The organism is uncultured Gilliamella sp., from assembly GCA_945271295.1.
Taxonomy (GTDB): domain Bacteria; phylum Pseudomonadota; class Gammaproteobacteria; order Enterobacterales; family Orbaceae; genus Gilliamella.
Genome location: CALYPG010000002.1, coordinates 1 through 57671 on the forward strand (window position 1 = coordinate 1; position 57671 = coordinate 57671).

Consider the following 57671-nt stretch of genomic DNA (forward strand, 5'->3'; position numbering starts at 1 on the left):
ATGTTTCACCATAAACATCTTACCACTTTTTCTTTCTGTTAAGATTCGCACTTAGTATTTGAATTTACCCCGTTTGAAACTATTTAAATGCATTGATTTTTGAGGTGTATTAAAATTACTAATTAATTTGTATTTAATATACTGATTGGTAGCCTCTAGCACTTCAATTACTGCACCTTTATATCTAATTACTTTTGAGCTAGATAAATCATATTCCGCATTATTCGAAAAAGTAGGATGAGTTAAATCATTATTAAATTCTTGGTATCCTATGTTAATTTTATTACCAACTTTACCATTATAAATTAATGTCTGCTGAAATTTGCGCTGACTTGTTATATTAACTTTTTTAAAAGTATATTGCTTATTATAGTTACAAAAATCAGTTCCAGCACTAAAGGAAATACATACTTCATTTTCAGCATTGTCTTTTCTCACTCTAATACCGATAGGTGGTGGTGATGAAGTGAAGGTTTTTACAATAGCATTTCCATCTTCACTACTAGCTGAAAAAAATAAATGATTCTTGTTTTCACCAAGTTTAAGATAGTCACCTGGCTCTATAATATATGCATGAAAAGGTCTTGTAATCTCAGTCGTGGTAGGAAAAGAGATTGCGTCCATTAATTTGACTTCGCCTTGGTTTAGCATGTTATCACCAATATAGGTTGTGGTGATGGCATTAAGCTCAGGATAACTTTTTGGTGTCACTTGAGGCATATAGTTATATTTAATGTCACTGACACAACCAAGCAAAACAAACGATAATGTTGCAATTAATAACTTTTTCATTTTGTTTCCTTATATAACAAATATCTTATGAGAGATTAAGTGATTTTGGCTATAGGTCAAGACAAAATTTTATCATTTATAATGAATTTATAATGATAAATAAAATAATAATCTATATATAATGGTAGTTTGTAAGCTTACTTATAATAAATTAATAGATTTAACTAAAGTGGTATTAACAATTAAAAAAGGAACGCAAGAGAGTTCCTTTTGTAAAGATGTTTCAGGAGAAGCATACGTTCTAGTATAAATTTATAATTTGAAATCACTTAAATCATCTTCATTAATTTCAGCGTCAATTTGTCCAACTAAATAAGAACTCATTTCCGCTTCTTGTGGTGCGACTTGGACATTATCTGAAACTAACCAGTTATTAATCCAAGGGATGGGATTGGATTTAACGTCGTATGGTAATGTTAGCCCAACTGCTTGCATACGGATATTAGTTATATACTCCACATATTGGCATAAGATATCTTTGTTTAGACCAATCATGGAGCCACCTGCAAATAAATATTCGGCCCACTCTTTTTCCTGGTTGGCAGCTTGTAAAAACAGATCATAACACTCTTGTTCACATTCTTTGGCAATTTCAAGCATTTCGGGATCGTCTTCACCGCTGCGTAGAGTGTTGATCATAAATTGGGTGCCAGTTAAATGTAAGGCTTCATCACGGGCAATAAGTTTGATAATTTTAGCATTACCTTCCATTAGTTCACGCTCAGCAAAAGCAAATGAACAAGCGAAACTGACATAAAAACGAATAGCTTCAAGGGCATTAACACTCATTAAACACAGGTAGAGTTTCTTTTTTAATTCACGTAAATCAATGGTAATTGTTTTATTATTGATGGTGTGTTTGCCTTCACCAAGTAAATTATAATAACTAGAGTAGCTAATAAGATCATCATAATAGCCAGCAATATCACCAGCACGTTTTTGGATCTCTTTGTTGGTTACAATGTCGTCAAAAACAATGGAGGGATCATTAACAATATTACGAATTATATGCGTATAAGAACGTGAATGGATGGTTTCGGAGAATGACCAAGTTTCAACCCAAGTTTCTAGCTCCGGAATTGAAATTAAAGGTAATAAGGCAACATTGGGACTGCGGCCTTGAATTGAATCAAGTAAAGTTTGATATTTCAAATTGCTGATAAAGATATGTTTTTCATGTTCCGGAAGGCTGGCATAATCAATACGATCTTGTGAAATATCAACTTCTTCCGGACGCCAGAAGAAAGAGAGTTGTTTTTCGATTAATTTTTCAAACATTTCATACTTTTGTTGATCATAACGGGCAACATTTACGGATTGGCCAAGAAACATTGGTTCTTTAAGTTGGTCATTATGCACATGTGAAAAGGTACTGTAATTCATACTCATAATATAACTCCTAACGGATTTTTAGTTATTTTTACCATCACCTTTCGACAGTGCAAAAAGGGAGGAATGGTAGGAGAGTTATTTCATCTCCGTCAAACTCATTTTTAGAGTAATACTTATTTTTTTGTATTTAAAAATAATTAGATTTTGCAAGCACCGCCTTCACAGCCATCATCATGATTAGTATGTGCGATATCACCTTGAATATCTTCAGCACCATCGCGAGTGTTATGATAATAAAGGGTTTTTACGCCAAATTTATAAGCTGTCAATAAATCCGCTAATAATTGTTTCATTGGTACTTTATCATTTGGGAATTTGGTTGGATCATAGTTGGTATTGGCAGAAATCGATTGATCAATGAATTTCTGCATAATACCTACTAGGTGTAAATAACCCGTGTTATTAGGAATTTGCCATAGTAGTTCATAGAAATTTTGCAAGTTTTGAAAATCCGGTACCACTTGACGTAAGATACCATCCTTAGAGGCTTTAACACTCACAAACCCACGCGGTGGTTCAATACCATTAGTGGCATTTGAAATTTGTGAAGAAGTTTCAGATGGCATTAGTGCCGATAATGTTGAATTACGTAATCCATGAATTTTTATCGATTCGCGCAGTGATTCCCAATCATAATGTAAAGGTTCTTTAGTAATACTATCTAAATCCTTTTTATAAGTATCGATTGGTAAAATACCTTGAGAATAGGTGGTTTGATTAAATAATGGGCAGGCGCCTTTTTCTTTCGCTAAATTATTTGAGGCTTTTAATAAATAATATTGCATCGCTTCAAAGGTACGATGAGTTAAATTATTGGCACTGCCATCAGAATACTTAACGCCATGTTTAGCTAAATAGTAGGCATAATTAATCACACCAATACCTAATGTGCGGCGATTTAATGACGAGTTTTGCGCTGCTGGAACAGGGTAATCTTGATAATCAAGCAGTGAATCGAGCGCGCGAACCGCTAAATCAGCAATTTCTTCAAAATCATCGAGTGATTCAATTTTACCAAGGTTGAACGCAGATAAAGTACAAAGGGCAATTTCACCATTTTTGTCATTAATATTATTAAGCGGTTTGGTTGGTAAGGCAATTTCCATACATAAATTGGATTGATGAACGGGTGCTAGTTGCGCATTAAATGGGCTGTGCGTATTACAATGATCAACATTTTGAATATAAATACGCCCTGTCGATGCGCGTTCTTGCATTAATAATGCAAAGAGTTCCACCGCTTTAACTTCGCGTTTGCGGATATTTTCATCTTGTTCATATTGTTGATAGATCTGTTCAAATTTATCCTGATCAGCAAAAAAGGCATCATAGAGTCCGGGAACATCAGATGGACTAAATAAGGTAATATTTTCATTTTTAATTAACCGTTGATACATTAATTTATTGATTTGCACCCCGTAATCTAAATGGCGAACACGATTTTCTTCAACTCCACGATTGTTACGTAAGACCAGTAGACTTTCGACTTCTAAATGCCAAAGTGGATAAAAAACGGTTGCCGCACCACCACGAACGCCACCTTGTGAACATGATTTCACTGCAGTTTGGAAATATTTATAAAACGGAATACAGCCGGTATGAAATGCTTCACCACCACGAATTGAACTGCCCAGAGCTCGAATTCGTCCCGCGTTTACTCCTATTCCGGCCCGTTGTGATACATACTTAACTATAGCACTAGCAGTAGCATTGATTGAATCTAAACTATCATCACATTCAATTAACACACATGAACTAAATTGACGAGTTGGTGTACGCACCCCTGCCATAATTGGGGTTGGTAGTGAGATTTTGAATGTTGAAACGGCATCATAAAAACGTTTAATGTAACTCATGCGCGTTGTTTTTGGATAATTAGCGAATAAACAAGCGGCAACTAAAATATATAAAAATTGTGCACTTTCATAAATCTCACCGGTTACGCGGTTTTGCACTAAATATTTCCCTTCAAGTTGTTTAACTGCGGCATAGGAAAAGGTCATATCGCGCCAATGGTCGATGATTTGGTCCATTTGCTCAAACTCTTCCGGGGTATAATCTTCCAGTAAGTGTTTGTCATAACGTTTATTTGCTACTAGCTTTTTGACATGTTCATAAAGCGGCGGTGGAGTGAATTGGTTATAGGCTTTTTTACGTAAATGAAAAATCGCTAAACGAGCAGCTAAATATTGGTAATCAGGTGCATCTTGTGAGATAAGGTCAGCCGCGGCACGTATAATGGTTTCATGAATATCTGATGTTCTAATTCCATCATAAAATTGAATATGTGAACGTAACTCTACTTGCGAAACGGAAACGTTTTCTAACCCTTCAGCGGCCCAATTAATGACCCGATGGATTTTATCCAAATTAATAGCTTCCTTCTTGCCATCACGTTTTGTTACTAGCATTGATTTATTCATTTTTTATCCAATATTTTTCTTTTTTGTGTAATTCATAATAATTGATATTTATCAAAATATACAATATATAGTGCCTATTAATCAATTTAATACAATATATGGTGTTTTTATAAACTAATATTATTGAGGTGAATTACAAAACTTGAATTAATTTATATACCAATACTATAGGTATATAGTTATATTTAATGAAAATAGAAAGAGAAAAATGTAATATTGGTAGTAATAAATATAAAGATCTACCTATCAATAACTAGATATTATTGTAACAACTGATTACTCTTATTTTGATTTGTAGCGCTGAATATTACTGTTACGATTTTGTTCTTCTAGCCATTGAAGTTTATCTACATAAACTTTTTCAGCGCCACGGGTAGATGGATGATAATATTTGGTATCAGCAAGCTCTGGTGGGAAGTAATTTTCGCCAGCAGCAAAAGCATTCGGTTCATCATGAGCATAACGATATTCAGCACCATAACCCAAGTCTTTCATCAAATTGGTTGGTGCATTGCGTAAATGTTCAGGAACATCATAATCAGGTTTCGATTGTGCATCAATCATCGCTTGTTTAAAAGCCAGATAAACAGCATTACTTTTTGGGGCACAGGCAAGATAAATAATAGCTTGCGCAATAGCCCTTTCCCCTTCAGCAGGGCCAACGCGCGTAAAACAATCCCATGCAGCTAATGCCACTTGCATTGCTCTAGGATCTGCATTGCCAACATCTTCGGATGCGATAGCTAATAATCGACGAGCTACATATAAAGGATCACCACCTGCTGAGATAATTCTTGCGTACCAATAAAGCGCTGCATCAGGTGCCGAACCACGAATTGATTTATGTACTGCTGAAATCAAATCATAAAAACGATCACCCTGATTATCAAATCTCGCACTTCGCTCACCCATCACTTCTTTTAATAATTCAGGAGTAAGTTGGTTGCCATCAGACATATCAACTAAAAGTTCGAGAGTATTAAGAGCTCTTCTTGCATCACCACCGACAAACTCAGCAATTTGCTGTTTAGTTTTTTCCAATAACACGATCTGTTTATTACCATAACCACGCTCTGGATCGTCCATTGCTTGTTGTAAAATACTCTCAATATCTTGATTAGATAAGGATTTAAGTAAATACACTCTAGCCCTTGATAGTAGCGCTGAGTTTAATTCAAAAGAAGGATTTTCAGTAGTTGCTCCAATAAATGTTACTGTGCCATTTTCTACATAAGGTAAAAAAGCATCTTGTTGACTTTTGTTAAATCGATGGACTTCATCCACAAATAAAATAGTCCGAATACCAGCTTGTTGATTGATTTTTGCTCGCTCAATAGCTTCACGAATATCTTTTATGCCTGATGTGACTGCTGATAATCGCTCAACTTTAGCATTAGCGTGATGAGCTATAATTTCGGCTAATGTTGTTTTACCTGTACCGGGTGGTCCCCAAAGAATCATGGAGTGTAGATTACCTGCTTCAATTGCTTTAGGTAATGGCTTACCTTTACCCAATAACTGAGTTTGACCAATATATTCTGATAAAGTACGAGGACGCATTCTCGCAGCTAAAGGTTTAAATTCATCTGTCGTAAATTCAAAAGACATACTAGGCATACTACATAATATCCAGAATTCTAAAAATAAAGATATTATATACTGGTTAACTGATAAGTGAAAAATAAAAGAAATATCTTTTCCCTCTAACCGAAAAACGGTAATATCATTTTATTTAGATATCATTAATCTATTAAAATATAATCATTTAATAGAGAAGAATATATAAGGTTTTATCATGAAAAAGTTTTTATTATTTTTATCACTCTTTACTTGCATGTCAGTATGGGCTAGCGATAAAGAAGTTTTACAACAGCGTTTAGATAAAATTGATGGTTTTTATGCACGTTTCTCACAAGAAGTGAAAACAGCGGATAACCAATTAGTACAAGAAGGTAAAGGGGATTTTTGGGTTACCAGACCTTATTATTTTAACTGGACAATGAATGAACCCGACAAAACTTCAATCATTTCTGATGGCAAAAATATGTGGGTTTATACACCAGCAGTTGAACAAGTAAGTGTAATGAGTTTAGAAAAAGTTGTGGATAATCGTTTAATGTTACTCATTACTGATAGCCATAATTCGATTTGGAATGCCTATAATGTGACGCGTAAACAAGATTCATTTACGCTAAAAGCAACTGATGGTTCTAATCAAAATTTTGTTATTTCTGTACTACCTACTGGAATGATCTCAAACTTCACCATTATTGAAGAAGATGGACAGCGTAGTTTTTATGATCTATCACACCAAAAACTTGGCAAAATAGCACTCGATAAATTTAAATTTACGCCGCCAAAAGGAGTGACAATAGATGATCAGCGGTAGTTTGATCCTCGTCAAAGCTTATACTTAAATAAGCTAAAGTTGATTAGTTTTTAGTGACGCTTTTAAAAAGAATAACTTATTTCTGAATTAACAAATAGAATTTTTTACAGTAAAACTTGGAAATTCAAATGAAAAATTATAACTTATTAATTTTATTGTTATTATTTTTTAGCTATAACAATTATGCGAAAGAAATTAATAATTTTGCTAATACCAATTGGATTTTTGATAATGTCTCAAAAATTGATGCATATGGCAAAAATAATGAAGATACTCGAAAAGTATTAAGGTCGACTAATGAACATATCAATATATCCTTTACTGATCATGATACAATTATCATTCAAAATAATATCTCACAAAATCAGGTTGTTTGTAATAAACCTTATTCAGTTAGGCTAAATACTCCTTTAGATTACTTTTATTCAGAAGCAACTGTTGATTTATACAATGCTATTTTGGCCAAACAAAATGAAGTATTTGCTAATCAAATAAAAATTATTAAAACAGGTTTAAATGACAATTGCATGCGACCTTATGAAGAGCTTATTGAAAATAATGAACGTTTGATTGTTATCGATAACTTTTATTTAGTTTTTTTTAAAAAGGCGGCTAATTCTTCTCTTAAACAATAAAACAATTTTGATAAAATTAGTACAACCCTCACTAATACTCAGTATACTTTTTGATAGGTTACACTATAAGTATTAGTTTTATAAGGTCATTGTTATGATGAACAAAAATAAGGTAACAACAATGGCCATCAATTTACTTCGAAGAGAAAAACGTAAACGTGCTGATAGCGCTACGCAAAGAAAATAAGTGCTTGTTAAAAGAATGATATCTTAAAGCAAGCAGCGGTTATGGACTTACTAATCGTTTTTTTATTAACTAGCCAAGCAGAAACAAGGAATGCGGATATTGATTGAACACTTTATCGTTATCGTCATTTAGTTGAAAATGCGTTTACGAGATCAAAGTATTTTCGAATTATTGCAACAAGATATGTTAAGCTATTTCGAAACTACGCGAGTACATTAGCACTCGCATGTTGCTATATTTTATTACCTGATGGGTTGATTAACATGAAAGATCAATAGACCCTAGTAAAATAATTTATTTTCCAATACAAAATGAAGTGAAAATTCGGCCTAATAAATCATCGGAGGTAAATGCTCCAGTTATTTCACTCAATGCTTCTTGAGCTAATCTTAACTCTTCAGCCAGTAATTCACCAGCATGGAATGTGGTTAGTTGGTATTTACCATTGTTTAAGTGCTCTGCAGCTTTTGCTAGTGCCTGTAAATGTCGCCGCCGCGCTAAAAATCCACCTTCAGTACTACTAGTAAAACCCATTGCTTGTTTTAGGTGTTCGCGCAATAATTCTATACCCTCTCCAGTTCTAGCCGATAGCTTAATCAGCGAGTAACCATTTACTTCACTATAACCCAACGCTTCTCCGGTTAAATCGGCCTTATTGCGAATAACTGTAACTGGCATATGTTGCGGCAAGCGTTCAATAAATTCAGGCCACAGTTTTTCCGGATTAGTTTGCGTGGTAGTGGTACTATCTACCATCAATAATACCCGGTCTGCTTGTTCAATCTCGTGCCATGCACGTTCAATACCAATGCGTTCAACTTCATCACTGGCTTCGCGCAATCCAGCGGTATCAATAATATGTAGTGGCATACCATCAATATGAATATGTTCACGTAGTACATCACGAGTAGTACCGGCTATATCAGTAACAATCGCCGCCTCACGCCCGGCAAGCGCATTAAGTAAACTAGATTTTCCCGCATTAGGGCGACCTGCAATTACCACTTTCATACCTTCACGCAATAAAGAACCTTGTTTAGCTTCTTGACGGACTTCGTCCAACCGAGCTATTACCTCATTGAGTTGGGATTCTATTTTACCATCAGATAAAAAGTCGATCTCTTCTTCCGGGAAATCAATTGCCGCTTCGGTAAAAATCCTTAGGTGTATCAATGATTCAACTAGTGCATTAACTTTTTTAGAAAATACGCCTTGTAATGAAGATATTGCTGATTTTGCCGCTTGCTCAGAGCTAGCATCAATCAAGTCTGCAATGGCCTCTGCTTGGGCTAAATCGAGTTTATCATTTAAAAATGCACGCTCGGAAAATTCCCCTGGCCTAGCGATGCGGATATTAGGTATCTCTAATACACGCTTTAATAATAAATCTAATATAACTGGCCCACCATGTCCTTGTAATTCAAGTACATCTTCACCAGTAAATGAATGAGGATTAGGAAAAAATAACGCAATACCTTCATCCAATATTGAACCATCGGCAGCCAAAAAAGGGAGATACTCAGCATAACGAGGTTTAGGTAATTTGCCTAATACTGCATGGGCAACGGCTTGAGCCTTTGGTCCTGAAATTCGCAAAATACCTACACCACCACGTCCGGGAGGTGTTGCTTGGGCAACAATAGTATCTGAATTCATATTAATTTATGTATAAATTTAATCTCGATGATTTATCATATCATGTACGTCAAGCAAAAACAGCCGTTAACAACTACGCAGCAAAGATCTTATAACTTCTAGGCTAGTGCCGGTTATTGAGGAATCAATAACCTTGTTGTTGTACATCTAAACTACTTAACTCAATGATTATGATTTTCGGGTGATTGATTAACGACACTAGAGTTTGTTGGATGATCAAACAACCAAGAATTTACTAACGCCAATGGTTCACGAATTAAAGCATAATATTTATCTAAATTAGTAAAACTCAAACTAGCTGGTAATCCGGAAACATCTTTTATACCAGAACGTTTGGCTAACATTATAGAACGTAATAAGTGAAAATCACTGGTTACCACAACTGTTTTACCTAATGGTAACACATTATTTGCATATACAAATTGTTGCGCGGTTCGCGTTGATTTATCTTCAATATAAATTCTGGAAGTTGCAATACCTTTTTGAGCTAAGTAATCAGCCATAACGCTAGCTTCGGTCGCTGATTCATCTTTACCCTGACCACCACAAACAACTACTTTGGTCTGTGGATTGGTTTGTAAATAAGTTACTGCCACATCTAAACGATCTTTTAATGTTGGATGAGGCGTAGCAGGAGAACCAATCACCATCGATCCTAAAACAACGACAGTATCAGCATTTGCAGCTGGTTTTTGTTGAGCATAATAATAAATAACAATATTACAAATAACAAAATATAATAAAACTAGCACCAAACCATATTTAATTAATCGCTCAAATTGCATCAAACTAATCACCTTTTTTAAAACAGTTTACAAAGTGGTCGTTAACCAGCCCCATTGATTGCATAAATGCATAACAAATTGTCGAACCTACAAAAGAAAATCCCCTCTTTTTTAACGCCTTGGACATGTTATCGGAAATTTCGGTACTAATAGGCACTTCACTCAAATCATTATAGTGATTGATAATGGGCTTTCCATTAACAAACGACCAAATAAATTCAGAAAAATCCTCACCGTTACTTTGCATAGCTAAATAAGCCTTAGCATTTTTTACAATACTATTTAGCTTTAAACGATTACGAATTAATCCCGGATTTTGCAGTAATATCTCAATATCTGCGGTTGTGAGTTGTATAATTTTTTCAGGTACAAAATTAAAAAAACAACGACGATATTGATCACGTTTTTTGAGAACCGTGATCCACGATAGCCCTGCTTGTTGACCTTCTAAACAGATTTTTTCAAATAATTTTAAGCTATTATGTTGAGGGATACCCCATTCATTGTCATGGTAAGCTATATATAAAGGATCATTGTTAACCCAACTGCAACGTATTGATTTTTCTGTATTCATTAGTAGTATTATCTTAATATTTAATTATTTATTATGACTTATAATGATAATTATTGTATAAAAAAATAAATATCGCTGAATTATAAATCAAATAGTGAGTTTTATCATATACATTAAATTTTTTTATGATGAAAAAAAAAACTATTTTTTATGGCAGAATATCGACTACTTATCACGATTTAGTCAAAAAAGATCTGATTTCTTTCTTTTCTTTATCACATTAATATTAAGGTTATATTACATGAACCAAGTAGAGATTTGTTCACAATGGCAGCCAGTTGCTCGGCCATTAAATGGAAAGGATTTAAAAACATTATTCTTATCCTCTTTAGGGGGTACCTTAGAATTTTATGATTTTGTTATCTATGCTCTATATATTGATACCATCGTTAAACCACTATTTTTACCGCACACGTTATCACCATTAACGCTGGATCTGTTTGCTTGGGGTATTTTTGCTGCCGGTTATTTAGTGCGCCCGATTGGTGGCATCATTATGGCTCACTTTGGCGATAAAGTTGGGCGTAAACGAATGTTCACGTTAAGTGTGGCAATGATGGCCCTGCCAACGTTTATTATTGGTATTTTACCTACTTATATGTCGATTGGTATTTTTGCGCCATTTTTGCTCCTGATTATGCGAATGTTACAAGGTGCGGCCATCGGTGGTGAAATGCCGGGTGCTTGGGTATTTATTGCCGAACACGTGCCCCAGCAACGTTATGGTTTAGGTGTTGGGACTTTAACATCAGGAATTACTGGTGGCATCTTACTTGGTTTTATCATGACAATTTTTATTGACCTAAGTTTTACCACTGAAACCATCTTAGATTATGCTTGGCGTATTCCATTTATTGCCGGTGGGGTGTTTGGGGTTATTTCCGTTTATCTACGTCGTTTTTTATCTGAAACACCAATCTTCAAAGAACTCGCTGCCCGTAAAGCCTTAGAAAAAAGCATTCCAGTGGTGACGGTAATTAAAAAACATAAAACTGCTTGTGTGATTGTCGCTTTATTAACTTGGTCTTTATCTACAGCTATCATGGTTGGGATCTTAATTACTCCCGGCCGCATTGTTGGTGGTATGTATCATTTTGCTAATCTTGATTGGCGCATCGGTGGCTGCATTGCCGCTTTAACTTTGACATTAGGGTGTGTTATTTTTGGTTGGTTAGAAGATAAACTTGGCACTACTACCAATGTAGTTATAGCTTGGGGTGGGCTGGTAATTACGAGTATTTATTTTTATAGTTCATTAAGTCCGGACATATCATTAACTAAATTGTATTGGATATGGGCGCTATTTGGTTTATTTATTGGGGCAATTGTTATTACACCAATAATTGGTACCCGAGCGTTTCCACCATCGATTCGTTATTCTGGTTTATCCTTTTCTTATAACTTAGCTTATGCCTTATTCAGTGCCATCACGCCTACCTTAACGCTTTATCTATTGAGTCCGGAACATTTATTAGGTGAATATAGTTATCTTGGGGCAGGAATTTACATTGCGTTTGTTTCGTTAATTGCCATAGCTGTTGGCTTTTACCCATTAGCTAAACAAGGTTGGCGCAGTGAACCCAGTAATTAGCAATTAATTGCTACTAATAAACAAAAAGCCGGGTGAAATACCGGCTTTTTGTTTTGCTTTATAGTTATTGATACTTTAGCGCATAGTAACAAATTCTTCAGCTGCGGTTGGATGAATAGCCACCGTATTATCAAAATCTTTTTTAGTGGCGCCCATTTTAAGTGCTACTGCAAAGCCTTGTAGCATCTCGTCCATACCATAACCAATACCATGAATCCCAACAATTTTTTCTTCTTTACCGACACAAACTAATTTCATTCGGCACGGTTGATTATGCTGCGTTACCGCAGTATACATAGCCGTAAATGTGGAAGTATAAATTTTAACGTTGCCTTGCCCAAATTGCTTTATAGCTTGCGGTTCTGTTAATCCAACCGTACCTATAGCTGGATGCGTAAAAACGACTGTTGGAATATTGTTATAATCTAAATGTTCATCCGGTTTATTATTAAATAGCCTTTCAGATAACCGGCGCCCTGCCGCAACCGCGACTGGAGTTAATGCTGTGGCTTCAGTGTCATCACCAACTGAATAGATCCCCGGAACATTAGTGTTTTGGTATTTATCGACAATCACAAACCCTTTGTCATTAACTGCTATGCCAGCAGCTTCTAAATTCATGGTTTTAGTAGCTGGTTCGCGTCCTATGGCCCAAATCACACAATCAACAGTATAACTTTCACCATTTTCTAGGGTTAATGTTAATGAATCATCTTTATTTTTGGTTACTGATTGTGGAATAGCAAAAGTATGTAATTGTTGACCGTCCGCAGCAATAACTTCCATTAATGTTTCAACAATTAGTGGGTCAAAAGACCTTAACGGTGATTGTTTACGTACAAATTGATGGGTTTGTGCGCCTAAAGAATGTAAGACGCTTGCAATCTCACAGGCAATATATCCGGCACCAACCACAGAAACACGTTTTGGTAATGCTGTTAAAGCAAAAAAACCATCCGAGGTAATACCATATTCAGCCCCAGGTATATTTGGTATAATTGGCTTACCACCTACTGCAATTAAGATATGATCAGCACTATATTGCTCACCATTAACTTCAACGGTATGTTGATCTATAAATTTGGCATAACCATGAATAACATCTACTTTATTTTTATTTAGAACCCAATCATAAGATTGATGTACATCATCAATATAAGCGTTTCGACTAGCAATCAGTTTGTCCCAACTAAACTGATTTATAGTAGTATCAAAACCATAGTCAGGTCCGTAATTTTTTATCGCTTCAGCAATTTGCGCCCCATACCACATAATCTTTTTAGGTACACAGCCAACATTAACACAGGTACCACCTAGTAATTTAGCTTCAATAATGGCACATTTTTTTCCATATGATGCCGCGCGGTTCGCAGAAGCAATGCCACCACTACCGCCACCAATAGCAATATAATCATAATGTTTAGTCATAAAATTTCCTCGGTACTCTTTTTGTCTTAATTTTGCTAGTTAGCTTGGCACAAAGCAGACAATAAAAAAAGTCATAAATAGAAAATTTAATAATAGTTATTAACGATTGATCGGATTAACGATAAAAAAATAGATAAGCTAAGGATGATTTAAGAAATTAAAGGCTATTTATAATATGTATAAATAGCCAACCTATTTATTGGTTTTTAATGGTATTAATTATGTTTGTGGTTGAACAACCATCTTCAAAGTTAAGAACTCTAACTTCACCACCAGCTTGGATGACTTCTTTACCACCAGCGATATCCTCAATTTTGTAATCGCCACCTTTGACTAATACATCCGGTAAGATACTCGCAATTAAACGTTGAGGCGTTTCTTCGGTAAATGGGACAACCCAATCTACTGAATCTAGTGCACCTAGCACAATCATACGTTGCATTAATGGATTAATCGGTCTTGATTCGCCTTTTAGCTTTTTCACCGATGCATCACTATTAACTGCAACAATAAGGCGATCGCCTAATTTTCTGGCATTAGCAAGGTATGAAACATGGCCTGCATGTAAAATATCGAAACAACCATTAGTCATGACAATTTTTTCACCACGCATGCGTGCTTTGCCTACTTCTGCTCTTAATTCTTCCTCGGTCATCACACCAAAACTGTCATCTGTTCGAGCGCGGATGGCATTACCAAGTTCTACTTGAGAAACGGTCGAAGTACCTAACTTACCAACAACAACACCCGCGGCGGCATTGGCCAGAAAACAGCTATCTTCTAAAGATTGACCTGCAGCTAAAGCAGTCGCTAAAGTAGCGATAACGGTATCGCCTGCTCCGGTAACATCAAATACTTCTTTAGCTTGTGTCGGCAAATGGTAAATTGGTTTATTTAGCTGCAATAAAGTCATGCCTTTTTCACTACGCGTAACCAATAATGCTTTAAGATCGCAATGTTTTATTAGTTCATAACCTTTTTTGGCAATCTCATCTTCAGTCTTACAAGGCCCAACCACGGCTTCAAATTCCGACATATTAGGTGTTAATATGGTTGCCCCACGATAACGTTCAAAATCAGTGCCTTTCGGGTCGATCAAAATTGGCACATTGGCTTGATTAGCGAATTGAATTATCGACTGCACCGCAGATAAAGCCCCTTTGGCATAATCAGATAATACTAAAACCTTGTGACTAGTTAAGGCTGTTTGAATGCGATCAAGCATAGGTGATGGGTCAACATTGTCGAATTTTTCCTCAAAATCAATGCGTATCAATTGTTGATTACGCGATAATACCCGTAATTTAGTAATGGTTGGATGCGAGGTAATGGCAACAAAATCACATTGCACATGGTGTGCATTTAGTTGTTCATTGAGTATTTTAGCTGGTTCATCAATACCAGTTAGACCAATCAGACGAACGTTACCACTGAGTGCAGTTATATTCATGGCAACGTTCGCAGCACCACCTGGGCGCTCTTCCAGAGCATCGATTTTCACTATTGGTACTGGGGCTTCTGGCGAAATTCGATTAGTCCCCCCATACCAATAACGATCTAACATAATGTCACCAACAACTAAAACATTGGCTTGACTAAAATCTGGTAACGAAACTTTCATTATCAATAATTATCCTTATTTATAATTATGTTTACCTTTATCTATTTATTGCTGATCTCCAGTTTGATGATCTGATTCGACTTCAGATCGCTCATTACTACGAGGTTGATAAAACCTTGCGAAAAAGGTACCAATTTCAAACAATAAACAAATAGGTACAGCTAACAATATTTGCGAAAATACATCTGGCGGAGTAACGAACATAGCTACAGCAAATACGCCAACAATAATATAAGGACGCTTCTTGCGTAAACTTTTAGGAGTCGTGACTCCAGTCCAGCAGAGTAAAATAATGGCCACCGGCACTTCAAAAGCGAAGCCAAATACCACAAACAATGTCATTACAAAATCTAGATATTTAGTAATGTCGGTATTGATTGCCACATCAATTGGCGCCGTATGAATGAAGAAATAAAAAGCCAAAGGGAATACCACAAAATAAGTAAACGCAATCCCAATATAAAACAAGATAGTACTGGAAATAATTAGCGGCATAACTAAACGTTTTTCGTGCTGATATAGCGCCGGTGCAATAAATCCCCATATTTGGTAAAGCACATAAGGAATCGAAATAAAAATGGCTACGACGGCGGTCAGTTTGATCGGTGTGAAAAAAGGCGCGGCAATATCGGTAGCAATCATATTACTCCCTTTAGGGAGTTGGCGAATAAGGGGATTGGCAACAATGTGATAGATATCATTAGAAAAATAGAGCAAACAAGCCAGCACTAGCAAAATACAAATAATGCAACGTAACAGCCGAGTTCGGAGTTCAACAAGATGTCCAACTAAAGGTTGAGTAGCGTCTTCTGTCATGATTTATCTTTATTTGCATTAATATTAGTATCAGTTGAAGTTACTGAATCGATTTCTTTTTGTATTGATTCGGTTACTCGCTTTAAATCATCAATAGATTCTTGGAGTTCTGGTGTTAGAGTTTTTAAACCACTTTGCTCGGCTTTTTTGAGACTATCTTGTAACTCTTGTAATTTAAGTTCTTTATTCAACTCTAATTGAACGGTTGCCGACATGCGGCGTAGCACTTTTATCCAACGAGCTACCGTTTTAATAGCAATAGGTAAGCGCTCTGGGCCTAATACAACTAGTCCGATAATTAATACTAAAAGTAATTGACCAAAGCTAATGTCAAACACAGGCTACTCTTTTTTGTTATTATCATCATTATCACTTGCTGATACATGATTTTCAACTTTATTAGCAATATCCTGCTCTTTTTTATCTTCGTCATCATTCATGGCTTTTTTGAAACCTTTAATGGAGGCGCCAAGATCTGATCCCAATGAACGTAATTTTTTAGTTCCAAATAACAATACGACCACGGCAATTAGTATTAATAGCTGGGGTAAACTTGGCATCATGATAACTATCTCCAACTGGTTAAGTAATTAAATTATACACGCAAATTACTCGATCCTAAATAGGCTTACTAATGAGTAACCAGTGTAATAATATAAATCAAACTAACTATACAAATAATAACGATTAAATGCCGTTGCCGTTGGCGACTATGTTGTAATTGTTCATTTATTTGTTTTAGTTGATTTGTCATTCGTTTAGCTATTCTTTCATAATCATTTAATTTTGCAGGTAATTCTGGCAACATAGTCCGCCATTGTGGTAATGACGCCCAAACTTGTTGTACTAATTTTTTAGCACTGTATTTATCTTCATACCACTTTTCTAGAAATGGTTTAGCTGTTTGCCATAAATCAAGTTCCGGATAAAGTTGCCGTCCTATGCCTTCAATATAAAATAAGGTTTTTTCGAGTAAGGTTAATTGTGGCTGAATATCCATATCAAATTGACGAGCTACTTGAAATAATTCAAATAAAATCTGAGAAAAAGAAATTTCAACTAATGGTTTAGCAAAAGCTGGTTCACACACATTGCGCATTGCCATTTCTAGCGCAGTGATATCGGTAGTTTCAGGTACCCAGCCTGATAAAACATAAGTTTCAGCTATTTTGCGATAATCTCGATTAAAAAATGCTAAAAAATTTTCTGCCAAATAACGTTGATCATCATCACTTAAAATCCCAACAATTGCACAATCAATACCTATATAACGTGGATTTTGGGGTTCACTAATATCGACAAAAATATTACCCGGGTGCATATCTGCATGAAAAAAGTTGTCGCGAAACACTTGTGTGAAAAAGGCTTGAACTCCTCGTTCTGCAAGCAGTTTCATATTGACATTATGTTGTTTAAGTTGCGCAATATCGGCAATCGGTACCCCTTTAATGCGTTCTTCAACTAACACATTTTTTCGACATAAATCTTGATAAACATAAGGTATATACAAAATATCGCTATTTATAAAATTAGCGCGTAATTTTGCAGTATTATAAGCTTCTTGTTGCAAGTCTAATTCTTTTAATAGAGTCATTTGATAGTCATTAACAATTTCTACAGCCCTTAATTTTTCACCCGATTTAATGCGTTTGGTGCATTGTTTGGCTACCCAAAACATAAGATCTATGTCAGATTGTATAATTGGTAAAATATTGGGACGTATAACTTTGATAACAATTTCGGCTTGACTGCGTTTTAATATAGCGGTGTGAACTTGAGCAATGGATGCTGATGCTAAAGGAATTTCATCAAAATTGGAAAAATAATAGTCAATAGGTTGACCAAGTGCTGACTCAATAATTTGTCTAGCTGTTTGACCATCAAACGGTTTTACATGGTCTTGTAATTTAGCTAAAGCATTAGCAATATGCTGTGGTAATACATCGCGCCGGGTTGAGATCATCTGCCCAAATTTTATCCAGACAGGTCCCAGATCCTGGAGTGCATGGCGCAGTCTCTCACCAATTTCAAGTTGTTTACCTTTAGGTTTAACCCAAAATAAACAGATCAACAAAAATTGTAGCCATCTGGAAGCTCGATGAGCTGGCAACAATTCTTGCAATCGATAAGCTTTAATTACCGATAATATGGTATATAGTCGAAAAAATGTCATTAGTTATTATCACATCAAAATTTAAAACCGGTATGCAATGCAACAATACCACCAGTCATGTTGTGATATTTAACATCAACAAAACCTGCATTTTCCATCATTTTTTTTAATGTTTTTTGATCTGGATGCATACGGATTGATTCAGCTAAATAACGGTAACTATCAGCATCATTGGCTACTATTTTACCCATTAACGGTAACATGGTAAAAGAATACAGATCATAGGCCTTATTTAAAATTTGATATTGTGGTTTAGAAAATTCTAAAATTAATAAACGTCCACCTGGTTTTAATACTCGCCACATCGAGCACAGCGCTTTATCTTTATCTGTCACATTACGTAAACCAAATGAGATAGTGATGCAGTCAAAATAATTATCAGCAAAAGGCAATTCTTCAGCATTGGCTTGAACATATTCGATATTTTTAAACAGCCCTTTATCACGCAGTTTATCACGGCCAACCTTTAACATTGATTCATTAATATCGGCCAGCACCACTAAGCCATCGTCACCGACAAGTTGGGAAAATTTGGCGGTTAAATCACCAGTACCCCCAGCAAGGTCTAGGACTTTTTGACCTTTACGTACACTACTGTATTCAATGGTGATTTTTTTCCAGATACGGTGAATTCCAAATGACATTAAATCATTCATTACATCATACTTACTGGCTACAGAATGAAAGACGTCGGCAACACGTTTAACTTTTTCTTGTTTTAGGACTTGAGTGTAACCAAAATCAATTTTTTCTTGACTAGAATTATTTTGTTTATCTGAAGATTGAGACATAAAAAATTACCGATCACCAATAATTAGATTATTCTAGCATAAGCAATAATAAATGTGATGAACTAAATCAATAATGCTTCCACCATCTTGGATATTGTCTCAAAATGTTGTAATGACGAATGGTGTGGGTTTAAATCCGTTTCATTAATAACTAAATCAAAATGATAATTCTCAGTTAATGCTTTTAAAACATCATGTTCTTTTTGAAAGATCTTGCGATAACATTGTGCCAGCGTAGCAAAATCGATTGAAGTAAATAATAATTTATTGGCAACCCGTTCTGCACTAGCTATGCGTTCTACTTGTAGCATAGCTATTTTGATATAATCTGATTCACTTAAATAACGTTGATTATGGCTTGTTGATATTTCACGCTGTATGTAATTGATATAGCCGTTAGGTACATATTGCGTATTATAAATGTTAGCAAATTGAATAGGTAGATCATTTAATTTATATTTGCTAATAATGGCAACTTTTTTGACAAAAAAAGGTTTTGCTGCTTGAGCTATAAAAGACCAATTTTTATAAGGATTTTCACGGATTTCAGTGGCACTGATTGGCATAAATTCTCTGTCAGCATCAACAGTCACGACTGGACAATTAAAATATAGCTGATGATTTTTTACATCTTGCGATTCACTTGTAAAAATAACGGTTGGATTGATTTTATGTTCAGATAAAATGCATTTAACTCGTTCACTCCATTCTTGCCAACCGTTTGGATAATCTTTAATACCTGTTTCATCCAAAACATGAAGATGAATATTGTAACGATCTTTGAATGTTTCTTTTAACCACGCAAAACGGTCACTAACTTGGGGTTGTTTTGGTAAGCGACTTTTATCAAAAAGTCGTTTATCACGTACTATTTCACAACCGAGAAGGATATGCAGTTCATCTACTTGACACAACGCTTTTTCAATTAAGTAAATATGTCCACAATGTAAAGGATAAAACTTACCAAAAATTAAACCAACTTTATTGTTTGTTGCCATAACTATTACCACTACTCTTAAGAATTTGGTATCAATGTACAGAAAAAAAATCCATTTTCTAATCAAATGATGCTATTTGTTATACTTAATATCAAAAAATAATTTAAAGTATTTAAATTGGTTATCGATAAAAGGCAAAACAGATTTTTACAATTGTAAAGCCGATAATAAAATACCCGTTGCAACTGAGATATTTAGTGCTGGCATATTGTCGTTACCTTTTAAATGAACAACTACATCAGCACAATTAGTCAGTTTCAAATTAATTTGCTGACAAATAACTAATACAATTTTTTTCTGAAATTGAATTTGATGCAATTCCCGCGAGTCAATTGACTTTACGGGACAAGGCAATAAAACCACGACTTGATAACCATATTGTTTAAATAGATCTAATGAAGCAACAAAATCATCACTTTTAATCGATTCAAGAGCTTCAATACCACCTTCTGCAACCCGCATAGCCGCACCAGTGTCAAGCAGGCTAGTTTGACGTAACATTACGCCATTAACCTTATAAAAAGCAGCGCTTCTAATTATCCCACCTAGATTATGTGGATTACTTACATCGTCAATAGCTAAAACACAATCCTTTTTATTGCCATATTTCTCTAAATAATCTACTAATAATAAAGGGATTCGTTTTTTAATAATTAAACACACACCACCATGGTGAGGAGTTTGAGTTAGTTTAGTAATTTGCTCACTAGTAACTACGTCATAACCTAAATGCTGTTTTATTAGCCATTCAATTACATCTTTAAACTGATAAGTCATTTCTTGCGTTATAAACATTTTTATAATTGCAGAACGCCGATGTTTAAAGACAGATTTACAACTATTTTCACTATAAACTAATGTTTCTTCTTTTCGTTGACGATGTTCATCGTAACCAAATGTTGGCATTTGTTCATTGTCTCGTACTTTTTTTTGCCATGGCGAGGCATTTTTTACTGATGTACTATAGTGAGATTTTTCATTTTTAGATTCAACATTTGTTTTAGAATAATTAACTTTGTCTATCTCAGGCTTAAACGTTTCAATACGATCATCATTTTTACTGTTTATTTTTGGCTTAAACTTGAAATTTCGGTTATCACGATCTTTCTTACCTTTTTTAGTTTTATTTTCTTTTGAATAGAAAGATTTCTTTGATTCGCTACTTTTAGTATAGAAAATAGTCGGACTGTTTTTTGGGTGATTCTCGCTCATAGAACTCTCGCTATTACTCTGTTATCGGGTACGAATTGTTGGAGCAATTTTATCTAATACACCGTTTACAAATTTATGGCTATCTTCAGCACCAAACGTTTTAGTCAAATCAATTGCTTCGTTAATTACCACTTTATAAGGTACATCTTGACGTTTCGTTAATTCATAAAGTGCAATTCTAAGTATAGCTAACTCAATTTGACCCAATTCATCAACTGAACGTTCAGTAAGGTAAGGGGCCATTTTATTATCTAAATCAATAGTGTTCTTTACTACACCATTAAGTAACTCTTTAAAATATTTAGCATCAACGCCTTTCATATCTTGTTCTGCGATAAAACTTGCTTCAACATCAACAAGATCATTTTTTGAAATCTGCCAAGAATAGATTGCTTGTACCGCACATTCTCTTGCTCGACGACGAGGATTAACTGATGCCACTAAATTACTCCTTAATTGCTTTAATAATATTTAGCATTTCAAGTGCTGTTAAAGCGGCTTCAGCACCTTTATTACCCGCTTTGGTTCCTGCACGTTCAATAGCTTGTTCTATACTTTCAGTAGTTAAAATACCAAATCCGACAGGTATCGAAAATTCTAAACTTGCATTTAATAAACCCGAACTTGATTCTCCCGCGACAAAATCAAAATGAGCAGTACTACCACGAATTACTGTACCTAATGCAACAATTGCATCATATTTTTTAGATTGTGCTGCAACTTTTGTTGCTAGTGGAATTTCATAAGCACCAGGCACCCAAATCACGCTAATGTTTTTGTTGTCTACCTGACCAATGCGAGTTAATGCATCAATAGCCCCATTTACCAAGCTATCATTAATAAAATGATTAAAACGAGCCACGATAATTGCCACTTTAGCCTTTGGCGCAGCAACTAGCCCTTCAACTGTTTGCATATTAATTCCTTGTCATTTGATTTTAAATGCAGTTTGTTTATCTCTGTATGTGTATATATGAAAAAATTGCGATAATTGTATCATAACTTACAGGCTTATCCTATTAGCAAATAACGCTATAACAATGATCTATTAGGCATAGAAATAAAATAGGAAAATTTGACTATTGCTAAATATATTTAGTATTGTCAATCTATTTAAAACCTTTCTGTATGTTGATTTTTCAATAAGTCATATTTAATTCACTATAATTTCTAAACTAACAATATAATAGATAGTAATTTATTAGCGTAATCGAAAAAAATTCTTTTATCACTTGCAAGTGTTTTTTAACAAACTACAATGGTTAATAAAATTTTTGTTGATGGAGTAGTATTGATGTATATTGATAATATTCGGGATGAGTTAAATCAAGCCCTCGATGTTTTGGTCAATTTTGTTTCAGATGGAAATAATCTTAAACAAATTCAAAAAGCAGCGTTATTAATTGCTAATTCATTTAAACACGGTGGTAAAGTTTTGTCATGTGGCAATGGTGGTTCCCACTGTGATGCCATGCATTTTGCTGAAGAGTTAACTGGTCGCTACCGCGACAATCGCCCTGCTTACCCAGCTATTGCTATATCTGATGTTAGCCATATTTCTTGTGTCGGCAATGATTATGGCTTTGATTCAATTTTTTCCCGTTATGTGGAAGGTGTAGGTCAACAAGGTGATGTTTTGTTAGGTATTTCTACATCAGGGAACTCAACTAATGTTATTAAAGCAATCCATGCTGCAAAACAGAAAGGAATGAAAATAATTACCCTTACGGGTAAAGATGGTGGAAAAATGAATGGGCTTGCTGATGTCGATATTCGTGTTCCACATTTTGGCTATGCAGATCGTGTGCAAGAAATCCATATCAAAGTTATCCATATTTTAATAATGTTAATTGAAAAAGAGATGGCCAGCGTAAATGTGTGAATTATTGGGCATGAGTGCTAATGTACCAACCGATATTTGCTTTAGCTTTACAAGTTTGGTTAAGCGTGGTGGAGACAAAGGTCCTCATAAAGATGGTTGGGGAATTACGTTTTATGAAGGCAAAGGTTGTCGTACCTTTAAAGATCCTGAGCCTTGTAGCTATTCGCCTATTGCTAAAATGGTACAAGAATACCCAATTAAATCTAAGGCTGTTATAGCTCATATTCGACAAGCTAATCGTGGCGGAGTGGCACTTGAAAATACTCATCCATTCACTCGTGAGTTATGGGGTAAAAACTGGACTTTTGCCCACAATGGACAATTAACTGATTATGAACAACTAGCAATGGGATTGTTCCAACCCGTTGGTTCAACTGATAGTGAATATGCTTTTTGTCACCTAATTAATCAATTACACCAAAAATATCCGCACAAACCAGATGATGATCTACAATTATTTAATTATATTCAGCAATGTGCGGATGAATTAAGTCAGCTTGGAGTATTTAATATGCTGCTTTCTGATGGTCAATACGTTTTTGCATATTGTTCAACTAATTTACATTGGATCACTAGAAGAGCGCCTTTTGGTAAAGCTAAGTTAATTGATGAAGATGTAGAAATTGATTTCCAAAAACACACTACCCCAGATGATGTAGTTACTATTATTTCAACGTTACCACTTACTTCAAACGAAGTTTGGCATAAACTGCAAACTAGTGAGGTAATTTTATTTAAAAATGGTGAAGTTACCCAATCTTCCTTGTTTTAACTCGTACCATTGGTGGCTCATCTTTAAATAGATATTGTAAATAACCAAGTGTCAATAAACCAATTGCAGTAAGTACAATCCAAGGCAGATGTGGGAAATTTATCCGCATAGCTATATCATACAACCAACCAGCGCCGGTATAACCAATAAAACCGCCTAGCGCAAGCCCTAATCGACTAAAACCCATATAACTGCCTTTCGCTCTAGGATTAGTCAGTACAGTAGATAGTGTTTCCCGTGCCGGTTCAGCAATAATCGCACCTAAATAAAACAATGCAATTAATGATAATAAAATTGATAGTTCGTTGGTAAAACCGATGATGATAAAACCAAATGACATCAAAAATAAACCAAATTTGAGTCGTTGATCTAGTCGGAAAAATTTTTCGCTTAAACGCGCTAACGGATAGAGTAATAGCAATGAAATGCCAGCTTGAATAGCGTACATCCACTTCACATAACTTGGACTACCAGACACATTTGTAATGGTTAAAGGCAGCATTAACATAATTTGCACCCACAATACATAGTAACCAGTTAAAGTTAGCACATAACGTGTGAATTTTTTATCTTGCAAAACCATTTTCATACCATTGATTATAGGCGCTTTGCCTATAGCAATATGATAAGCGGGTAAAAAGAATATATTAAACAGACCACATAAGAAGAAAATAGCAGCACCACACCAACACACTAATTGAAAATCATAATCAATAAGAATGCCACCAATAAGAGCACCAATAACTGCCCCGGCATTATCTTGAATCATTAACAATGAAATAAATTTACCACGTTCGTGAGGGCGGGTGAATTTGATCGTCAAGCCCATTCTTGGTGGATCAAATAATAATCCTCCCAGCGCCGAAAGTAGACAAGAAAGAAGCAACAACCATGACTCACTAGCAATGGCCATCGATACAAAGCCAATACAACGTAAAAACATGCCCCAAACAATCATTGGTTTTGCGCCAAAGCGGTCCGCTATTGCCCCTCCTATAATCCCAAAACCTTGCTGGACAAATTGACGAAAGCCTAAGGCAAAACCAACAAATAATGCACTCCAACCCACTTGACTGACAAAATGAGTCGAAACTAGTGGAAAAACGACATAAAATCCTAGAACAATAAATAAATTATCTAATAATAATATTCGTTTACCTGTTTTACGAATTTGTGAAGGGATTGGCATTTATTTTATCCGTTCTGCTAAATAACCTTGGTAATCAGGAATGTCAACTTCAACTTCGTTGGTAAAAATTGATGATTGGATTAACGCATTGGCGGTTGCTTGATTGGTTGCAACAGGAATATTCCATACAGTTGATAAACGTAGTAATGCTTTCACATCAGGATCGTGAGGCACTGCATTAAGAGGATCCCAAAAAAAAATAAGAATATCAATTTTCCCTTCTGCAATTAATGCACCAATTTGTTGATCTCCACCCATTGGGCCACTTAGCATTGGCGTTATATTAAGTCCTATTTCTTTTTTAATTAAAGTACCGGTCGTTCCCGTAGCACATAAATTATGATGAGAAAGTTCTTCGCGATTTTTTTTGCACCAATTTAACAATGCATCTTTTAAATGATCATGCGCTACTAAGGCAATATTTTTCCTTGCTAACAATTTACGAGTAGTATATAGCATTGTTGTTATCCTAATCCATTATTATTGTTTTAGTTTTTTAGCAGACTATCTATAAAAGTGCAAGTGATATTTAAAAATTAATAGATAATAAAAAAGGCACCTAAGTGCCTTTAATAATCTAAAAATAAATTTGACTAGAATTGATAAATTAAACCAAGTGCCACTGTATCTTTAGTGGTTGCTTTAATTTGAGATGTACTAAATCTTTCACCATCATATAGAGCACGACGGGCACCAATATCATCTTTATCTAACAAGTTGATTTTATAGTCAATAATTGCTTGTAGATTTTTATTAAAGTCATAAGTTAAACCGACATCAACATATTTAGCTAAATCATTGCCTTTAAGTCCGGCGTCTCCACTTCTTGAAAAGCTTGAAGCATCTTGAACTTTATGTTGAATATAAGCAACCGAAGGGGTTAAGCGACCAATTTCAAAATCAATGCCATATTGCGCAACAAGTTCAAAACCTTTAGTTTTTAAGTCATCGGCACTTTTAGTAGTTGATGCATTGTCCCAACCGTATTTTTGTTTACCTTGCATATATAAGGCTGCTAAATAAAGATTGTCATTATCGTATTTGATACCTACAGACCATGCTTTTGCATCTTTATGACCACCAGTTTGGGCATAACCAGCACCTACAGATAAACCAGTATCCAATACATCCCAATCTACTACTGTACCCCAAGCTTCAGCACTGTCATGACCATTACTTCGATCAGATTTATTTAGGTTCTGTGTTGAACTATTATCACCATTATCAGCATATTGTACAGCAAAACGTAATCCGTTTACTAAACCAAAGAAATCTGAATTACGGTAAGTTGCAACAGCTTTAGTTCGATCTGTTAATGCATAAAGATCATTATTAGAAGCATCGCCACCAAATTCTGGTAACACATCAGTATAAGAGGTTAAGGTTTTTAACACTCCGTCATTACGACCATAATCAAATGAACCAAAGTCGCCAAAATTTAAACCAGCAAAGGCATAACGAGTTTCGTTGTCTGATTTTTTCCCAGTGTTAGTTTCATATTCCCAACGACCATAGCCGGTAATGGCATCAGTAATTTGGGTTTGGCCTGACATACCAAGACGGGCAGTGGTTTTATCTCCTTCACCTGCTTGATTATTACGATCAGTGAGATAATTTAAAGCATAAACTCGACCATAAAAGTCAACTTTATTACCATCTTTATTCCACACTTCAATAGAAGCGTTTGCTGCTCCTGCAATTAAAAGAGCAGGAATAGCGATTGCTAATAGATTACGTTTCATTTTGTTACCCTCATAGGTATTTTTTTATATAAGATGCGAACAATTTGTTCTTGATTTAATAAATAATTACTAATTGTTAGTAATTATATTATTACTTTGATATCTATTATTAACAATATACAAGATGTTATTGCTTATATTGTGGATTAACAATAACGATTAGATAAATTCTGCGAAATTCATTTTATTTTAATACATAAAAAAAATTATTTTAAGCACGGAATGTGGTTTTTATGAAAATGAAATGTAAAAAAAATAAAAAAGGCACTAAAGTGCCTTTTTTAGATCAGATATTAAGTTATTAGAATTGGTAAATCATACCAATGCCTAACACATCTTTTGTACCTGGTTTATTTTGTTTCTTATAACGTTGGTTCGTAGTTCTGTTCTTTGCACCCTCGTCGTCGTTATCAAGTAGATTGAATTGATATTCTATGAAAGTACTGAAGTTTTTATTTAAATCATAAGTAGCACCAACTGAAACATATTTCTCCATTGGTGAATTGAATCCGCGAGAAATATAACGATAGTTGCCTCTTACAAAATTAGCAGAATCTCTTTTTATTTTATGTTGAACATAAGCTATAGACGGAGTCAAACGACCAACTTCTAAATCGATTCCATATTGAGCAACTAATTCAAAACCTCTCATTTTTTTATCAAGATCTTTAGTAACTCCATCTCTCCATACTGCTGTATAATAATTTTTAAACTTACTTTGGAAGTAGTTAGCTGCTAAATATAGATTATAATTATCATATTTAAGACCAGTTGACCATGTGCTATTACGATCAGAACTACCTGCTGTTTGCGCATAACCAGCACCAGCAGTTAAGCCTGTATCAAAAATACGCCACTGTACATTAGCACCCCACGCTTCTTTTGAACTTCCTTTGAAGCGATCTCTAGAATCAGAATTATCACCATTATCGGCATACTGTAATGCAAAACTAATATCATCAGTTAAACCGAAGAAATTATTATTACGATAAGTTGCAACAGCTTTTGTACGTTTAGATAATACATACCAGTTATTGTTAGACGCATCACCACCAAATTCTGGTAATACATCAGTATAGGCAGTAATTGCTTTTAATACACCATCGTTACGACCATAGTCAAATGAACCAGCATCACCAAAATTTAAACCAGCAAATGCATAACGAGTTTCATCCCAAGAACCTTTACCAGTTTTGGTTTCATATTCCCAACGACCATAACCTGTGATGCTATCAGTAATTTGGGTTTGACCAGACATACCTAAACGAGCTGATGTGCCATCACCTTCATCTTTTTGTGCACGATCAGTAATATGGTTAACAGCTTTTACTCGACCATAAAAGTCAACTTTATTACCATCTTTGTTCCATACTTCAATAGAAGCGTTTGCTGCTCCAGCTACTAAAAGCGCAGGAATAGCGATTGCTAATAGATTTCGTTTCATTTCTTACCCTCATGGTTATTATTGTAAAAAGACACTATCCATAAATTAATGTCTTTTTTTACACAATGTTCATTCATCCAAAAATAATATTTTTATCTATTACTTTTTATTTACTTTTTACAGTAGTGTAAATTATGTATAAATTTTTTTTAAAAGCAAGTGAACTTTTTGAAAAAAGTGCTGTCAAAAGGTTCGATTGCTTGTTTTTTGAGCTTTTAAAAGTTGATTTCATTTCTTTTTACCACAAACCGAGAAATGTATCGGTTTGTGGTTTTTATCTAATTAAAAAGTGGCATTACGCGGCGTTCTTGGGAATGGAATGACATCACGAACGTTTTGTACTCCCGTTACATACACAATTAAACGTTCAAATCCTAAACCAAACCCTGAGTGAGGTACGGTACCATAACGACGTAAATCACGATACCACCAGTAATCCTCTTTTTTGAGTCCCATTTCATCCATGCGTTTATCTAACATATCTATACGTTCTTCACGCTGAGAACCACCAATAATTTCACCAATTCCTGGGGCTAACACATCCATAGCGGCAACTGTCTTTCCATCATCATTCATACGCATATAAAAGGCTTTTATGTCTTTAGGATAGTTTTTAACAACCACTGGCGCTTTAAAATGTTGTTCAGCTAAATAACGTTCATGCTCAGAGGCTAAATCAATTCCCCAACTAACTGGATTTTCAAATTTGGCATCACAATTTTGCAAAATAGTAATCGCATCGGTGTAATCCACTTGGGCGAAGTCAGCTTGGATGAAATTTTCAAGGCGATTAATCGCATCTTTATCAACATGCTGCGCAAAAAACTGCATATCATCGGCACGCTTTTCAAGCACTGCCTTAAACACATATTTCAACATGTCTTCAGCTAATTTGGCATTATCGTTAAGATCTGCAAAAGCGACTTCTGGTTCCATCATCCAAAACTCCGCTAAATGGCGAGTAGTATTGGAATTTTCCGCTCTAAACGTTGGACCAAAAGTATAGACTTTAGATAAAGCACAAGCATAAGTTTCGGCATTTAACTGACCAGAAACGGTTAAAAATGCCTCTTTACCAAAAAAATCCTTATCAAAATCTATGTGTGCTTTATCTGTTTTAGGTAGATTTAACAAATCGAGAGTAGATACCCGAAACATTTCACCCGCACCTTCAGTATCCGATGCGGTAATAATTGGCGTAGAAAGCCAAAAAAAGCCACGTTCATCAAAAAATTGATGAATAGCTTGGGCAAGCGTATGGCGTACTCGTGTTATTGCTCCAACAATATTGGTTCTTGCACGTAAGTGGGCGACTTCACGTAAATATTCAATGGAATGACGTTTTGCTGCCATTGGATAAGTATCAGGATCTTCAACAAAGCCATAGACTTCGACAGCAGTCGCTTGTAATTCATATTTTTGACCTTGCCCTGGCGATTCAACTACTTTACCTGTAACCTTAACCGAACAACCCGTGGTTAACCGTAATACATCTTGTTCATAATTTAGTAAAGATTTTTCAATTACCGCTTGAATAGGATCAAAACAAGAACCATCGTATACAGCCAGAAATGAAATACCGGCTTTAGAATCACGGCGAGTTCTTACCCAACCTTGAACTGAAATTGTGCTACCAATAGCAATTTTTCCTTGTAACACATCGACAATAGGTGCAACTGAATTCATGTTAATTATCCATCTCTATATTATTAATTTAGGTCTATAAGTTATATTTAATAGTAATACAGGTATATTTTAAAAAAATATTTGTGTTAATGTTTAACACTAAATGTACGTTTTAATTCATCAATAAAGTCCAAATCCTGAGATATGGTTTTACCTGGGCTATCCGATAATTTAGCAACAGATTGATTATTACATTCGGTCAATTTCAGTACAATGTTAAGCGCTTTAGTATTGACATTTGTTGATGGAATATCACAAGCTAAAAATCCCCCCACACCAAATGATAATTGCACTCGATGATTAAAGTGTCTATATATTCTAATAGCCTTATCAAAATTTAAACTATCAGAAAATACCAATAATTTGGTTTTAGGATCAATATCTAACTGCTGATAATGGTTAATCGCTTTTTCACCCCATTCAATAGGATCACCGGAATCATGACGTAAACCTTGATAATGTGACGCAAAATACACATCAAAATCACGTAAAAATGCATCCATAGTTATACAATCTGTTAAAGCCACACCCAAATCATGTGGGTATTCATCTAACCAAACTTGCAATGCATTTTTTTGGCAATCTTCTAAGTTAGGACTTAAACGCTGATGAGCTTGGAACCATTCATGTGCTTGAGTGCCAACAGGTGTTAATCCCAAACGATAAGCCAGCAAATAGTTACTGGTACTATGGAAATTTTTAAAATTAGTTTGTAAATAACTCACTACCGCTTCTTGCACTGCAAAAGAATAACGCCGACGGGTACCAAAATCCATCAGATTAAAGCCAGACATATCTAAATCAGCTGTTTTTTGATTGAATGTTGCTAATTTATCTTTAAGGTGTGCTAAAGCCTCAGGAACACCAATATTAGGCGAACGATCTTTATGCACAATTTCACTAATCACCGCCAATAATGGCACTTCCCATAAAATCACATCTAACCAAAGCCCAGCTATGCGAATAACAAGCAGACCTTCTTGATTTTCAATGGTAAGTAACTCGCTATTGAAACGCCAATTTTTTAGCCAATTTAAATAATCCGACTTAAAAAAAGACATTTGTGATAAATAGTTAAATTCATCTTCAGAAAGAGCCAATGATTCCATCAATTTAACTTGATGTTTGATTTCATCAACATATTGCCCTAATAAATCATCACTACGGCAACGGAATTCGGCAACTACAGTTGCATCGGGATAATGATGATAAACAGCTTGTTGCATATGCAACTTATAAGCATCAGTATCTAATATTGATGTAATGATAGCAGGTAACATAATGAATTAATTATCAGTGCTTTAAAAAATACTGCTGATTATAGCAGAATAATAATGAAGATATAGCTTAATTATATAATCAGATTATTTTTAATCAGCTATAATGAGTTATTAAAGTTGTTTAAATGATTTAACCCACTTATACATTAATTTTGTTAATAAGATCTTTCAACTAATTAGGTTGCAATGAGAATAGTAATCGCCTTTTTAACATATTAATTTATTATAATGTTCTAATTCGTTAATTAAGTATCTACATTAAAGGCACGCAAACAATGAGTAAAAATACCACAGAAACTAAACCGATTGCCAAATATCGCCTTGATTATAAGGCACCCGATTTTACCATTACTGATATCGATCTCGATTTTGATTTAGCCCCTGAACTTACTACGGTCACCGCTCGCAGCCATGTTATTCAGAAAAATAATACCGTCAATGAGTTAATGTTAGATGGCGAAGATCTTAAATTAATCTCCATCAATATAGACGAACAACCTTGGCATGATTACCAAATCACAGATACAGGCTTAATTGTCCGTAATGTTCCTGCTGAATTTACCATGACTATCGTTAACGAAATCAAACCGATTGATAACACTGCACTTGAAGGCTTATATGTCTCTGGCGAAGCACTATGCACCCAATGTGAAGCGGAAGGCTTTCGTCATATTACCTATTATTTGGATCGACCCGATGTGTTAGCCAGATTTTCAACACGGATTACCGCTAACAAACAGAACTACCCTTACCTACTTTCTAATGGTAACCGTATTGCTCAAGGCGAACTTGCTGATGGTCGTCATTGGGTGCAATGGCAAGATCCGTTTCCAAAACCATGTTACCTATTTGCCTTAGTGGCTGGTGATTTTGATATTTTAAAAGATCATTTCATCACTCAATCAAAACGTAAAGTGGATTTAGAAATCTATGTCGACAAAGGTAACTTAGATCGTTCTCATTGGGCTATGACCAGCTTAAAAAATGCTATGCGCTGGGATGAAACGCGTTTTGGTCTAGAATATGATTTAGATATTTTTATGATTGTGGCGGTGGATTTCTTTAATATGGGGGCTATGGAGAATAAAGGCCTTAATATCTTTAACTCCAAATATGTGCTTGCCAAGCCAGAAACTGCAACTGACGACGATTATTTAGGCATTGAATCAGTTATTGGTCATGAGTATTTTCATAATTGGACTGGCGATCGAGTGACTTGTCGTGACTGGTTCCAACTCAGTTTAAAAGAAGGTTTAACCGTATTTCGTGATCAAGAATTTACTTCTGACTGCGGATTAAGAGCCGTAAAACGTATCAATGATGTCAAATTAATGCGCACCGTACAATTTGCGGAAGACGCCAGCCCAATGTCACACCCTATTCGCCCTGAACAAGTCATCGAGATGAATAATTTCTATACCGTAACCGTGTACGAAAAAGGTGCCGAAGTGATTCGCATGCTGCATACCCTGTTAGGTGAAGAAAAATTTCAAGCTGGAATGAAGCTCTATATCAAACGCCACGATGGTAGCGCTGCCACTTGTGATGATTTTGTTGCCGCCATGCAAGATGCCTCAGACATTGACTTAACCCAATTTAAATTATGGTATAGCCAATCAGGTACACCAGAACTAACCGTCACTGATAGTTATGATGCTCAAGCTAAACAATATACCTTAACAGTTGAACAATATACGCCAGCCACCCAAGACCAACAACAAAAACATGCGCTACATATTCCACTTGATATTGAATTATATCAACACAATGGCGAAGTGATTGCATTGCAATCTCACGGCGAAATGGTCCATCATGTACTAAATTTAACGCAAGCTAAACAGCAATTTATATTTGATAATGTGCCAGAACAACCGATTATTTCGTTGTTACGCGATTTTTCTACACCAGTTAAATTAAGCTATGATTATCAAGATAGTGATTTGATTTTCCTTATGCAACATGCCAGCAATGCCTTTAGCCGTTATGATGCTGCGCAGATGCTCTTGGCAAAATATGTCCGTTTAAATGTCAATAATTATAAACAAAATATGCCGCAAGTCTTACCTGAATCGGTAATAGATACTTTCAGAGCGGTATTACTTTCAGACACAACTAACCCTGCACTGATTGCGCAAATTTTAACCTTGCCTTCAGAAAATGAGTTAGCTAATTTATTTACAGTAGTTGATCCAATTGCGATTTACCAAGTGCGTCATTATTTATCAACACGTTTTGCTAATGAACTCTATGACGAACTTAATGCGGTTTATCAGCATAATAAAACTGCTGAGTATCATATTAATCATGCCGATATTGCTAAACGTTCCTTAAAAAACTGTTGTTTAGCCTTACTCGCCTATGCTGACAATAAAACTCAAGCCAATACGTTAGTTAGCCAACAATATTATCATGCTAACAATATGACTGATTGTTTAGCTGCTTTAACCACTGCAGTCAAAGCGGAGCTTGATTGTCGTGCTGAATTATTGGCTGATTTTGATAATAAATGGTATCAAGATGGACTGGTTATGGATAAATGGTTAGCCTTAAATGCTACTAGTCCGGATAAACAAGTGCTGACAACTGTGAAAAAATTATTAACTCACCGTTCATTTACCCTTAGCAACCCAAACCGAATCCGCGGGCTTATTGGCGCTTTTGTGAATAATAATCCGGTGGCTTTCCATGCTGAGGATGGCAGTGGCTATCAGTTTTTAGTTGAGATTCTTACTGAGTTAAATCAGAAAAATCCGCAAGTTGCCGCGCGATTAATTGATCCACTTATTCGTTTAAAACGTTATGGTGAAAAACGTCAGCAGCAAATGCGCCATGCTTTAGAGTCTTTATTGAAAATAGAACATTTATCTAAAGATCTCTATGAAAAAATTAGTAAAGCATTGGCCGCATAATCAAACCAATCTCATCCTATGTTAAAAATAGGATGAGATTAATGAAGTTAAAGTTCATGATTAATACGCAAACGTATAGTGGACCTGAAACATTTTGACAACTATTGTTAATGAGTTTTTATTATGACAACAATTAAAGAAATAACGCCAACAGAGTTAGCGCAAAAAATACATCAACATGAACAGCTTTTTTTATTAGATGTACGCGAAGATGACGAAGTTGCAATTTGTGCCATTGCTTGTGCCACTCACATTCCGATGAAGCTGATCCCATTGTATTTAGATCAAATTCCTGACGATGTGGCTATTGTAATTTATTGCCATCATGGTAATCGCAGCCTTAATGTTGCCAATTATTTAGTTGAAAATGGCTTTGAAGCTGATGATATTTATAATCTCACCGGTGGTATTGATGCTTGGGCTTTAACTGTAGATCAGCACATGGCAAAATATTAAACAGCCTGTTATTAAACAGGCTTAATCTACTTTTATTGTTGTGGCATCACCCAATAACCATTTTGGTTATGCGCTTGCATATAATCTTTAAACTGCTGCGATTGGTAAATACGCTTAACATCTTGTGCCCATTGACTATTTTCATTACCACCATTAACCACCACCATGATTTCTAAATCAGGAACAATAGTTTCCGACAATAGTGCCTTGTTTGAGTCAATCTTGGCAGAATAAACAATACTCCCCGGGATCACGGCAAAATCTAAATCATTAAGTACTCGCGGAATATTAGCCGAATCCATTTCAATAATGTCAATGCCTGCAATATTTTGTGCAATATCATTTTTATTCACAATAATTGGGTTAGTATTCGCTTTTAATTTAATCCAACCCGCTTTTTCTAATAAATTATATGAGCGTGCAGCGTTGGACGCATCTTGCGGAATAGCCACTTTCGCACCACTAAACACTTGTTTTAACGATGTATACTTATTAGAAAAAATCGCGGCCGGTACTGATGGCACATGGACAACTGGTTTCAAATTAGCTTTACGTTGCTGATTAAATACATCCATATAAGCGGTATGTTGCGCCACCGTCAAATCAATACTCCCTTCACTTAATGCCACATCTGACTCAAGTAAATGCGGAAAATTCACTAACTTCACTTTATAGCCTTCTGATTCAAGAATCGGTTTAACCGCATCTCTAAAAAGGTCATTATACGGTCCTGGCGAAACCCCCATACTAATTTCTTTTTTAGTTTGATTATTGGCTGACTTGGCTGAGTTATCACAAGCATTAATCACTAATGCTGAACTGGCTAATAATGTTACGGCAATATATTTAAATAAATTCGGTTTGCTAAAGTAATTTTTCATGTTGATGATCCTTATAAGCTAGTGATGTTACACACTCTAGCACAGAAAAAACACTTCATTTATTCCAAGTTATTCTAACTTATAACTAAAAGGAATAAGATATAAAAAACGATTATTAGAGCAACAATTTAACATGTGCTACCGTTTAACTCATGATTAATGATTAAGCGTTGAAAAGACTATGACTAATTCTGTTGCAAACACCATCCATAAACTTTTTAAGGAATTACATCAACATCCTGAACTTTCTAATCAGGAATTTGAAACTACCAAACGATTACGATCTTATTTACAACAAGCTAATATCCGCATATTAGAATTGGGCGCAAAAACTGGGGTTATTGCTGAAATCGGCTCAGGATCACCCGTTTTAGCTTTGCGGGCAGATATTGATGCGTTACCAATTGATGAACAAACCGAATTAGATTATCGCTCCCAAAATCGCGAAGTTATGCACGCTTGTGGTCATGATTTACATGCATCAGTTTTGATGGGGGCCGCCTATCTACTTAAAGCTCAAGAAACTAATTTACAAGGTACAGTGCGCTTACTGTTTCAACCAGCTGAAGAGAATTTTAGTGGCGCTTTACATTTTATAGATATCGGTGCACTTAATGGTGTGGATGCAATACTTGGGTTACACAATAATCCTAACTTAGCTGTTAAGCAAATGGCTTCATGTGCCGGTCCATTTTCAGCCAATGTTGATCGCATAGAAATTACAATAACCGGCGTCGGTGCACATGCTGCCAGACCCGAATCGGGGATCGATCCTATTGTCATTGGCGCCCAAATTGTTAGTGCCATTCAAACCATTTCCAGTCGTACTATTAGTGGTTTAGATCCTGTGGTTGTCAGTATTACTAAATTTTTAGGTGGTAATACCTGGAATGTCATCCCAGAAAAAGTCGAGATGGAGGGTACTGTTCGAACTTTAACTCCTGAAGTCAGATCGAAAGTAAAACAGCAATTAATCAGTATTGTTGAAAATGTGGCTATTAGCATGGGGGCCAAAGCTGAACTTAGATGGTTTGATGGTCCGCCTTCAGTTATGAATGTGGCTAAATGGGTTACATTGGCGAAGCATGTAGCCAAACAAACAGGTTATGAAGTGGTCGATTTTAAACCAGGATTAGGCGGTGAAGACTTTGCTAATTACTTACACCTAGTACCCGGAGCTTTTATAAATCTTGGTTCGCAAAGTCCACATGCCCTGCACCATCCAAAATTTCAAATCAATCCGGATATGATAAACCCAGCAATTAATTATCTATATGAACTGGCTAAACAAGCACTTATCGATTTAAAACATAATAATAAATAGGCAATATAATGATCAGATTTGAAAATATATCCAAGCAATATGAGCGTAATGGGGTTACGACCCAAGCACTACAAAACATTAATTTAACCATTAATAAAGGCGATATTTTTGGCATTATTGGTTATAGTGGCGCCGGCAAAAGTACCTTAGTTCGCTTAATCAATTTTTTAGAAAAACCGACGCAAGGCAGAGTGATAATACAAAATCAAACCCTTAACGATTTATCTAATAACGAATTGCGTAAAGTAAGGCGAAAAATTGGTATGATTTTTCAGCACTTTAATCTACTTGAATCGAAAACAGTATTTGAAAATGTTGCTATCCCATTAATTTTACTTAAAGAAAGCAAACATAACATTGAACAAAAAGTGGGGGAGTTACTTGAATTTGTGGGTTTAAAAGATAAAGCTAATAGCTATCCCAAAGAATTATCTGGTGGGCAAAAGCAACGCATTGGCATTGCTCGGGCACTCGCCAATAATCCGGACATTTTACTTTGTGATGAAGCTACTTCAGCGCTTGATCCACAAACAACCCAAGCAATTTTAGATTTAATCCAAAAAATTAATGAACAGTATAAAATCACCGTGGTATTAATCACCCATGAAATGCATGTTATCCAGCAAATTTGCCATAAAGTAGCTGTTATGGAAAAAGGTAGAATTATTGAACATGGTAATGTGCTTGAGGTGTTTGGTCACCCTCAGCAACCAACAACGCAAAATTTTGTTAGTTCTGTCATAAATGACCAAATTCCTTCCGGTGTGGTCGAAAATTTACTAGCAACCGAAGAAATTAAACATAATTTCAAATTGTTTAAACTTGAATTCCTCGGGCTATCAGCCTCTGAACCTGTAGTTAATTCTCTTATTTTACAACAAAAAGTGGTAGTCAATATTTTATTTGCCCATATGTCAGAAATCCAAAAAACCGTTATTGGTAGCATGTTTGTGCAATTACAAGGGACTGATAGTGATATCAATGATGCAGTACATTATTTGCGCCAAAATGGCGTGCAAGTATCTGAAATTCATGATTGGGAGATTAACTAAAATGGAAATATTCAATAATATTATTAATTATTTAGCATCTTCTTTTTCAACAAATTTGACCGCAATCCAATTTGTCGAAGCGTCTTATGAAACACTGATTATGGTATTTTTCGCTTTGATCATTGGCTCCTCACTCGGCATCCCGCTCGGTATCTGCTTAGTTACCACCAGACCTTCGGGCTTACTAGAAAACCACAAAATATACCGTATTCTTAATCCGATTATTAATATGGTGAGATCGTTACCCTTTATTATTTTATTAGTCGCTATTCTGCCGTTTACTAAACTAATTGTAGGTGCCTCAATTGGCTTAGCCGCAGCTATCGTACCTTTAACAATCTATGTTGCGCCTTATATTGCTCGGTTAGTTGAAAATTCTTTGCTGGATGTGGATGAAGGCATCATAGAAGCTGCCGAATCAATGGGGGCTACTCCGCTACAAATTATTTGGCATTTTATGTTACCTGAAGCGTTTAGTTCTTTAATCCTTACTTTAACCACTGCTACCATTGGTCTAATCAATGCAACTGCCATGGCAGGTGCTGTCGGCGCTGGGGGTATTGGTGATTTAGCAATTTCCTATGGTTACCAACGCTTTGATACCACCGCAGTAATTGTCACCGTCATTATACTTATTATCACAGTTCAATTTGTACAAAGTATGGGCAACTACTTGGCGCGTAAAGCAAGACATGAATAAATTATCTGATTTTAGAATAAGGTAACCGACATAAAATGATGCATAACATACAGTTTATACACTGATTATACCTAAACCAATCAATATAAACATCAATTTTATGATGAATGTATCATTTCTTTCTAATACACTTGCATTCCAAATCAAGCGTTTGTTATTGTTCAAAATCCAAATTCATGATTAAATAAAAGAAATCTGGATTGATTTTATATTCCATTTCTATAGACATTTTAATAAAGATAAAAGACAATAATAATTTCTTCATTGGTTTTATCATATGGATAGCACTTGTAATTACAGCATCTTTATGGAAAAAGAAAAAATGACATTGAACAAAAAAATATTTATAAATGTAATTAACATCTGCTTATTATGCTTTGCATTATGGCTATTATTTCGGAGCATTGATATAAAATATAGTATAATTAATATTGTTACATTTATCTGTCTGTTATTGTTTATTTCACAATTTAAAAAATTGTATTGGTTTTTGTTCTTTCCAATTATAATATTTTTATCCTTATATTTACCCATTGGTTTAAAATTTGGCTTTATCACATCCGATTATCTCATCACGTTATATTCAACCAATACAGCCGAATCAACTGGTTTTTTATCCAAAATATCAATTAAATATTTTTTATACAGTTTATATCTATTATTCTATTTTGGATTTTGGGGGAAAGTATTTGTTAACAAAAATAATCTAAAAATTAACAACAAATTAATTTTAGTTGTTTGTTTTATTGGTAGTGCTTTATTTATACCTAATTTAGTATTTTTTAAAGAACTATATTTTGCTACGAAAAATGCAATTATTGAATTAAATGATTTTAGAGAAAATATCAATAAAAATGATTGGAATATCGTTAGTGTTAAAAATCAATATAAAAATTATGTTCTGATAATTGGTGAAAGTGGTTCTAAATTTTACCATGGAATGTATAATTATAAACCAGATACCACGCCTTTTTTAAGTCACGTTAATGGAACTGTGATTGATGGCATGTTCTCCCCTGCTACTCGTACTGTACCTTCATTAATCAGATTTTTAACTTTACAAGAAAACTTTAAACCAAAATATAATCTAAATTTAGTCGATTTAATTAATGATGCTGGATTTACATCTTATTGGATTTCTAACCAAAATTATGTTGGCAAGCATGCTACTCCAATTACAAGCATAGGATTAAAAAGTAATTATTCTTTTTTCCAAAAAATGATAGATGCAGAAACAACAACTGATTATGATTTATTAGGAAAGTTTAAAGAATATTTACAATTATCTCGTAAAAATGATCGCAACTTTTTTGTTGTTCATCTGCTCGACCCTCATCCATATGAAGTTTGTGATGTACTAGAAAGATATGAGCGATTCAATTTCCCGACAAAATACACTAAAGATTATAGAAATATAAACTGTTATAACCAAATTATTAATTTTGAGGATAAATTGATTCGAGATATTTATAACAAATTAAAAGAAACTAATGAAAGTTTTAGCATAATATATTTTTCTGATCATGGAATAAAAGCACGAAATTTTAAAAATAAAAATTCAGAATTAATGCATTCTGATGAACAAGAAGGCTATCATATTCCATTAATTAAAATGTCCAGTGACGATACTTCTAGAGAGGTAATAAAAATCAACAAAACAGGCTTGTTCTTTACTAATGGTGTAGCGACTTGGCTTGGAATCGAAACTACAAATATTAAACAAAAATATGATCTTTTTTCAAATATTCCATTTGATAATGAAGAAGAAATCACTCATATAAAAAAAGTCAAATCATTGCCATTACAACCTGTGATTGAAAATACTAATTTACAATTAGATAATTAATAGTGAAGTATTTATACCTAGAAAGTAACTAATATTACCTGTCAGTTTTTCACCTTTAGTGAAATCTGACAGCTGACAGGAGATATTCTATTTAAAAAGATTATTCTCTGGTTCACAGTTTGTTTTACAAGCTATCAAAACAGCTAACTAAATTATAGACATTTTATGTAATTCCTACTTTTAATTTCTTTATTTTCGATTATCAAGTAAAATAACCCCTATTTTAAAACCATCAGTGTAGGAAATCATAGTGGCAAATGCATTGCAAAATTTGGTAGAAATCCATGATATGTCATTTTATCGTGGTACAAGGCCAATTTATAAAAATATGAGCCTAAATGTTCCCAAAGGTAAAATAACCGCTATTATGGGACCATCGGGAATTGGTAAAACTACATTATTACGCTTAATAGGCGGTCAATTAAAACCGCGATCTGGGCAAATTTTATTTGATGGTGAAAATATTCCAACCATGACGCGTTCTCGACTTTATGAAGTACGCAAACGCATGAGTATGTTATTCCAATCTGGTGCATTATTTACTGATTTAAGCGTCTTTGATAATGTTGCTTATCCTCTACGTGAACATCTTAATTTACCGGAATCAATATTATACAATTTAGTATTAATGAAATTACAAGCAGTTGGGCTACGTGGTGCCGCTTATATGATGCCATCAGAATTATCGGGTGGCATGGCAAGGCGCGCGGCTTTAGCACGTGCCATCGCGCTTGACCCTGATTTAATTATGTTTGATGAACCTTTTGCTGGGCAAGATCCTATTTCCATGGGGGTAATTGTTAAGCTTATTGCTGAAATCAATCAATCTCTCGGCTTAACCTGTATAGTGGTCAGTCACGATGTGAAAGAAGTTATGAGTATTGCTGATCATGCTTATATTGTAGCTGAACAACATATTATTGCTGGTGGGACATCAGAACAACTACGTGATAATGATGATCTACGTGTAAAACAGTTTCTTGAAGGACTGGCAGATGGTCCTGTTCCTTTCCATTATCCTGCTGATGATTATAAGTTAGACCTAAGCAGAGGTACTAAATAATGTTCAATTTACTCGCAAAAATGGGACAATGGTTGACAAGTCTCATTGCTTTGATAGGTCGTTCTGGGATGATGTTATTTGGTGCCTTAATTGGTACCCCGCAATTTGGCAAACAATTGCCATTACTGGTTAAACAATTTTATTTTGTTGGCGTACAATCACTTTCGATTATTATTGTTTCCGGCCTATTTATTGGTATGGTGCTTGGGCTACAAGGTTACTTTATTCTTACCACATTTGGTGCCGAAGCCAGTTTAGGTATGTTGGTTGCTTTGGCATTACTACGAGAATTAGGACCAGTTGTTGCCGGATTACTCTTTGCAGGACGGGCAGGCTCTGCTTTAACCGCAGAAATTGGCCTAATGAAAGCCACTGAACAATTATCAAGTATGGAAATGATGGCTATTGATCCTTTGAGGCGCATTGTTGCTCCGCGCTTTTGGGCTGGTTTTTTCTGTTTACCTTTTTTAACGGCTATTTTTGTAGCGGTGGGAATTTTAGGTGGCGTGTTAGTTGGCGTTGATTGGAAAGGAATTGATGCTGGATTCTTCTGGTCATCCATTCAAAGTAACGTTGATTGGTGGCATGATTTGGGTAATTGTTTTGTAAAAAGTTTTGCTTTTGCTATAGCCAGTACTTGGATTGCACTATTTAATGGTTATGATTGTGTGCCAACATCAGAAGGAATTAGTCGGGCGACAACAAATACAGTTGTTTATTCATCATTAGTTATTTTGGGGTTAGATTTTATATTAACCGCATTAATGTTTAGTCATTGAGGTCATTAAACATGAATCGTAAAGTTGAAATTACTGTTGGATTATTTATGGTACTTGTTATCTGTTCAGTACTATTTTTATGCTTTAGAGTCACCGATCCAACATCATTTGTTAGTCATAATTCCTTCCGTGTTTATGCAGTATTTGATAATATTGGTGGACTTAAAGTGCGCTCACCTATCAAAATTGGTGGTGTGGTGATTGGTCGCGTTAGTGATATTACTTTAAAATTGTCAGATAATGATATTTACGAACCTTATGTAACAATGGATTTAGATTCTCAATATAATAAAATCCCAAGTTCCAGTTCTCTTTCAATAAAAACTTCTGGATTATTAGGTGAACAATTTATTGATATTAATTTGGGTCCAGACCTAAGTACTGAATTGGAGCTTGATGCATCAGAAGCTCCAAAAGGTGCTACCAATACCTCAACAAATCACAACGATAAGCCCGCCTATTTTCAAGAAGGTTTTGTTATCAATAATACTAAACCAGCTATGGTACTTGAGGATTTAATTGGTAAATTCCTTTATAGTATAGGTGGTTCATCGGATAAAGATAAAAAAGAAAATACTAGCGAAAAATAAGGAGCTAATAATGTTAAGCAAATTAAAACAAACCATTTTTATAGTGCTCGCTTTAATGGTAAGTACTTTAGCATATGCAGAAAACAACCCCTATAAAGAGATGCAAGTAGCAGCTGATAAGATATTTTCAACAATAAATGCACAATCATCGGCGATCAAATCCAATCCTAATATACTTAAAAAAATTGTTAGATCAGATCTGCTTCCTTATGTTCAAGTAAAATATGCTGGCGCATTAATTCTCGGTAACTACTACAAAACCGCTACTGAAGCTCAACGAAATGCTTATTTCACAGCTTTTGAAGAATATTTAGTACAAGCATTTGCCCAAGCTATTTCTATGTACAATGGACAAAATTATCAGATTGAAACCGCAAAGGATTTAACAGGTAAATCAATGGTTTCTATTCGGGTATTACTGATTCAACCAGATAAAAATCAACAACCATTACGCATTGATTTCCAATGGCGTAAAAACACTGTTACTGGTGAATGGAAAGCCTATGATTTAATTGCTGAGGGCGTGAGCATGATCTCCACTAAACAAAATGAATGGTCAACTACCTTACGTAAAGATGGTATTGATGCGCTAACCAAGCAATTGACTGATCTGGCCAATCGCAATATTGACCCTAGTGCTAAACAAAAAGGTTAGACTATAATGTCGTGCATTAAAGCAGAAAATCAACAAAATATATTATATTTAAAGGGTGAGCTTGATGCTCACTCATTAAATGAAATTTGGGCAACACAAAGCTCACTATTAAATAATGTAAAATCAATTGATGTCGCACAGCTTACTCGGGTTGATTCAGTCGGGCTCGCTACATTAGTCTACTTTTGCATTAAATATCAGGTACAACTGACCGGTATTAATCCCCAGTTACAAACCTTGATTACGCTTTATGACTTACAACCTGTATTAAGTAAGTAATTTATTTTTCGTTTTATACTAAAACGTATACTTAACCTGAAACATTTTGACAAAAAATACCACAATATTGAATATTAATAATGAGTTTAACTAATGGATAAACAAGAAATCATAGATAAATTAAAAAGTTCACTTGACCTTGAAGATATACATGTTATGACCGATGATGGTAGTCATTTTCAAGTTATTGCTGTTGGTGAATTATTTGCAGATTTAAGTCGGGTCAAAAAACAGCAGGTTATCTACGCACCACTCGCTGAGTTTATTAATGATAATCGGATTCATGCGCTATCAATTAAAACCTATACACCTACAGAATGGCAACGTGAACGAAAACTAATGGGATTATAATATCCTTACCTCATAAAACACTTGAATTATCGGCTTTTGCCTCCACATATGAATTTATCAGTAGGCAAAATCATTGTATAAAGGTAACACAACATGACTAATCCATTATTAACTCCAGCACCATTACCACTGTTTTCGCAGATAAAACCAGAACATGTCCTACCAGCAATACAAGAGACATTGAAAAATTGTCGCCATACCATTGAAACTGTACTTAAACAAAACAGTGAGTATACTTGGAATAATTTAATCCAACCCATTGATGAAATGGATGAAAAATTTGGTCGAGCTTGGTCGCCAGTTAGCCACCTTAATGCCGTAAAAAATAGTCCTGAATTACGTGCTGCTTATGAAGCTTGTCTACCGTTACTTTCGGAATATAGTACTTGGGTTGGGCAACATAAACCTTTATACCAAGCTTACAAACATCTCAAACAAAGTGAAGAATATACCAAACTCACTAAAGCACAAAAAAAAGTTATTGATAATGCCTTACGTGATTTTGAGTTATCGGGTATCGGATTGCCAAATGACAAGCAAAAACGCTATGGCGAAATTGTGGCAAAATTATCGGAATTATCTTCTAAATTCAGCAATAACGTGCTTGATGCAACTATGGGTTGGTCAAAATTAATCACTAATGTGGAACAATTATCTGGCATGCCAGAAAGTGCACTGGCTGCAGCACAAGAACAAGCCAAGATTAAAAATCTAGAAGGCTGGCTACTAACTCTTGATATGCCAAGCTATTTACCGGTTATGACCTACTGTGATAATCGGGATCTACGTTTTGAACTTTATCAAGCTTATAATACCCGAGCATCAGATCAAGGCCCCAACGCCGGAAAATGGGATAATACTGAAATCATTAAGCAGATTTTAGCACTACGTGATGAACTAGCTCAGTTATTAGGGTTTGATACCTATGCCGATAAATCTCTTGCTACCAAAATGGCTCAATCTACTCAACAAGTTATTGATTTTTTAACCGACTTAGCGGCCAAAGCCAAACCTCAAGGCGAAAAAGAGTTAGCTGAGTTAAAACGTTATGCTTATGAGTTTTTTGGTGCCAGTGAATTAAAACCATGGGATATTGCATATTATAGTGAAAAACAAAAGCAGTATCTTTATACCATTAATGATGAGGAATTACGTCCATACTTCCCTGAATCAAGAGTAATTAATGGATTATTCGAAGTAGTACAGCGAATTTTTGGCATTACTGCCAAAGAGCGACATGATGTAGAAGTTTGGGATCCAGACGTCAGGTTTTTTGATCTATACGCAGCTAATGGTGAATTAAAAGGGAGTTTTTACTTAGATCTATATGCACGTGAACATAAACGAGGTGGAGCTTGGATGGATGACTGCATTGGTCGTATGCGCTTTGCCAATGGTCATTTACAAAAACCCGTTGCCTATTTGACCTGTAATTTTAATCGTCCAGTTGGCGATAAGCCAGCGTTGTTTACTCATAACGAAGTCACCACATTGTTTCATGAGTTTGGCCATGGATTACACCATATGTTAACTGAAATTGAAGCTTCATCAGTAGCAGGTATTAATGGTGTGCCTTGGGATGCGGTTGAATTACCAAGCCAATTCTTAGAAAACTGGTGTTGGGAACCTAAAGCCTTAGCCTTTATTTCAGGACATTATCAAACTGGTGAACCACTACCACAAGAAATGTTAGAAAAAATGTTAGACGCTAAAAACTATCAAGCGGCGTTATTTATTTTACGTCAATTAGAATTTGGTCTATTTGACTTTAAACTGCATACTCAAAAAGATGCCGACATATTAGAGACATTAAAGCAAATTAGGCAACAAGTTGCGGTTGTCCCAACGGTTGAATGGGGACGATTCCCTCATGCCTTTAGTCACATTTTTGCTGGTGGCTATGCTGCTGGTTATTACAGCTATTTATGGGCCGAAGTATTATCAGCTGATGCCTTTTCTCGTTTTGAAGAAGAAGGGATCTTTAATGCCAAAACAGGTAATTCATTCCTTGACAACATATTGTCACAAGGTGGTAGTGATGAACCAATGACGTTATTTAAAAATTTCCGTGGCCGTGAACCACAATTAGAGGCATTACTTCGTCATTATGGTATCCACTAGTTCTAACAACATAGCTCAGCTAACATTATTAGCTGAGCTATGGCTAACAGAACATGCGCATCTGCCATTTGCATTAGTATCACAAAATAACCAACTTGAATTACAAAAGCTAGATGAGCCTAAGCTAGGCTCGATTTATGTTAATTTTGTGTCCGGGGCTATGGCTCATCGTCGTCAATTTGGTGGTGGCCGTGGCGAAGCAATTGCCAAGGCCGTTGGCATCAAGGGGGATTATTTACCCACAGTTATTGATGCCACAGCTGGACTTGGTCGCGATGCATTTATATTAGCATCATTAGGGTGTAAGGTAACTATGTTTGAAAGGCATCCGGTAGTTGCGGCTCTATTAGAAGACGGCCTGCAACGTGCCTACCAAGATCCCACGATTGGAAGTTTGCTACAACAGCATTTACATTTGATCTATAATTCAAGTATATCTGGGCTTAGTTCATATAATGAAAAGCCAGATGTCGTTTACTTAGATCCCATGTTTCCACATCGTCCTAAAAGTGCCTTAGTTAAAAAAGAGATGCGAATTTTTCAACAATTGGTGGGCAGTGATATTGATGCAGCTAGTTTACTTGAACCAGCAAGGCAACTAGCTAAAAAACGCGTAGTGGTGAAAAGGCCTGATTATGCGCCTTTTTTAGCTGAGCAAAAACCAATTGCCAACATCAAAACGAAAAATCATCGTTTTGATATTTATACTCCCATTACAGTAATATAGGAAAATTGTTTAATTATGCGATTAGATAAATTTCTTGCTCATCATCTTGGTGTCAGCCGTACAATTGTCACTAAAGAATTAAAAGCCAAAAAAGTAACCGTTGATGGTGTAATCATAAAATCAGGCGCTTATCAATTAACTCCACAACAAACTGTTGAATATGATGGTTACGAAATAACGCCTATAACCAATAATCGTTATTTTATGTTGAACAAACCTCAAGGTTATGTTTGCTCAACTGATGATCCTGACTATCCAACCATTCTTTATTTTATTGATGAACCTATGTCAGAAAAGCTACATGCTGCCGGACGCCTTGATTTAGATACCACAGGGCTAGTTTTATTAACTGATGATGGTAAGTGGTCACACCGCATCACTTCTCCAAAGCATCATTGTCAAAAAGTCTATGTGGTAACGGTTGAACAGCCGTTGACTGTTGATCTGATTCATACTTTTGAACATGGTATTCAATTGCATAATGAAAAATCACTTACCAAACCAGCTTTATTGAATATTATTGATGATTATCATGCTGAATTAACCATCAGTGAAGGACGTTATCATCAAGTTAAACGGATGTTTGCGGCAGTGAATAATCATGTAGTTGAATTACATCGCAAACAAATCGGTACGGTTATTCTTGATATCCCTGAAGGAGAATACCGTCCGCTTACTCAAGATGAAATCAACTCATTTAGTTAATATCGCCTAACATTCCGATAAATATTTCAGATGCAGCTCAGTTGAACAGCAAAACAAATATTTGCTGCTCAATATTTTTTACGCTATATGTTTAAAATACTGCATTTTTATTAACCTTTTGAATAAAATTGAAGAGGAAGTACTACCTTGCCAACACGGGATACCCAACTAAAAATTAAAATTTCTAAACATGCACTTATTGTTGTTCTTGGCTTTATATCTATGTTAATGCCACTATCAATAGATATGTACCTACCAAGCATGCCAACTATTGCCCATAATTTTAATGTTACTGATGCAACTGTCCAACTCACTATTAGTTGTTACTTATTAGGCTTCTCGTTTGGTCAACTATTATTTGGTCCAATTACTGATAGCTATGGTCGACGCAATGTGTTAATTATTGGTTTAATTATTTTCACTTGTGCAGCTTTAAGTTGTGGTATTGCCTTCAACATTAATCAATTAATTACTGCACGGTTTTTTCATGGTATCGCGGCTGCTGCAACCACCATTGTTATTAATGCGTTAATGAAAGATATCTATCAAGACCGGGATGAATTTTCTAAAATGATGTCTTTTGTTATGTTGATCTCAAATGTAGCACCGCTATTAGCACCAATTATTGGTGGATTGATTTTAAACTGGTTTAATTGGGAAGCAAATTTTTACACTCTTGGTTGTGTGGCGCTATTATGTATGGGGCTGGTTATTGCTTTCATTCCTGAAACATTACCTAAAATTAAGCGAGCAAAATTTAGTTTAGTACGAATATTAAGTAATTTCATAACGTTATTTAGACACAAGCAAGTATTAACTTACATGCTGATAGGTGCGTTTTCGGGAGCAGGATTATTTTCATTTCTCAGCTTAGGGCCTTTTGTGTATATGAACCTGCATGGTGTGGCATCGATTAATTTCGGTTATTATTTCGCCCTTAACATTGTTGTGACGGTGTTCATCAATACACTTAATAGTCGTTTTGTTAAACGGGTTGGTTCGATTAATATGATGCAATTTGGACTTGGCATTCAATTTGTTATGGCCATTGGATTAATGTTGGTAACATTATTTAAACTTGGCTTTGTGTATTTAGTTGCTTGTATTGCTGGTTATATTGGTTGTATGTCTATCATTGGTGGAAATGGTATGGCTGTTGTGTTAGATTTTTATCCACATATTGCTGGTACTGCCTCTTCATTAGCAGGAACAATTCGATTCGCTATTGCTGGTATAATTGGTATATTACTATCGATGTTTGCATCATCCCATACAATTACAGCCGTTACTGATAATAAGACTGAATGGTTAATGGTTGATTCAATGGTGCTATGCAATTTTTTGGCTGTTGGCTTATTTTTAAATGTTAGAAAAATAAAAAGGAAATAAAAATGATATATCAATTAGGCAATTTACAACCTAAAATTCACCAAACTTGTTTTATTGCAAAATCAGCGGAAATCATTGGTGATGTTGAATTAGAAGAAGGTGTATCAATCTGGTTTAATGCCGTATTAAGAGGCGATATTGCACCTATTCGCATTGGCAAAAACAGTAATGTCCAAGATAATTCAACTGTGCATATTGATACTGATATTCCTTGCCTGGTTGGCAAAAATGTCACTATCGGCCACAATGTTATTATTCATAGTTGTACTATCGAAGACAATGTATTAATTGGCATGGGTAGTACTATTTTAAACAATGCTAAAATAGCCAAAAACTGTTTAGTTGGCGCTAACTCACTTGTTACGCACAGTATTCCCTACGAAGAAGGATGTTTGATTATGGGATCACCAGCTAAAATCATTCGTAAATTAACAGATATTGAAATAGCAGCTAATATTGCTAATGCCGAAAGGTATACTCAAAACGGAATAAGATTTAACCAGACACTTATTGCCATTGCTGAATAATCCTCCCAATAATTTTATTTTATACAGTATTCACACTGTATAGAGGAGTAATTTATGCTAAAATAACAGCAACATTAATAGTGATATTTTCTAGGTATTTGTTTGAAAAAGTCAAAAATTACTCGACAGCAGATAATCGTTCAACTTCTTTTATTGACTTTAATTGGTTTATCTGCTTGCTTATTTTTATCACTGTTCTCTTACGACCCATTTGATCCGGGCTGGTCTAGGACTGGTTGGCACTACTCAATAACTAATTTTGGTGGTTATATTGGTGCTTATGCTTCAGATATCTTATTACAATTTTTGGGATTGATAGCTTATACCATCCCCTTTATCATTATTTTAATTTGCCTACAGCTGATGCTCTTTTTTTATCGCCATGCTCAGGAATCAACTAATTATTTCACTTTATCTTTCCGTATTATTGGCATTTTAGGCTTCATTTTTAGTACTACCGGTTTTTTTGCGTTGAATATTCGTGACCCAGAACCATTTGACGCTGGTGGTTATCTTGGATCAATTGTGATTGAAAGCCTTTTGCCAGTTATGGATAGTTTTATTATTTCTTTAGTATTATTTGTTACTTGTTTGGCATGCATAACCTTATTAACTGGTCTTACATGGCTAAATCTAATTGAAAGATTAGGTGCTTTGGTCATGATTTTACTTACACCTTTTAAATGGTTATTTGCTGCACTACGTAAAACAAAGCAAATAAATGAGCAAGCCATCAAACAAGATAAACAAATTAAACAAATGCCATTAGTTAATCAACAAGATGAAAGCCAATTCACTTTCCCGGTAGCTAATAGCAATACGGCAATACCTAATGGGGAATCCTCACCAATAACAATAAAAGAACAATCTCCCTTAGAACAAAGCACTTATTATGCTGATGAAATTCTAATACAGCCAATTGCAGCTACACCAGAACCATCAACTGCGACAATTTCTCTTGTGAACGAACCAGTATTAATAAAAACAACTGATGAATTACTCCAAACCATTGAAGATAACAAAGTACAGCAACCGAATATTGTCAACGAAACGCTGGATAAGACAACGCAAGACGAGGTTGCTCCTAACAACATTTTGCCGCGAATGGATCCCGTTTTTAAAACTTTGAATGAGCAGAACATAGCCACTACTCAAGAGCAACCATTTACGCAAAACGAAAACATAGCCATCCCTTTCCAATTAAATAAATCAACGATTGAACAACCAGTTGAATTAGAGGAATTTACAATTTCTGATACACCAAGTAAACCGATGTTTACGATGATAAATGATGAGGATGAAATAACAATAAATCATAATGATAAGCAAACTTCATTTGAACCCATTATTGAAACTTCATCTACAGAAATTTATGAACCGCTAAATCAACCAGTTGCTATCATTCATCAAGATAACTCTCTTGCAAATGACAACAGCGACAATCAAACTATTGATAATGAAGATAGTCTGATTCACCCACTATTGAGACGTAATGATAAACCACTGCCGAAACCAACAACACCATTACCATCATTAGATTTATTAACTGCGCCACCTACAACAAGAATTGAAGTCGATCATGTAGCATTAAATGCCATGTCACAATTAATTGAGAAAAGCTTAGCAGACTATAGAGTAAAAGCAAAGGTAGTCGATTATATGCCAGGGCCAGTCATTACTCGTTTCGAAATTGAACTTGCTCCAGGTATTAAAGCAGCACGAATTTCAACGTTGGATCGTGATTTAGCTCGCTCCTTATCTATGCCATCAGTACGAGTAGTTGAAGTAATTCCTGGTAAGCCTTACGTAGGCATTGAATTACCTAATAAAAATCGCCAAACGGTTTATTTTAGAGAAGTGCTTGATAGTCATCAATTTCGTGATGCTCAATCTCCTCTCACCGTAGTATTAGGGAAAGATATTGCAGGGCAATCCGTTGTTGCTGATTTAGCCAAAATGCCACACTTATTAGTTGCCGGGACCACTGGTTCCGGTAAATCTGTTGGTGTAAATGCCATGATTTTGAGTATTTTATATAAATCACAACCCGAAGATGTACGCTTTATTATGATTGATCCTAAAATGCTTGAACTGTCTATTTATGAAGGGATTCCACATCTATTAACACAAGTTGTCACTGATATGAAAGATGCGGCCAATGCACTAAATTGGTGCGTTAATGAGATGGAGAAACGCTACCGTTTAATGTCAGCCTTAGGCGTGCGTAATATTGCTGGCTATAACGAAAAAATAAGACTCGCCGACGACATGAACAGACCAATACCCGATCCACTTTGGAAGCCAACTGATAGTATGGATCTAGATATGCCTATGCTTGAAAAACTACCTTATATTGTGGTCATGGTCGATGAGTTTGCTGATCTCATTATGGCTGTAGGTAAAAAAGTAGAAGAGCTTATTGCTAGACTTGCGCAAAAAGCACGGGCGGCAGGGATTCATTTAGTTTTAGCCACTCAACGTCCATCAGTTGATGTGATAACTGGTTTAATTAAAGCCAATATTCCAACCCGTATTGCCTTTACCGTATCAAGTAAAATTGATTCTAGAACTATTTTAGATCAAATGGGAGCTGAATCATTACTCGGTATGGGTGACATGCTTTATTTGGCGCCAAATAGTTCTATTCCAATACGTGTACATGGTGCCTTTGTAAGAGATGAAGAAGTACATGCTGTAGTACAAGATTGGAAAGCACGTGGCACACCAAAATATATTGAAAATGTAACTGTTGCAACTGATGATAACAACAGTAACAATTCAGATACCATTGATGAAGAACTTGATCCCTTGTTTGATCAAGTTGTTGCCTTTGTAGTAGAAACAAGACGAGCATCAATTTCAAGTGTCCAACGTAAATTTAGGATTGGTTATAATCGTGCTGCTCGTATTGTTGAGCAAATGGAAGTTGAAGGAATTATCAGCGCTCCTAGCCATAATGGCAATCGGGAAGTGCTTGCACAAGCTTCGCATAGTGATTATTAATCTTATTGTAATATAACTTATTTCGATTAAAAATGATGAAATATAAATATATAGAAATAAATAATGAGTGATTATACCAAACAAGTAACACTGTTAGAATCAAAACTAAATGATAATAAGAACCGAAGTTTACCTGCACAATTAGCAATAAAAGCCTTGATTAGAGAAATATGCTTATCACCTAAACCAGGTTTAGTGGATATGAATAATAATGGATCTCATCAAGATATGAATTTCCAAACGTTTATTCGAAGTATAAAAGCTATTGCAAACGGGCTTGAGCAATTTTATCAATATGGTAAACAAGCAGCGTTCCAAAACAATCATGCTTTTTTAACAAATATAAGACCAATCGGTCTACAATGTGAACAAGCTATGTTCACAGCCACTAATCATATCAATACGCATAAAGGTGGAATTTTTGCCTTTGGCTTGTTACTCGGTGTCATTGGCAAATTAGAGCAATCAGCTTTATCTGTTAATGTCCAAACGATTTGTACTGAAGTATCTGCAATTTGCCAAGGTATCGTTAATAATGAATTGAAACAACATAACTCCAGCCATTCTAAAGGTGAAAAACTATTTAAACTGCATAATCTAGCTGGTGCAAGAGGGGAAGCTGAATCTGGCTATTTAACTGTTAGAACCATATCCTTACCTATTTTTAATCAAATGCAACAGCACGGCTATGATGAGGAATTGAGCTTATTACAAGCAATGTTACACCTGCTTGCGCATAATCAAGATACTAATTTAGTGTCAAGAGGCGGACTTGAAGGTTTGAATTTTGTACAACAACAAGCACAAAAACAAATTAAACAAGGTGGCATTACTCATCCAAATGGTTGCCAAGACTTGTATGAACTTGATAACGAACTAATCAAACGTAATCTAAGCCCCGGCGGGTCAGCTGATTTAATTGCCATTACTTGGTTCTTAGCACAGTATTAATCAACAATTTATCCTGACAAAAGCAAGCGATAAGCAAAAAATAAAACTATTGCCACGGTAATAATAATGATAACGCTATACTTTTGGTTAATTTTCAAACGAGCTTTCCCTTATCCGAATACTGTCGGTTATTCTTTGCCATATCACCATTAATTGTTCCTCGGTATAGGCCTTTCTTTTATCAATTGGTATTTTATAGAACATTTTAACCACTAATTTTGGTGTTCGATAATTTGAATTAACCATATGAATACCTAAGGTAAAAATGTATCCTTCATGCATAAAATCTCGCCCAACTATATTATCTTCAAAATATTTGCCTTTAGTTATCCATTCCTCTAATGATAAATGCTTACTTTTTCGAGTACCTTTATAGATGGTTTTTCCAAACTCAGGCATAATAAACGCAGCAGGTATATCCAGTAATGCCACATTGTAGGACTGATCCTCTGAGTCGATACTAAAATAAAAATCCTCGTTACCATCATATTGATAGATAAAATTCATATCTTTGTGCTCGCGATTTTCACCTTTCATAAATACATTAGTAAAACAGAAACCCGGCTCAGTCGGAATAGTTAAATCATCAAGAACGGAAATCCGTTCAAATAATTTATTGATTTCATTTAATTTTTTTGGGACGTTATTATCATATAATCCGGGAGAAGATGTTGCTCTATCCTCATCATACCTTTGTGCTAAACCATTATTAGCTTTCATTTCTATTTTTAATGTGACTTCATCCTGCCAACGATAGCCTTCCAAGATTCTGGCTACATCTGGAATAGTTATATCTTCCATACGTTCAAAAATAATACCTTGCATTTTATCGGGATTATCAGTAGATACAGGGTAGATGGCTTTTAAAAAATCACCATCTATAGAATCGATAGGTTTAGTGTTTTTTAACTCTTGTTCCCTTAATGCCACCATTTGCTTAAATGGGGGTAAATACTGTTGTTGTGTTGAAATAATAACATCGTTATCTTGGTAATAGAGTTGTCCTACTTGATCTGTTTTAAAGTCAATGGGTAAATCAATTAAATACACACCAACACAACGCGTGGCGGAGTTACCCAAAAGTTGGTTGACTTGTTGTTGCTGCTCAGTTGATAAAGTTATCTTATGATTATTTTTGTAAAACAGGTAGCAAGCAAAAAATAAAACTATTGCCACGGTAATAATAATGATAACGCTATACTTTTGGTTAATTTTCAAACGAGCTTTCCCTTATCCGAATACTGTCGGTTATTCTTTGCCATATCACCATTAATTGTTCCTCGGTATAGGCCTTTCTTTTATCAATTGGTATTTTATAGAACATTTTAACCACTAATTTTGGTGTTCGATAATTTGAATTAACCATATGAATACCTAAGGTAAAAATGTATCCTTCATGCATAAAATCTCGCCCCACTATATCATCTTCAAAATATTTGCCTTTGGTTATCCATTCCTCTAATGATAAATGCTTATTTTTTCGAGTACCTTTATAGATGGTTTTTCCAAACTCAGGCATAATAAACGTAGCAGGTATGTCTAGTAATGCCACATTGTAGGACTGATCCTCTGACTTAATTCTAAAATAGAAATCCTCTTTATTATTATATCGATAGATAAAAGTCATATCTTTATGCTCGCGATTTTCACCTTTCATAAAACTATGCAAAAAACAAAAACCTGGTTCAGTTGGAATAGTTAAATCATCACGAACGGAAATTCGTTCAAATAATTTATATAACTCATTTAATTTGTCCGGGACATTATTATCATATAATCCAGGGGAAGATGTTGCTCTATCCTCATCATACCTTTGTGCTAAACCATTATTAGCTTTCATTTCTATTTTTAATGTTACTTCATCCTGCCAACGATAAGCTTCTAAGATTCTGGCTACATCTGGCATACCTTCTCTTTCCATACGTTCAAAAATAATACCTTGCATTTTATCGGGATTGTCAGTAGATACAGGGTAAATGGCTTTTAAAAATTCACCATCAATAGCGTTGACTGGTGTGGTGTTTTCTAACTCTTGTTTCCTTAATGCCACCATTTGCTTAAACGGTGGTAAATATTGCTGTTGTGTTGAAATAAGAATATTATTATCTTTATAATATAAATGCCCTTTTCGATTCACTCTAAAATCAACTGGTAAATCAATTAAATACACACCAATACACCGAGTGGCGGAGTGACCTAAAAGTTGATTGACTTGTTGCTGCTGCTCGGTTGATAAAGTTATCATACGAATATCCTTGTAAAAATAACGGTAAGCAAAAAATAACATTACTAATATAAAGACTAAGAAAAAATAATATTTTTTTTTAAATTTAAGTAAATTAGTCATCAATTTTTACCTGTTGTAGAATGTCAACAATGGCTCGTAATGTAAATTCTTGAGTAATTCCGTTTTGATAAGCAGGTTCATGCGCGACTGGTAAATGCATCCGCGCTTTTATTTTGTCAATTGGGATTTCACCGGAACATTGTGGCACGGTACCATCACCATTACCATCGGCTAGTTGTAAAGTGTAAATTTCTTCAATATTACCCTTTAATTTATCCCTATAATAAGGAGATGGTATTTTATCCTCCTCCCAATTATGCCGTTCAGTCGACAGAGTTCTAATCTCTTTTAATTCTCCTAAATTTAGTCGATTCATTGCTCCTATATGGTCAGTTAGTGGGTTTCTCATATATATCTTATTATCTTTATTAAACTGCCCTATCCAATGTGCAGTGTTATAGGTTAAATATTTTTGTTTAATATGCTTTTTATCATCTTCGATACCAAAAAAAACATAGGTATTAGGGTGATATTGATTAGCTATCGCTTGATTAAAAGGTATCACTTGATTTTTTATTAATTTTTCATAATCATTCCAATCAATTTCCATTTGTGTCAGATCACGTTCACTATTTAACGGATTGATTAGATGTGGTTCACAAGCGCACCACCACTTATCTTTTGCTAAATAGATATCTGTGTAAGGATCTATCCCGAAATGACTTTCGGTGCCGTCTGGCTCGGTAATTGTTAACCAATTACCACCATATTCTGGCGTAGGTAATAATTGTAAAGTTCCCGGAGCTTGCGCACACACCGCCGTCATTTCGGCGGCATCTTTACCCAGCACCTGTTCCGTTACATAATCCTTTGTTTTCCCAATAAAAGTACTATTTACTTCTGTACCCCGCTTCATGCGAGTATAAGCAGCAACTGCCCCTGTGGATGGTTGTACACCATTAATTACCCCTAAGACTTTGTCTTTTCCACCCAAGGCTTGCGTATAATACCGGGCAACTAACCCTCCCATTGAGTGAGTAACTAAAATTACTTTATCGCAAATTTTGCCGCGTTTTTTATAATAAGCCGGTAAAGTCTGTTCAACTAAAGTCTTTAATCTAATAGCACTCATTTCATTAGATTCTAACCAGTTATAACCCATAGCATGAACCGGTAAATAGAAGGATTCACAATGCTTAATCTCTTCAATAGTAAAAGTTAACATCGCTTTTGACTTTTCTTCTAAAATAAACGATTTATCTTTGGTTAAATCATTTAATACAGTAGATAAATGACCTGAAGGATCAAATAAACTGGTTTGTAAAGTATCTAAAAACTCGCCATAACTTATATAGCTAACTGCCCCCCAGCCTCGCTCACCCCTGAGACCAAAAAGTATATTTTCAGGATGATTTTTTTTCGCATTATCAATTCCTTGCAGCATGACATTAATTTGTTCTTCATAATCGTCGAATGATCTGTCCTCATATATACTAATGTTATCGTTATATTCTTGTTCAATTATTGCGATGTCTTTTGTTGCTGCGTCAATATACATTCCTCTACTATCCACTTCGGTTTTATTTGGGTCGAGTTTTTTTTTCCTTGCTTCAGCGCC

The 57671-nt window shown here is 35.1% G+C and carries 51 protein-coding genes and 2 pseudogenes (1 of these 53 running past the window's edge); 25 read left to right on the forward strand and 28 right to left on the reverse strand.

What is annotated here, in order from left to right; all coding sequences use genetic code 11:
• Positions 1-51: 51 nt before the first annotated feature.
• From Q0K76_RS01455 to Q0K76_RS01470, 4 genes are all read right to left on the reverse strand, one after another.
• Positions 52-792 carry a hypothetical protein gene (locus tag Q0K76_RS01455; RefSeq protein ID WP_294610160.1) on the reverse strand — a complete coding sequence of 247 codons (741 nt, stop codon included), beginning with the start codon at positions 790-792 and terminating at the stop codon, positions 52-54.
• A gap of 252 nt (positions 793-1044) precedes the next feature.
• Positions 1045-2175 carry a class Ia ribonucleoside-diphosphate reductase subunit beta gene (gene nrdB, locus Q0K76_RS01460; RefSeq protein ID WP_363322370.1) on the reverse strand — a complete coding sequence of 377 codons (1131 nt, stop codon included), beginning with the start codon at positions 2173-2175 and terminating at the stop codon, positions 1045-1047.
• A gap of 146 nt (positions 2176-2321) precedes the next feature.
• Positions 2322-4607: a class 1a ribonucleoside-diphosphate reductase subunit alpha gene (gene nrdA, locus Q0K76_RS01465; protein ID WP_294610165.1), complete on the reverse strand. Its 2286-nt coding sequence runs from the start codon at positions 4605-4607 to the stop codon at positions 2322-2324.
• 282 nt (positions 4608-4889) lie between these two features.
• Complete coding sequence (locus tag Q0K76_RS01470) at positions 4890-6224, reverse strand: replication-associated recombination protein A (RefSeq protein ID WP_363322363.1); 1335 nt, start codon at positions 6222-6224, stop codon at positions 4890-4892.
• 178 nt (positions 6225-6402) lie between these two features.
• Here Q0K76_RS01470 and lolA point away from each other — a divergent pair, with 178 nt between their 5' ends.
• From lolA to Q0K76_RS01485, 3 genes and pseudogenes are all read left to right on the forward strand, one after another.
• Positions 6403-6996 carry an outer membrane lipoprotein chaperone LolA gene (gene lolA, locus Q0K76_RS01475; RefSeq protein WP_294610170.1) on the forward strand — a complete coding sequence of 198 codons (594 nt, stop codon included), beginning with the start codon at positions 6403-6405 and terminating at the stop codon, positions 6994-6996.
• A 128-nt stretch (positions 6997-7124) separates the two neighbouring features.
• Positions 7125-7631 (forward strand): hypothetical protein, encoded by a 507-nt coding sequence (locus Q0K76_RS01480; RefSeq protein WP_294610173.1) that lies wholly within the window; start codon positions 7125-7127, stop codon positions 7629-7631.
• Positions 7632-7901: 270 nt separating this feature from the next.
• A pseudogene (locus tag Q0K76_RS01485) lies at positions 7902-8096 on the forward strand (transposase); the annotation flags it as partial.
• A 16-nt stretch (positions 8097-8112) separates the two neighbouring features.
• Here Q0K76_RS01485 and mnmE read toward each other — a convergent pair.
• The 3 genes from mnmE to Q0K76_RS01500 form a co-directional block, all read right to left on the reverse strand.
• Complete coding sequence (gene mnmE / locus Q0K76_RS01490) at positions 8113-9474, reverse strand: tRNA uridine-5-carboxymethylaminomethyl(34) synthesis GTPase MnmE (RefSeq protein ID WP_294610176.1); 1362 nt, start codon at positions 9472-9474, stop codon at positions 8113-8115.
• Between the two features lie 161 nt (positions 9475-9635).
• The gene (locus tag Q0K76_RS01495; protein WP_294610180.1) at positions 9636-10259 is read right to left on the reverse strand and encodes a YdcF family protein; all 624 of its coding nucleotides are present in this window, start codon (positions 10257-10259) and stop codon (positions 9636-9638) included.
• Positions 10260-10263: 4 nt separating this feature from the next.
• Positions 10264-10833, reverse strand: coding sequence for a DNA-3-methyladenine glycosylase I (locus Q0K76_RS01500; protein ID WP_294610183.1), 570 nt, complete (start codon positions 10831-10833; stop codon positions 10264-10266).
• Between the two features lie 241 nt (positions 10834-11074).
• On the opposite strand from Q0K76_RS01500, the gene Q0K76_RS01505 reads away from it, so the two are divergent.
• Positions 11075-12424, forward strand: a complete 1350-nt coding sequence (locus Q0K76_RS01505; RefSeq protein WP_294610186.1) for an MFS transporter — start codon at positions 11075-11077, stop codon at positions 12422-12424.
• Between the two features lie 75 nt (positions 12425-12499).
• On the opposite strand, the gene gorA is transcribed toward Q0K76_RS01505, so the two are convergent.
• The 11 genes and pseudogenes from gorA to ribE form a co-directional block, all read right to left on the reverse strand.
• Positions 12500-13852: a glutathione-disulfide reductase gene (gorA, locus tag Q0K76_RS01510; RefSeq protein ID WP_294610189.1), complete on the reverse strand. Its 1353-nt coding sequence runs from the start codon at positions 13850-13852 to the stop codon at positions 12500-12502.
• A gap of 196 nt (positions 13853-14048) precedes the next feature.
• Positions 14049-15473 carry a bifunctional D-glycero-beta-D-manno-heptose-7-phosphate kinase/D-glycero-beta-D-manno-heptose 1-phosphate adenylyltransferase HldE gene (gene hldE, locus Q0K76_RS01515; protein WP_294610192.1) on the reverse strand — a complete coding sequence of 475 codons (1425 nt, stop codon included), beginning with the start codon at positions 15471-15473 and terminating at the stop codon, positions 14049-14051.
• Between the two features lie 45 nt (positions 15474-15518).
• Positions 15519-16289: a twin-arginine translocase subunit TatC gene (gene tatC, locus Q0K76_RS01520; RefSeq protein WP_363322364.1), complete on the reverse strand. Its 771-nt coding sequence runs from the start codon at positions 16287-16289 to the stop codon at positions 15519-15521.
• A 44-nt stretch (positions 16290-16333) separates the two neighbouring features.
• A pseudogene (gene tatB, locus Q0K76_RS01525) lies at positions 16334-16627 on the reverse strand (Sec-independent protein translocase protein TatB); the annotation flags it as partial.
• Positions 16628-16630: 3 nt separating this feature from the next.
• Entirely contained in the window at positions 16631-16855 is a 225-nt protein-coding gene (gene tatA / locus Q0K76_RS01530) for a twin-arginine translocase TatA/TatE family subunit (RefSeq protein WP_363322371.1), read from the reverse strand.
• A gap of 65 nt (positions 16856-16920) precedes the next feature.
• On the reverse strand, positions 16921-18462 hold the full coding sequence (gene ubiB, locus Q0K76_RS01535) for a ubiquinone biosynthesis regulatory protein kinase UbiB (RefSeq protein WP_294610197.1): 1542 nt from the start codon (positions 18460-18462) through the stop codon (positions 16921-16923).
• Positions 18463-18476: 14 nt separating this feature from the next.
• Entirely contained in the window at positions 18477-19253 is a 777-nt protein-coding gene (gene ubiE / locus Q0K76_RS01540; protein WP_294610200.1) for a bifunctional demethylmenaquinone methyltransferase/2-methoxy-6-polyprenyl-1,4-benzoquinol methylase UbiE, read from the reverse strand.
• Between the two features lie 62 nt (positions 19254-19315).
• The gene (gene nadR, locus Q0K76_RS01545) at positions 19316-20251 is read right to left on the reverse strand and encodes a multifunctional transcriptional regulator/nicotinamide-nucleotide adenylyltransferase/ribosylnicotinamide kinase NadR (protein WP_294610203.1); all 936 of its coding nucleotides are present in this window, start codon (positions 20249-20251) and stop codon (positions 19316-19318) included.
• 147 nt (positions 20252-20398) lie between these two features.
• The gene (locus tag Q0K76_RS01550) at positions 20399-21463 is read right to left on the reverse strand and encodes a TrmH family RNA methyltransferase (protein ID WP_294610206.1); all 1065 of its coding nucleotides are present in this window, start codon (positions 21461-21463) and stop codon (positions 20399-20401) included.
• A 21-nt stretch (positions 21464-21484) separates the two neighbouring features.
• Positions 21485-21904: a transcription antitermination factor NusB gene (gene nusB / locus Q0K76_RS01555; protein WP_294610209.1), complete on the reverse strand. Its 420-nt coding sequence runs from the start codon at positions 21902-21904 to the stop codon at positions 21485-21487.
• A 4-nt stretch (positions 21905-21908) separates the two neighbouring features.
• Positions 21909-22379: a 6,7-dimethyl-8-ribityllumazine synthase gene (gene ribE / locus Q0K76_RS01560; protein WP_294610212.1), complete on the reverse strand. Its 471-nt coding sequence runs from the start codon at positions 22377-22379 to the stop codon at positions 21909-21911.
• Between the two features lie 378 nt (positions 22380-22757).
• Between ribE and lpcA the strand changes: the two genes are divergently transcribed.
• Positions 22758-23345: a D-sedoheptulose 7-phosphate isomerase gene (gene lpcA, locus Q0K76_RS01565; RefSeq protein ID WP_294610215.1), complete on the forward strand. Its 588-nt coding sequence runs from the start codon at positions 22758-22760 to the stop codon at positions 23343-23345.
• On the forward strand, positions 23338-24117 hold the full coding sequence (locus Q0K76_RS01570) for a class II glutamine amidotransferase (protein WP_294610218.1): 780 nt from the start codon (positions 23338-23340) through the stop codon (positions 24115-24117). The genes lpcA and Q0K76_RS01570 overlap by 8 nt, the downstream gene beginning before the upstream one ends.
• Here Q0K76_RS01570 and mdtH read toward each other — a convergent pair.
• From mdtH to pncB, 6 genes are all read right to left on the reverse strand, one after another.
• The gene (gene mdtH / locus Q0K76_RS01575) at positions 24095-25306 is read right to left on the reverse strand and encodes a multidrug efflux MFS transporter MdtH (RefSeq protein WP_294610221.1); all 1212 of its coding nucleotides are present in this window, start codon (positions 25304-25306) and stop codon (positions 24095-24097) included. The genes Q0K76_RS01570 and mdtH overlap by 23 nt on opposite strands.
• Positions 25307-25765, reverse strand: a complete 459-nt coding sequence (locus tag Q0K76_RS01580; RefSeq protein WP_294610223.1) for a methylglyoxal synthase — start codon at positions 25763-25765, stop codon at positions 25307-25309.
• 134 nt (positions 25766-25899) lie between these two features.
• Complete coding sequence (locus Q0K76_RS01585; protein WP_294610226.1) at positions 25900-27048, reverse strand: porin; 1149 nt, start codon at positions 27046-27048, stop codon at positions 25900-25902.
• A gap of 301 nt (positions 27049-27349) precedes the next feature.
• The gene (locus Q0K76_RS01590; RefSeq protein WP_294610229.1) at positions 27350-28492 is read right to left on the reverse strand and encodes a porin; all 1143 of its coding nucleotides are present in this window, start codon (positions 28490-28492) and stop codon (positions 27350-27352) included.
• Positions 28493-28774: 282 nt separating this feature from the next.
• Positions 28775-30178, reverse strand: coding sequence for an asparagine--tRNA ligase (gene asnS, locus Q0K76_RS01595; protein ID WP_294610232.1), 1404 nt, complete (start codon positions 30176-30178; stop codon positions 28775-28777).
• A gap of 86 nt (positions 30179-30264) precedes the next feature.
• Positions 30265-31458, reverse strand: coding sequence for a nicotinate phosphoribosyltransferase (gene pncB / locus Q0K76_RS01600; protein ID WP_294610235.1), 1194 nt, complete (start codon positions 31456-31458; stop codon positions 30265-30267).
• A gap of 275 nt (positions 31459-31733) precedes the next feature.
• Here pncB and pepN point away from each other — a divergent pair, with 275 nt between their 5' ends.
• Positions 31734-34367 (forward strand): aminopeptidase N, encoded by a 2634-nt coding sequence (pepN, locus tag Q0K76_RS01605; protein ID WP_294610238.1) that lies wholly within the window; start codon positions 31734-31736, stop codon positions 34365-34367.
• 123 nt (positions 34368-34490) lie between these two features.
• On the forward strand, positions 34491-34823 hold the full coding sequence (locus tag Q0K76_RS01610; RefSeq protein WP_294610241.1) for a rhodanese-like domain-containing protein: 333 nt from the start codon (positions 34491-34493) through the stop codon (positions 34821-34823).
• Between the two features lie 32 nt (positions 34824-34855).
• Here the strand turns inward: Q0K76_RS01610 and Q0K76_RS01615 are convergent, their stop codons facing one another.
• On the reverse strand, positions 34856-35704 hold the full coding sequence (locus Q0K76_RS01615) for a MetQ/NlpA family ABC transporter substrate-binding protein (RefSeq protein WP_294610244.1): 849 nt from the start codon (positions 35702-35704) through the stop codon (positions 34856-34858).
• 181 nt (positions 35705-35885) lie between these two features.
• On the opposite strand from Q0K76_RS01615, the gene Q0K76_RS01620 reads away from it, so the two are divergent.
• From Q0K76_RS01620 to citG, 17 genes are all read left to right on the forward strand, one after another.
• On the forward strand, positions 35886-37028 hold the full coding sequence (locus Q0K76_RS01620) for an amidohydrolase (protein ID WP_294610247.1): 1143 nt from the start codon (positions 35886-35888) through the stop codon (positions 37026-37028).
• Between the two features lie 8 nt (positions 37029-37036).
• Positions 37037-38080 (forward strand): ATP-binding cassette domain-containing protein, encoded by a 1044-nt coding sequence (locus Q0K76_RS01625; RefSeq protein WP_294610249.1) that lies wholly within the window; start codon positions 37037-37039, stop codon positions 38078-38080.
• Between the two features lies 1 nt (position 38081).
• Complete coding sequence (locus tag Q0K76_RS01630) at positions 38082-38780, forward strand: methionine ABC transporter permease (protein WP_294610252.1); 699 nt, start codon at positions 38082-38084, stop codon at positions 38778-38780.
• A 307-nt stretch (positions 38781-39087) separates the two neighbouring features.
• The gene (locus Q0K76_RS01635; protein WP_294610255.1) at positions 39088-40626 is read left to right on the forward strand and encodes a phosphoethanolamine transferase; all 1539 of its coding nucleotides are present in this window, start codon (positions 39088-39090) and stop codon (positions 40624-40626) included.
• A gap of 250 nt (positions 40627-40876) precedes the next feature.
• Positions 40877-41689: a phospholipid ABC transporter ATP-binding protein MlaF gene (gene mlaF / locus Q0K76_RS01640; RefSeq protein WP_294610258.1), complete on the forward strand. Its 813-nt coding sequence runs from the start codon at positions 40877-40879 to the stop codon at positions 41687-41689.
• On the forward strand, positions 41686-42468 hold the full coding sequence (gene mlaE / locus Q0K76_RS01645) for a lipid asymmetry maintenance ABC transporter permease subunit MlaE (protein ID WP_363322372.1): 783 nt from the start codon (positions 41686-41688) through the stop codon (positions 42466-42468). Before mlaF ends, mlaE begins: the two co-directional genes overlap by 4 nt.
• 11 nt (positions 42469-42479) lie before the next feature.
• Positions 42480-43058 (forward strand): outer membrane lipid asymmetry maintenance protein MlaD, encoded by a 579-nt coding sequence (mlaD, locus tag Q0K76_RS01650; RefSeq protein WP_294610263.1) that lies wholly within the window; start codon positions 42480-42482, stop codon positions 43056-43058.
• Between the two features lie 10 nt (positions 43059-43068).
• Positions 43069-43713, forward strand: a complete 645-nt coding sequence (gene mlaC / locus Q0K76_RS01655; protein WP_294610266.1) for a phospholipid-binding protein MlaC — start codon at positions 43069-43071, stop codon at positions 43711-43713.
• A gap of 6 nt (positions 43714-43719) precedes the next feature.
• The gene (locus Q0K76_RS01660; RefSeq protein ID WP_294610269.1) at positions 43720-43992 is read left to right on the forward strand and encodes an STAS domain-containing protein; all 273 of its coding nucleotides are present in this window, start codon (positions 43720-43722) and stop codon (positions 43990-43992) included.
• Positions 43993-44085: 93 nt separating this feature from the next.
• Positions 44086-44343, forward strand: coding sequence for a BolA family protein (locus Q0K76_RS01665; RefSeq protein WP_294610272.1), 258 nt, complete (start codon positions 44086-44088; stop codon positions 44341-44343).
• 93 nt (positions 44344-44436) lie between these two features.
• Positions 44437-46464, forward strand: coding sequence for an oligopeptidase A (gene prlC, locus Q0K76_RS01670; RefSeq protein WP_294610275.1), 2028 nt, complete (start codon positions 44437-44439; stop codon positions 46462-46464).
• Positions 46451-47191 carry a class I SAM-dependent methyltransferase gene (locus Q0K76_RS01675; protein ID WP_294610278.1) on the forward strand — a complete coding sequence of 247 codons (741 nt, stop codon included), beginning with the start codon at positions 46451-46453 and terminating at the stop codon, positions 47189-47191. Before prlC ends, Q0K76_RS01675 begins: the two co-directional genes overlap by 14 nt.
• Positions 47192-47206: 15 nt before the next feature.
• Positions 47207-47896, forward strand: coding sequence for a 16S rRNA pseudouridine(516) synthase RsuA (rsuA, locus tag Q0K76_RS01680; protein ID WP_294610281.1), 690 nt, complete (start codon positions 47207-47209; stop codon positions 47894-47896).
• A 147-nt stretch (positions 47897-48043) separates the two neighbouring features.
• Positions 48044-49285, forward strand: a complete 1242-nt coding sequence (locus Q0K76_RS01685; RefSeq protein WP_294610283.1) for a Bcr/CflA family multidrug efflux MFS transporter — start codon at positions 48044-48046, stop codon at positions 49283-49285.
• Between the two features lie 2 nt (positions 49286-49287).
• The gene (locus Q0K76_RS01690; protein WP_294610286.1) at positions 49288-49812 is read left to right on the forward strand and encodes a gamma carbonic anhydrase family protein; all 525 of its coding nucleotides are present in this window, start codon (positions 49288-49290) and stop codon (positions 49810-49812) included.
• Between the two features lie 102 nt (positions 49813-49914).
• Complete coding sequence (locus tag Q0K76_RS12980) at positions 49915-52815, forward strand: DNA translocase FtsK 4TM domain-containing protein (RefSeq protein WP_363322365.1); 2901 nt, start codon at positions 49915-49917, stop codon at positions 52813-52815.
• Between the two features lie 63 nt (positions 52816-52878).
• The gene (gene citG / locus Q0K76_RS01705) at positions 52879-53766 is read left to right on the forward strand and encodes a triphosphoribosyl-dephospho-CoA synthase CitG (protein WP_294610289.1); all 888 of its coding nucleotides are present in this window, start codon (positions 52879-52881) and stop codon (positions 53764-53766) included.
• Positions 53767-53853: 87 nt separating this feature from the next.
• Here the strand turns inward: citG and Q0K76_RS01710 are convergent, their stop codons facing one another.
• From Q0K76_RS01710 to Q0K76_RS01720, 3 genes are all read right to left on the reverse strand, one after another.
• Positions 53854-54984: a T6SS immunity protein Tli4 family protein gene (locus Q0K76_RS01710; protein ID WP_294610291.1), complete on the reverse strand. Its 1131-nt coding sequence runs from the start codon at positions 54982-54984 to the stop codon at positions 53854-53856.
• Complete coding sequence (locus Q0K76_RS01715; protein WP_294610294.1) at positions 54974-56011, reverse strand: T6SS immunity protein Tli4 family protein; 1038 nt, start codon at positions 56009-56011, stop codon at positions 54974-54976. Before Q0K76_RS01715 ends, Q0K76_RS01710 begins: the two co-directional genes overlap by 11 nt.
• 94 nt (positions 56012-56105) lie before the next feature.
• Positions 56106-57671, reverse strand: partial view of a hypothetical protein gene (locus Q0K76_RS01720; protein ID WP_294610297.1) — the 3' portion only. The gene runs 240 nt beyond the window's last position; only the last 1566 of its 1806 coding nucleotides appear in the window; its start codon lies off the right edge, out of view — the gene reads right to left on this strand; it ends in the stop codon at positions 56106-56108.

Excerpts from the sequence above, each read along its gene's own strand:
- lolA (WP_294610170.1), top strand. The coding sequence starts at position 6,403 with ATGAAAAAGTTTTTATTATTTTTATCACTCTTTACTTGCATGTCAGTA.
- Q0K76_RS01505 (WP_294610186.1), top strand. The coding sequence starts at position 11,075 with ATGAACCAAGTAGAGATTTGTTCACAATGGCAGCCAGTTGCTCGGCCA.
- hldE (WP_294610192.1), bottom strand. The coding sequence starts at position 15,473 with ATGAAAGTTTCGTTACCAGATTTTAGTCAAGCCAATGTTTTAGTTGTT.
- Q0K76_RS01715 (WP_294610294.1), bottom strand. The coding sequence starts at position 56,011 with ATGATAACTTTATCAACCGAGCAGCAGCAACAAGTCAATCAACTTTTA.
- ribE (WP_294610212.1), bottom strand. The coding sequence starts at position 22,379 with ATGCAAACAGTTGAAGGGCTAGTTGCTGCGCCAAAGGCTAAAGTGGCA.
- ubiE (WP_294610200.1), bottom strand. The coding sequence starts at position 19,253 with ATGTCTCAATCTTCAGATAAACAAAATAATTCTAGTCAAGAAAAAATT.
- tatC (WP_363322364.1), bottom strand. The coding sequence starts at position 16,289 with ATGACAGAAGACGCTACTCAACCTTTAGTTGGACATCTTGTTGAACTC.
- Q0K76_RS01550 (WP_294610206.1), bottom strand. The coding sequence starts at position 21,463 with ATGAGCGAGAATCACCCAAAAAACAGTCCGACTATTTTCTATACTAAA.
- Q0K76_RS01635 (WP_294610255.1), top strand. The coding sequence starts at position 39,088 with ATGGAAAAAGAAAAAATGACATTGAACAAAAAAATATTTATAAATGTA.
- Q0K76_RS01665 (WP_294610272.1), top strand. The coding sequence starts at position 44,086 with ATGGATAAACAAGAAATCATAGATAAATTAAAAAGTTCACTTGACCTT.
- citG (WP_294610289.1), top strand. The coding sequence starts at position 52,879 with ATGAGTGATTATACCAAACAAGTAACACTGTTAGAATCAAAACTAAAT.
- Q0K76_RS01580 (WP_294610223.1), bottom strand. The coding sequence starts at position 25,765 with ATGCTATATACTACTCGTAAATTGTTAGCAAGGAAAAATATTGCCTTA.
- Q0K76_RS01675 (WP_294610278.1), top strand. The coding sequence starts at position 46,451 with ATGGTATCCACTAGTTCTAACAACATAGCTCAGCTAACATTATTAGCT.
- rsuA (WP_294610281.1), top strand. The coding sequence starts at position 47,207 with ATGCGATTAGATAAATTTCTTGCTCATCATCTTGGTGTCAGCCGTACA.
- Q0K76_RS01660 (WP_294610269.1), top strand. The coding sequence starts at position 43,720 with ATGTCGTGCATTAAAGCAGAAAATCAACAAAATATATTATATTTAAAG.
- asnS (WP_294610232.1), bottom strand. The coding sequence starts at position 30,178 with ATGAATTCAGTTGCACCTATTGTCGATGTGTTACAAGGAAAAATTGCT.
- lpcA (WP_294610215.1), top strand. The coding sequence starts at position 22,758 with ATGTATATTGATAATATTCGGGATGAGTTAAATCAAGCCCTCGATGTT.
- Q0K76_RS01590 (WP_294610229.1), bottom strand. The coding sequence starts at position 28,492 with ATGAAACGAAATCTATTAGCAATCGCTATTCCTGCGCTTTTAGTAGCT.
- Q0K76_RS01570 (WP_294610218.1), top strand. The coding sequence starts at position 23,338 with ATGTGTGAATTATTGGGCATGAGTGCTAATGTACCAACCGATATTTGC.
- pepN (WP_294610238.1), top strand. The coding sequence starts at position 31,734 with ATGAGTAAAAATACCACAGAAACTAAACCGATTGCCAAATATCGCCTT.
- Q0K76_RS01500 (WP_294610183.1), bottom strand. The coding sequence starts at position 10,833 with ATGAATACAGAAAAATCAATACGTTGCAGTTGGGTTAACAATGATCCT.
- mlaD (WP_294610263.1), top strand. The coding sequence starts at position 42,480 with ATGAATCGTAAAGTTGAAATTACTGTTGGATTATTTATGGTACTTGTT.
- nadR (WP_294610203.1), bottom strand. The coding sequence starts at position 20,251 with ATGGCAACAAACAATAAAGTTGGTTTAATTTTTGGTAAGTTTTATCCT.
- Q0K76_RS01470 (WP_363322363.1), bottom strand. The coding sequence starts at position 6,224 with ATGCCTAGTATGTCTTTTGAATTTACGACAGATGAATTTAAACCTTTA.
- mlaC (WP_294610266.1), top strand. The coding sequence starts at position 43,069 with ATGTTAAGCAAATTAAAACAAACCATTTTTATAGTGCTCGCTTTAATG.
- Q0K76_RS01455 (WP_294610160.1), bottom strand. The coding sequence starts at position 792 with ATGAAAAAGTTATTAATTGCAACATTATCGTTTGTTTTGCTTGGTTGT.
- prlC (WP_294610275.1), top strand. The coding sequence starts at position 44,437 with ATGACTAATCCATTATTAACTCCAGCACCATTACCACTGTTTTCGCAG.
- mdtH (WP_294610221.1), bottom strand. The coding sequence starts at position 25,306 with ATGCCAATCCCTTCACAAATTCGTAAAACAGGTAAACGAATATTATTA.
- mnmE (WP_294610176.1), bottom strand. The coding sequence starts at position 9,474 with ATGAATTCAGATACTATTGTTGCCCAAGCAACACCTCCCGGACGTGGT.
- Q0K76_RS01690 (WP_294610286.1), top strand. The coding sequence starts at position 49,288 with ATGATATATCAATTAGGCAATTTACAACCTAAAATTCACCAAACTTGT.
- nrdB (WP_363322370.1), bottom strand. The coding sequence starts at position 2,175 with ATGAATTACAGTACCTTTTCACATGTGCATAATGACCAACTTAAAGAA.
- Q0K76_RS01630 (WP_294610252.1), top strand. The coding sequence starts at position 38,082 with ATGGAAATATTCAATAATATTATTAATTATTTAGCATCTTCTTTTTCA.
- Q0K76_RS01495 (WP_294610180.1), bottom strand. The coding sequence starts at position 10,259 with ATGCAATTTGAGCGATTAATTAAATATGGTTTGGTGCTAGTTTTATTA.
- ubiB (WP_294610197.1), bottom strand. The coding sequence starts at position 18,462 with ATGACATTTTTTCGACTATATACCATATTATCGGTAATTAAAGCTTAT.
- Q0K76_RS01610 (WP_294610241.1), top strand. The coding sequence starts at position 34,491 with ATGACAACAATTAAAGAAATAACGCCAACAGAGTTAGCGCAAAAAATA.
- Q0K76_RS01480 (WP_294610173.1), top strand. The coding sequence starts at position 7,125 with ATGAAAAATTATAACTTATTAATTTTATTGTTATTATTTTTTAGCTAT.
- Q0K76_RS01585 (WP_294610226.1), bottom strand. The coding sequence starts at position 27,048 with ATGAAACGTAATCTATTAGCAATCGCTATTCCTGCTCTTTTAATTGCA.
- nrdA (WP_294610165.1), bottom strand. The coding sequence starts at position 4,607 with ATGAATAAATCAATGCTAGTAACAAAACGTGATGGCAAGAAGGAAGCT.
- pncB (WP_294610235.1), bottom strand. The coding sequence starts at position 31,458 with ATGTTACCTGCTATCATTACATCAATATTAGATACTGATGCTTATAAG.
- Q0K76_RS01625 (WP_294610249.1), top strand. The coding sequence starts at position 37,037 with ATGATCAGATTTGAAAATATATCCAAGCAATATGAGCGTAATGGGGTT.
- gorA (WP_294610189.1), bottom strand. The coding sequence starts at position 13,852 with ATGACTAAACATTATGATTATATTGCTATTGGTGGCGGTAGTGGTGGC.
- Q0K76_RS01620 (WP_294610247.1), top strand. The coding sequence starts at position 35,886 with ATGACTAATTCTGTTGCAAACACCATCCATAAACTTTTTAAGGAATTA.
- Q0K76_RS01615 (WP_294610244.1), bottom strand. The coding sequence starts at position 35,704 with ATGAAAAATTACTTTAGCAAACCGAATTTATTTAAATATATTGCCGTA.